Below are 57,671 nucleotides of genomic sequence, written 5' to 3'. Positions count from 1 at the left end.
CCGATACCCACACCGGCGCCTGCAGCACCGATCATCGCCAGACCTGCGCCGACGAAGCGCATCGCATCTAAAAGAAATTGTCCATCCATGTTTCAAGTCTCCTTGGTTTAACCTAGTGATTTATGAATTAGTTTACAAAAATTAGTGTTCTGCGTGCTCTTCGTCACCATGACCCTGCGTCGCCATTGCCATGAACACCATGGTCAACATGCCGAACACGAACGCCTGGATCAAGCCCACGAACAATTCGAACATCATGATCATCGCCGAGAGGATGCTGACGTTACCGAGCAGCGAAGCGACCACCGCCACCAAAACCACGCCTGCGAACATGTTACCAAAAAGACGGAAGGTGAAGGAGAGGATCTTCGCAAATTCAGAAATGATTTCCAGCAAACCAACCAGAAAGTCCATCGCACCGAAGAACGGAACCTTGAACATGCGCTTGGTATTGAAGAACTTGCTGAAATAACCCATGCCCTGCGAGCGGACACCAATGACCTGGATCATCACAAAGGAGATCACAGCCAAGGTAAGGGTGAAGTTAAGGTCAACAGAAATACCGCGGAAGAACGGAGCAAGAATGTACTCACCCTCGCCGGGAAGAATTCTCGCCCAACTACCGCTCATTTCGGCAATGGCATGACCTTCACCATGAGCGTGGTGAATAACACCGACCGACTCAAAGCCAGGGACCAGCTTAAGCAGATTCGCGAATAAGACATAGATCATAATAGTCGCAAACCAGGGGAAGATCGCCTTTGCCCACTTCGCGCCCGCCGAGCTTTCGGTCAGGTCATAGAGCATTTCAAGAATGGCTTCCATCGCATTGCCAATGCCGCTCGGAACCAAATCCGATTTCTGGCTTTTGACAAGAGAGCGATTGGTAGCGAACGCGATCACCACAAGCAGGACAATCGTCACAGCCAGAGTGGGAAGCGTGTTGACAAGATACAACGGTCCCGCAAAACCGAGAAAATTCTCAGTCAGCGGTTCCTCGATCAATTTTTCGGCAGCAACTGTGATTTCAGGTCGAACCGGAGCATACATGCCCGCGAGGATCCAACCTACGATCATCAAAACCAGAACAATCCAGCGCCGCCAGGGGGTACGTTTTTGGGTTTCCAAGCCCCGCCTCCTAAGCAGAAATTTTTTTCTTTTCGGCTTCATATTGCTCTGAAAGCCGCGCCAATGTCTTGCGCGAAGCAAACAGCATCAAAAACACCGAAAGAGGAATGCCAGCGAACAACAGAACCAACGTGATCACCGGCTTCGTTCCAAAATAATTATCAAGCCAGACACCACCCATCACCGAAGCGAGTACAACCGCAAGGGTAATGCAGCCTACCTGCCCAACCACAACGATCAGCAGGGTTTGCACCATATTTTTACGCTTCTGTTCCAGGTCCGTTTGTGTCATAGCGCACGAATTATAACTGACAGGTCTAAGAGCGTCAAACGCAAATAAGAAACCCCTCTTGACGGGATTTCCCGCGGTCTTCTTTTCTGCGCTGCGGGCATTTCACCGCCTGCAAGCCCTCCCCACCTCGCAGAAACGCCTATTTCCTGTCCTAACCTTACACTACTTCCAAAATTCCTTCGCCATACTGACAAAAGCAACAGCCACCTCGGGTGGCTGTTGCTTATTTTCCTAGAACAAACTCAAAGCACTTACATCTGACCAATTAAAGAATGGAGCGAAGACAGTGCCCAACAAGATCACACCCAAAACCAGAACGACCAAAGCGATCGTATAAGGCTGGGATAATGGAATTGGATGCTGATCCTCGTCCTGATCGGGCATACGATACAAGTAGACGAATTTCAACACGTTCAAATAGTAATATACGCCGATGATCGAGTTGATGATGCCCACGATGACCAACCAGGTGTAATTCGCCTGAACACCCGCAGCAAAGACAAATACTTTTGCAACGAAACCACCGAAGGGCGGCATACCCGTCAGCGATAGAAATGCTGCCAACATCATCAAACCAAGCAAAGGATTTCTGCGGCTAAGACCTGCATAGTCCGTGATCTCTTCCAGACCGGTTACATGACTGAACGCCATCACAATCCCGAAGGCTAGCAGGTTTGTAGCGATATACGCCGCAAGATAGAAGATGACACTTGCCGCGCCAAACTGACTGAACGCGACTGCGCCGATCATGGCATACCCTGCATGTGAAATAGAAGAATACGCCAGCAAGCGTTTAATATTTGTTTGAGGCAAAGCCAGCAGATTGCCCACTGTCATGGAGACTGCCGCCAACACTGCGAAGACCATCATCCATACACCGGAAAATTCAGGGAAAGCAACAAAAAACAAGCGCAGAATGACCGCAAAGCCAGCGGCTTTGGATGCCGTGGAAAGATATCCTGCCACTGGGGTCGGCGCACCTTGATACACATCTGGAGCCCAGAAGTGAAATGGAACGATCGAGACCTTGAAGCCCAAACCTACCACCACCAAAGTCACTACACCGAACGCCAGCATCGGAGAAATATTACCGGAGGTCAATGCAGCAGCAATGGCATATAGGTCAGTTGTTCCAGAAAAGCCGAAAAGCAGGCTGAAACCGTACAGCATAATAGTAGAAGCCATCGCGCCGAACAGGAAGTACTTGAAGCCTGCTTCGGTGGAGCGCTCATCGCCCAGTAAAAAGCCAGAGAGAACATAAAGCGGAATAGACGCCGTCTCGATCGAGAGATACAGCATGACCAAGTCCGCAGAGGCTGCCATCAAATTCATGCCGATGAGTGAAGCAAGCAGCATCAGATAAGCTTCACCGCGTTTACCAGCCTGCTCGTGATCCATCATAAGCAATGCAGTGGCAGCCGCCGCGAACATGAAAAGCATCTTGAGGAAGAACCCCATCAAGTCAAAGCGGATCATACCGCCCAAAACCGCCACAGGTTCGCCTGGGCGACCGAAAAGCAGGCTGACGATCATGGCAACGAACAATCCGCCCGCCGTTAGCCAACCGGCATTTCGCTTTTGCTCGTCTTTCCAGAATGGTTCAACAATGAGGAGTAAAAGCCCAAGGGCAAGGATCAAGATTTCGGGAAGAATAGAGGCGAAGGAGGTTGAGGTAAACATTATGCACCTCCCAACAAGGTCATGATGTGTTTGACGCCTGTCTCAACCATGGGCACCATTACGGATGGGAAGATGCCGATGACAATCATCAAAAACGAAAGTGTAACAATGGCGATCTTGTCCAGCACGGTCACATCACCAATATGCCCTTCCAATTTCTCAGGGAGTGGAGCGAAAAAGACCTTGCGGATATTGATCATAATGTAAGCAGCGGTGATGATAATGGAGATGGAGCAGATGACTGCCACCAGCCATTGTTCTTCCCATACCCCCATGAAGATGGGGAATTCTGCGACAAAACCAGAGAAGCCTGGCATACCCATGGAAACCAGACCGCCAATGATGAAGCCAATGGCAGCGAATGGCATGATCTTTGCGATCCCGCCTAGTTCCGGGATCATACGGGTGTGTGCCCGATCATAGATCATACCGGTAACGGCGAAGAAGAGAGCTGTCATGATGCCATGCGAAACCATTTGCACGCCTGCGCCCAAAAGTCCGGTCTCATTGAGCGTAGAGACGCCCAATACCACCAACCCCATGTGCGAAACGGAAGAGAAACCGATCATGTATTTAAGGTCGGTTTGAACAAAGGCGATGAAGGCACCATAGACGACTGCAACACCTGCAAAAAGCATGATGAGCCATGACCAATGTTTTGCACCTTCTGGCAGCAACATGACTCCCACACGCAAAGCAGCAAAAGCGCCCAGCTTCATCAACACGCCTGCATGGAACATGGAAACAGCGGTCGGCGCAGCAACGTGACCATCTGGCGACCAGTTGTGGAAGGGCCAGATGCCGCCAAGCACCGCAAACCCAAGGAAAACTGGTAAAAACCATAAATTTTGGAAGGCTGCGGAGAAGCCAGCATTTTCCATTTCAAGCATGTCAAAGGAAAGTACACCTGTATTCTGATACTGGGTCCAGTACATGGCAAGTGTTCCAACGAGAGCAACCACGGAACCAATGAACAGGTACAAGGTCAGCTTCATCGCCGCATACTCACGTGTCTTAACCCAACCCCAAATGGCGATGAGTAAGTACATCGGGAACACAGCGATCTCATAGAAGAAGAAAAGCATGAACAGGTCAAGCGAAACGAATACGCCGAATACGCCGCCTGCCAACAAGAAAAGGAAGGCGAAGAATTCACGCGGGCGATCTTGAATGCCTGCCATGACATGCGGATCGTCATTGCCCCAGGAGATCAAAACACCTGTAAACATGACGATGCCAGTCAAAAGGACTAGGGGAGCGCTCATGCCATCCACACCGAAGTGCAGAGCGATGTTGAGCGGCGGGATGTTGATCCACTGATATTTCTCGATAAATTGATACCCCTGCATATCGTTTAGCAGGTATTGCAGGTAGACCCAGCCGGAAAGCAGCAAGTCCATCACCGCCGCCGCCAAAGCTACTGCGCGGACTTCATTCTTCCGATTCGCGGGCATCATCAAAATAAGCATACCGGCAACAAACGGAAGGAAGGTTATTACGCTCAGAATTGGAAAATTCATAGTCACCTCGTATTGCGTAATGCGTAACTCGTGATTTACGCATTACGTATTACGCATTAGAAGAGGGCTGTCACTGCCTTGTTGATAATATTCAAAATCCACATCGGCCAGAGACCCGTGAAGAGCATCAGCGCCATCAACGGCACCATCACAAGGATCTCGCGCAAGTTGATCTCGGTCAGTTTATGTTCACCGTGAGCCCAGTGCTCGTTCATGGGTCCATGCAGGACCTTTTTGATGCCCTTGAGGATATAAGCACCAGTAAAGAGCAAGCCGAGCATGGAGATGGCGGTGTAGATGGTCAACGGCTGGTAGGAGCCTCGCACGATCATGAATTCGGAAACAAAACCGTTCAAGCCCGGCAAACCAAGCGACGCCATCGAGGTAAAGATCAAAATGCCGCCGTAGATCGGCACAAGCGGGAACAAACCGCCGAATTCGTCCAAATTACGGGTATGTGTGCGCTCGTAGATCACGCCAACAAGGAAGAACATTCCCGCCGCAGAGAGACCATGATTGAACATCTGCAAGACAGCACCGCTCATGGCGATCTGCGCATCGGCGGTACCGGCGGCAAGTCCGGCTGCTGCAATACCAAGCACAACAAAGCCCATATGGTTCACTGACGAATAAGCAACCAAACGCTTGAAATCCGTCTGACCAAAGGAGCCGAACGCACCAAAGACAATGGCACCCACAGCCAGAACTGCCAGCGCGCCCGCGAATATCTTGGCTTCAAGAGGATACAACGGAAGCACCAGGCGAATAAACCCGTATGCACCAAGTTTGAGCAACACACCCGCAAGGATCATCGAACCAGCAGTTGGAGCTTCCGTATGTGCATCCGGCAGCCATGTGTGGAAGGGCCACAAAGGAACTTTTACCGCAAATGCGATTGCAAACGCCCAGAAGGCGATCGTCTTGACTGTGCCAACGGTCATGCCCATAAGGATGGTATCCGCTGACAGTGAATTCCACTGTTGATAGAGGGCAAGCAGGTCGTACGTCCCGAAAAGAACGCCGAGCATCTGCACTGCGAGCAACAAGCCAAGCGAGCCGCCCATGGTATAGATCATGAACTTAAGCGAGGCATAGTCGCGGTTGGCACTCCCCCATTGATTGATGAGGAAGTACATTGGAACCAAACCGATCTCCCAAAAGACAAAGAAGATCAACAGGTCTAAAGCCAGAAAAACACCCAGCATGCCTGTTTCGAGGAACAGGAAGAGCATCATGTAAGGCTTGACGCGGTCTGTCACGCTGAAAGAAGCGAGAATGGCAAGCGGCGTCAGGAAGGTGGTGAGGAAAACCATCGCCAATGAAATACCGTCAACGCCAACATGGAAGGAAGCATTGATGGCGGCATACCAGGTATATTTTTCCTGAAATTGAAAACCCGTGGCGTTCGCATCGAAGCGATTCCACAGGACGAGCGTCAGGATGAAGGGGATCAGGCTGGCGCTGAAAGCGAACCAACGTTGAAGCCGCGCATCGCTCGGTAAAAAGAGCATGATCACTGCCGATATCGCAGGCAGGAAGAGGATCAGGCTAAGGAGATGTGTGCTGAAAAAGTCCATCGCTTGGCTCCTATGCCATCAACAGGAAGTACAGCAGCCCGCCGACCACGAACAGAACGATCAACGAGAGAATAAGATACTGCTGGATGCGTCCCGTTTGAATGGGGCGAAGATTTCTGCCGAACCACCAGGTCACTTCGGCGGAACCATCGCCAAAGAAATGATTGATGACGGGCAGGTCAAAGTAATTGCGGATCGCGCTTCCGACTCCGCCGGTGGCGGGTCCGAATAGGTGAAGGATGCCATCGATGAAGCCTTTATCCATCCACTTGGAGACGAAGACTTCCGAGAACCAGACAGCGGGTTTGATGAACAAAACATTGTAAAGTTCATCCACATACCACTTGTTCTTGAGAACTGGGATCTGTAGCTTGTCTTCAGCGGGAGACTTCACATTACGATACGCGAAATATCCAGCCGTTAGACCGCCAAGGGCGACCAAGAGCGATGTGCCCAACGGAACGATATTGAAGGCTAATTCTTCAGAATGTTCGTGCAGCATCGAGCCAATAAAATGATGGAACCAGTTTTCAACCAATCCACCGGTGATCCACTTGGGCATGCCCACCCAGCCAAAGCCAACCGCGAACACAGAAAGAACGATCAACGGGGTTGTCATCGTCCACGGAGTTTCATGCGCGTGTTTGGCTTCTTCCGTGCGAGCTTCACCAAAGAAGGTCAAGGTGATCTGGCGCATGGTGTAAAAGGCGGTCAGGAAGGCGGCAATGGCGAGGGTGAAGAAAACAATTGTATGTCCATGTGCCCACGCATCCGCAAGGATTTCATCCTTCGACCAGAAGCCAGCCGTTACCAGCGGGAAACCGGAAAGGGCGAAACCGCCGATGAGGAAGGTCCAGAAAGTTTTGGGCATTTTGTCTTTCAAACCGCCCATGTTGAACATATCTTGCGGGTCTACTTTGTGGTTACCCGTGTGTAGAACACCGTGCTCCATACCGTGGATGACGGAACCGGAACCAAGGAAGAGCAACGCCTTGAAGAAGGCGTGGGTTACCAGATGGAAAGTCGCCGCGACATAAGCATGAATGCCGAGCGCTGCGATCATAAAACCAAGCTGGGAAATGGTTGAATATGCCAAAACACGTTTGATATCGTTCTGGGCAACTGCAATGGTGGCAGCGAAAATCGCTGTAAATGCACCAATGAACGCCACAACCGTCATGGTCTTTTCATCGAGGCTGATGATCGGGAACATGCGGATGACCGCATACACACCTGCGGAGACCATCGTCGCCGCATGGATCATGGCGCTGACGGGGGTCGGACCTTCCATCGCGTCTGGCAGCCAGACATGCAACGGGAACTGGGCAGATTTACCTACCGTGCCAATGAAGAGCAACAGACCGATCAAACCAGCGGCCGAAAGACCAAAGATGCCCGTAGGAACAGAAGCGAGGGCGTGTAAAACTTCTTCGCTGAAAATGTCACGGAAGGAAAGTGAACCGGTCACGCTGTAAAGGAAAGCGATACCTAAGAGCATGAACACATCGCCGATGCGGGTGGTCATGAAGGCTTTGATCGCCGCATTACGCGCAGATTCTTTGCCGTACCAGAAACCGATCAGCAGGTAGGAGCACAACCCCATGATCTCCCAGCCGACAAACATGGTCAGCACGTTATCGGAAACCACAAGGGTGAGCATGCCAAAAGCGAACAAGCCGATGAAGGCGAAGAAGCGTGAGTACATCGGCTCTACTGAAGGGACAGTGTGTCCGTGAACAGTCGCGCCATGAGGCGGCAACCCGGCATGGTCATGGTCGCCTGCCGGCTGACCAAAGTTGTGGTATCCGATACTGTAGACGAAGATCATCAACACACACCAGGCGACGAAGAACAAAACCGTGGCAGAGAGCGGGTCGATCAGTACGCCGATCTTCAAAAACGTATCACCCGTCGGCAGCCAATTAATCGAGGAGGTGAACGGGTGTTCAGCCAAATGTTCCACGCCCAACGAGCGGACAAAAACGATCATCGCGCCCAGCCAGGAAAGGAAAGCCGCGCCTACAGCCACAGAATGGCTCAGCGCTTTGCTCCGATTCGTGAACAAGACGATCAGAAAGAACGCCAGTGCAGGCGGGAGGGGAAGTAACCAGATAATTAATTCAGTAGACATAACTCCCTACCACTTCAACATATCGAGTTCATCTGCGATCACCGTATTGCGGCGGCGATACACAGAAATGACCAATGCCAGACCTACAGATACTTCGGCAGCGGCTACAGCAAACACGATGACAGAAAAAACCTGCCCAGACATCGAGGTTAGTACATCGCTGTAACGCCAGAAGGAGACGAGGTTGATATTCACGGCGTTGAGCATCAACTCAATGCCGAGAAGGATCGCGATGGCGTTACGACGCACCAGCACACCAAACAAGCCAATGCCGAACAATGCCGCCGCAAGAAGTAAATACCATGAAAGAGGAACCATGATTTGTGCGCCTCCTATTTTTTATTGAACGCGACATACACCGCGCCCACCAATGCCGCCAATAAAAGCACAGACGCCACTTCGAACGGCAACACATACGCCTCAGGCGAAACCAACGCCTCGCCCAACAAACCGACCGCATCGAACCCCGCCGGAAGCTCTGCCGCTGTCTTCGTGAAGCCGCTCCAACCTGAAAGCAGGAACACCAACCCGGTAAACGCAAGCACAGCCACCAGCGCGCCAGCCCACCAACTCTTGTTCATCTGCTGCCCAGAATCACGCATATCCTTGCGGGTGAGCATTACGGCAAAGATGAAGAGGATGGCAATGGCCCCGATGTAAACCACTACCTGCACTACAGCGATAAAACTCGCATTCAAAAGTGCATAAACCACTGCCACGCCGAACAATGTGGAAACCAGCCACAAAGCCGCGTGAACAAGATTGCGGGTCGTCACCACCATTAGCGCAGAGCCAAGGGTATAAAGTGCAACCACGAGAAAAATTATTTGAGCACCAGTCATGTCACATTCTCCCGATTAGTGCGAAACTTTCGCAACCTTTTTGGGACCCTCCAGCCGTTCACGTTCATTTCGGGTTGCCGAACGCGCGATCTCCAGCGCGATCCAACCGGTCACTACATTTGCCAGGAACATGCCCAGGACGTAGAGCCAGGTCGGAGCGGAGGCGAGAAGCGCATTCATCAATGCGGTCACCAGCAAAAGGGCAAAGGACAACGGCGTGAGAAATTTCCAGTTAAATGAAAGCATCTGATCGATACGGATGCGCATCATGGTGTATTTGACCCACATGATGACCCAATACCCAAGCATCGCTTTGAAGATCATGATCAGGATCGCCAGGAATGGGCTGACCTGCTCGAGACCGAAGAAGCGGTAGCCGCCAAAGAACAGGATCGACCAAAAACCGCCAAAGGTAAAAGCGTGCAGGAGTTCGCCCGCATAGAACATACCGAACTTCATGCCGGAATATTCAATATTGAAGCCGGACACCAACTCAGACTCGCCTTCAGCAAGATCGAAGGGAGCGCGCCCCAGTTCGGCAATGGCGGCGATGAGGAAGATCAACGCGCCAAGCGGCGAAATCCAGACAAACCAGACATCCTGCGCCCCAATGATCGCGTTCATATTCATCGACCCGGAAAAAATGGTGGGGATGAGCAGCATGGTCAGCATGGGAACTTCGAAGGAAACCATCACCGCTACCTGACGGAAACCGCCGATCATCGCGAACTTGTTGTTCGATGACCAGCCCGCCATGATGATGGAAAGAGTTCCGATGGCGCCCGCAGCAATAAGGAACAGCGCGCCAACGTTCAAATCCACACCCAACATCACAGGTGCAAGCGGAACCACCGCCCACAGAATCAACACAGACATCATCGAAAGGATCGGGGCGAGGTTATAGACCACCTTATCCGCCCCGCCAGGCGTTGTATCCTCTTTGATAATGAGTTTGATAATGTCAGCGAAAGGTTGGATCAATCCGTACGGACCCAAACGGTTGGGGCCCAAACGGTCCTGGAAGCGCGCTACGACTTTGCGCTCGATCCAAACCAAAAAGATATCCAGCACCATCAACACTGTGATGAGCAGGAGCACACCGAGAAAGGCGACAAGTACATGGGAGAGTACAGCGTTCATACCCCAACCCATGAAGACACCCTCCAACCAGTCTGCAGCGACTTTTAAGGGGTCATTCCAAAAACTCATAAATCACTCCTATTACACAAAGAGAAGGCTGAAAGGATATCTCCCGTCAGCCTTCTCAATGAATTTATTTCAGATTTACGCCCATTCCAACATTCCCTTGCGCCATGTATAAACCAGCCCAACGACTAGAATGGCAACAAAGACAATGCCCTCGATCACGGCATACAAGCCAAGCTGACCAAGTTTTACAGCCCACGGGAAAAGGAATACCGCTTCAACATCGAATACCAGAAAGACCAGGGCAAAGATATAGTACTGCGCCTTGAATTGAATCCACGCTTCACCTACAGGCTCAATACCGCATTCATAGGTTGACTCTTTAATGGGATTCGGCTTCTTGGGACCAAAAATAAAGCCAGCGGCGATCGCGCCAATTGGGATGATCAAACCCACAATGATAAATAAGGCGACATACAACCACTCATTCATTTATTTAGCTCCATTGGGAAATGTGTTACAACTCGCGCATTGTACCATAAAGAACAATTTAGCCCCCCGTTAATGGTTGTCAATTTTTTGGGTGATATTTGTCACGTTTTCTTTTTTGCCTTACTTGCTTTCCGTTTGCTCTTCGACAATCGTTCAAATAGGGATTTGACAATATCCTTGAAGAATGGGAAACCCACGATCACGCCCAATACAGAGCCGACTACACCGGAAGACTTTACAAAATTGGTTGAAAACCCGAAAAAGTCAACAACTTTTATATCGAAGATCTGAGCGGCAATCTCTTTTCGTTCTTTTTCACCAGTGGAGCGATTCTCAAAATTTAGGAATAACCAGATCGTGCCTCCATAGGTGCCAACATCCTGAGCGCGGACACTCCAGGTGAAGGTAACCCGTTCTCCCGGCTTGAGGGGTCTGAATGTAGCCCCCGAGGGTTCAACTTCCAACCCAGCTACCTCATAAAAAGCTTCTGCTGTGACATTGTGAGTCTCGTACAAGTTGGGAATCTGAATGACTTCCCCTTCAATGACATTCCCGTCAACCAGAGCGGTTGGCGTGATGCTTCCCAGATCGTCTACTTCAAGCGCGAGGCGGATTACATCACTACCGGAACCCACCTTGATCTGAGTTGGATATTCCAAAGTCAGGCGACGGGTTTCAAGCAGAACCGGAGCAGTTTCATCTCCTCCACCAGTCACAGGAATAATAAACTCAGAAGTTGGGGTGGCAGGCGGATTAGCAGTGGGAGAATCTGGAGATTCTTCTGTGGAAGCTGCCGGTTCAGCTGTCATTGCTGGGGCACTTCCGCATGCAGAAAGGATAACGAAGGCAATAGCAACAAGACCAATGAGTATAAGATTACGGAGAGTAAAAAGAGGCGTTCTCATACAACAGAAGTCAGTGAAAATTGAAATGAAGAAGGAGTCGGTAGCCGCATTTCAGTCGGCGATATGGTCTGAATACGGGTTTCGCGCGGATTTGGCAAAAAACCCCAAAATAGAAGAAAAAGAGAAATAACCAAAATAAGCAAAGCGAATACCAGACGGATATTTTTCATCGCTGCACCTCTTCTACTTCAATATACCACTTGACACGCGTCCCAACGCGATCACGCAGTTGCCATGCCATCGGTTTGGGCATCTCGGCAAATGTACGTCGAATATCGTTGATGCGCCCTATAACTAGCGCCTTCTCTTCGTCATTAAGCGGAATTTCGTTCTTCTGCAACATCGCTTCGATCTTATCGAGATTGAGTGACGTGGTCTTGTACAAACCCCAATCTGCACTGCCTAACTGTGCCAATATCTTGAGGTTGATAGTTTCGTTATCGCCTTCGCCAGTTTTGTTATTCAACAGAATGGACGTGAGGTCGAAAGCATCTTTTCGATTAAGTTCGATGATCTGTACCTTGGAAAGGAACAGCTCAGCCAAGGGAATGGTAATCGGATCAGCATTAAGACGTTCTTCGAGCGGGATTCTGTGGCACATCTCAAAGTGACCAACGAAAATATCTACTTTCATCTCAGATGGGTTGTGATAATAGATCTGGCGTTGGTCGCCATTCAGGACATTGAATTGTTTATGCGGAACATAGCCGACTTCGGGCATGAAGGCTTCGAATTCGCGGCGTTGTTTGAGCGGGACGCAAAAATCCAGGTCGGCGAATTCGCGTTTGAAGAGCGGATGCTTGGTCTTGTTATGTGTTTCCACTGCCAACCCGCCAATGGCACGGAGTTGGATCTTTTTTGCGTTCGCGGCTTCCACGAGGCGGTACATTTCCTGCACGAGGTCGAGTTGTGATTCCATCAAAGAGGTTTCCTGCTTCCCATTTTACTTTTGTTGCTTATTGCGTTACATCCTTCATCCAGATGGAAAACTCAGCCGAGTCCATTTTCTCTACTGCCCTGCCCCAGCGTTCGAGCGCCCAGCCCCAGAAGTCAAATTCGATAGTGGAGATACTGGCTTGAATAGCCGCCCATAAGCCCCACCCCACGTCAGACATGATCATATTGAGTTTCATACGCGCGATCAGTTGCGGAGTGGCTTCACCAAAATAGGCAGCGCAGACTTCTTTGATCTGCTCATCATTGAATTGCATTTCCTGACAAGTATTGCCCAGCTCAAAAGTTGGGTCGTTGTTGCCGCTGTATTCATAATCGATCAGCCAGAGTTGTTTGCCATCGTCGATGTAGTTTTCGGCGAGCAAGTCGTTATTGCATGGGACGGTTGCGAGCGGCTTGACCGACATAGCTTTTTCGATCTCGTTCACGGTGGGCATCCGCTCGGGGTAGTCTGCGGGGATTTTGAAGCCGCGCTCACTGCACAAGCGTAGGTAATACTCTGTGAGGCGGAACATGTTGAAGTCGGTGAGGAAGCGTTCGCCAGCGTGGAGTCGTTTTATGGCGTGCGCCATGCGGGAGGGCATCTCAGGCTCGTTGAGGGAATCTTTCGACATGGTTTTGCCATCCAAGAATTCCAGGATCATCACGTTGTGCTGCGGGAAATAATTCAGCACCTTGGGCGCGACACCTGCATTGGCGGCCGCCTGGGTGTTGTGATATTCGTTGTTGCGGTCGATGGCGAGCAGATCGGTACTTTCACCAGGCACGCGGACGAAATAGGGTTTGCCATCAACAGTGACTTTGTAATTGGTGTTGGTGAGCCCGCCTGAAAGCTGGTGAATGGAAATATCTTTCCCTTTCCAATCCTCCACTTTGGCGGCAATTTCTTCGATAATGGACATACGAGCTCCTGAAAATTAAAGAGACCTGACAGGCTCTAGAGCCTGTCAGGTCTTTTATTTAATTCAACTACTCGACTGGAATTTCAGACTGAACCTTATCCATGTCGATGCCTTCGCTCTTGCGACGGGCTTTGAAGTAATAGTACACACCAGCCGCGCCTACATAGAAGACGAACATCAAGATCATGGAAGTTTGATTCTTTAAACCGTTCGGGTTGATGCTGTATCCAATGCCATAGAGCGCGTTCGGGTCGAGGATCCACTGATACAGCAAGTAGAGTGCGAAGCCGCTGAAAATTGCGCCTGCAACGGTAATCAATGGAATACCCGCCACTTTTATCTTGGCAATGGGCGAAGCCTCGAACAAGTCTTTCTTGGTGTACGGCAGGATCATTGCCGCAATCGAGGTGCCGAGGTACATCACCGCAATCACGAGCGTACCGAACAATGTCAGTGAGCGGAAGCCCGCTTCATTGAACGCAAATAAATACGAAACGATCACCGCCGGAATTGCCATGAGCAAGATCGCATTGACTGGTGTGCCGTTGTTATTCAACTCAGCGGCTTTTTCAGGGAGCAGGCGGTCGAAGGCTGCGGCGAAGATCACACGCGTAGAGGACAAGAACACTGTACCCACCCAGCCAAACCACCAGAAGCTCATCAACACAATGATGATCAATTGAACAAACGTGTTATTGGTGAGGAAGGCAGCGAAGAGTGCCGGGTAGGGCCAGAACGGCAACGGTGACTCAGCACCAAACCAGACGGAATTCCACCAGGCGGCATTGGCTTGCATGTAAAAGTCCCAGCCAATGGTCTTGTTCACTGCAAGGAAGAACACAATGCCTAACACGGTTGTGACGCCCAAGCCCCACGCCATGCCCGCAAAGTTGCGTTTGTAATCGGTTGCGCCGCGCACTTCACCATAAAGGGTTGCGCCCCAGTTGGGGAACAAGTTGAAGAACACGAGGTAAGGCAGAAGCAAAAGGATCGAATTAAGCGAGCCGCCCCACATGGGGGTGATCGCACCTGCATCGGTACCGGCTTGAACCGTGGCATCATACACGCCCGGTTGCGCGCCGAACACGCTCACGGCATATTTTTCCAACCCAGCTTTGAAGGCTTCGGGCGAGCCAGTGAGGAGCAAGACCAACACGATCAAGAAGCCAAGCATACCAGCATAGAAGGAGAACTTCTGAATGCGAGCATAGGTCTTCATGCCGAGGATGACCGTCAGTGTGGCGAGACCAACGGTGATGAGCGTGGTCACGAACAGACCGATCTCCGTCTGCCCGAACCACAAGGCGGTGCTGGTTGCGCCCAGCAAACCCAAGATGGGTGTGATCACAATATGACGAAGCATATCGCCATACAACGGAACCCACAGCCACAAGGTGAACCACCAGCCCGTCATGGCAAGGATGAAGCCCACCGCTCCGCCGAAGATGCGTGTCATCCACACATAATCGCCACCAGCACGGGGCATCACCGAAATGAGTGAGGCATACACGATGATCTCAAAGACGAGGAAGAAGGCGCTCACCAACAACGCGTTGATCATGCCGCCTTCAAAGAAATACATCTGGCTGAAAATATAAAGACCCAGGGTTACCAGATTGATGGAAAAGAACGCGTAGACGAACGCGTCGAAGACTGACCATGAACGTACCATGCCAGTCGCCTTACGGACAAACAAGTCACTCATAACAACTCTCCTCTGTATGATGTTGTCTTTACACGCAAACGCGTGAATTAACCGGTTGTCAAAACGTAATTCTCGACCTTATTCTTTCCAAGCTTGATAATGGCTCCAAGCAGTGTCCCCTGCTCATACATGGAACCGGGATTGATCACAAGTGTTTTTCCAATGCGCGTTGACCCGCGTCCTTCGTGGATGTGCCCATGCAAGCTCAGCAGCGGCTGGGTCTTTTCGATCGCTTTACGCAACGCTGTCGAGCCGACGGGAATCATCGAATTACCCGCCAAGACTGGGCGCAAGTCTTTATCCAACTCTGGCGCTTCATCCAAGCCGGACTTATGCGGCGGCACATGGATGTTGAAAATGGAAGTCGCGGGATTCTTCAACTGAGAGATCATCGCTTCATACCTAATTGCGAGCTGATCCTCACCCTCTTCACGGTGCGTCGCCCAGGGTGTGATGTTGCTCCAGCCGGACGCGATCATTTCATGTCCACTTGCCAGCATGGTGACGTTGCCCTCTGCCAACTCCACTACGCGGCTTTCACGGATGATGTCATCGACCTCATCCATATCATCGTTGCCAGGGCAGCAATAAATCTTCATGCCGGTTCCGGCGAGTTTTTTCTCGGCGAGTTCCATCCACTGCTGGACGACTTTCAAGACTTCCTGCAAAAAGATCTTGCTCACGAGAGCCGGGTCTTTTTCGAGGTCTTGAATTTCATCAGGGTTGGTGAGATAGGGATAATAGCCACGACTGCGGACCTTCTTTTTCATGTCCGTCATTTCGTCTTCGTTGGTAATTTCAAAAACCTGTTCGAGTAAGGTGACGCGATAATTCAAGCCGCCCTGGTGAATGAACGGGACCACTGCCTTGCCCGTCATATCACCACCGAGGATCAGTTGATCCGCGCCGTAAAATTTCCCCGCATTTAGAAACTTGCTCCAGCAAATATCAGAACCGTGAATATCCGTAGCAAAAAAGATGGTGGTCACATGCAAATCCTATGAAATGGAATGAGCTTGCAAATGCCGTGCGGTCGTGATTGGGCTCGATTATACCCGTCGTTATGCTTGTGTGAAGACAATGTTAACAGCCCCACCGGACTGAAAAAGTTACGGTTTGTATTTTTTGTCACAACAACTTGACTAAACGAATTGCAAAACAAAATTCATGACATTTGTTACAGAACAAAAAAAGAGATTAGTTATAAAATTACCATGTCATTGGAGACCGAATGGCTACCAGGGGAACACACGCCAGGCTCGCTACCCAAAATTTGACGCAAACTCAAATTTCTAGGAGACCAAATGACCCCCATCTATCCACCCGAACCGTTTCGTATTAAAGTAACCGAAGCCATTCATCTCATCCCGCCTGAAGCGCGGGAAGCGGCACTGAAGGAAGCAGGCTATAACCTCTTCCTGATGAAAGCCGAAGACATGTTCGTTGACCTGCTGACCGACTCAGGCACCGGTGCGATGAGCTCCGAGCAATGGGCAGCCATCATGCGCGGCGATGAGTCTTACGCGGGCGCGCGTTCGTTTCAGCGTCTCAAAGCTGCCGTGGAAGATGTCTTCGGTTTCAAGCATTTCGCCCCCACCCATCAGGGACGCGCCGCCGAGAATATCCTCGCCGCATGCCTGGTGAAACCGGGTCAATGGGTGCCGAGCAACATGCACTTCGACACCACCGATGCCAACATCCGCGCCCGGCAGGGTCGCCCCGCCAACCTCGTCATCGACGAAGCACACGACCCCGAAAACCGTCATCCCTTCAAAGGGAACATGGATATCAATAAGCTCAAAGCCTTCATCGCAAAGTATGGGCGTGAGCAAATTCCACTGGGTATGATCACCGTCACGAACAATGCCGGAGGCGGTCAGCCCGTTTCGATGGAAAACCTCAAAGCAGTGGCGCAGGTCTACCGCGAGAACGGCATCCCATTCTTCATCGACTCGGCGCGGTATGCTGAGAATGCTTATTTCATCAAACAGCGTGAACCCGGTTATGAAAATAGATCAGTCAAAGAGATCGCGCATGAAATGTATGCACTTGCAGACGGCATGACCATGTCTGCCAAAAAAGACGCCATCGTTAACATCGGCGGGTTGATCTGCATGAACGACGACACGCTCTTCCAAAACGTGAAGAACGAGTTGATCCTGCGCGAGGGCTTCCCAACTTATGGCGGGCTCGCCGGACGCGATCTGGATGCCATGGCGGTTGGACTCTATGAAGGCTTGGACGAGGAATACCTGCGCTATCGTCTTGGGCAAACGGCATACCTCGCCTCACGCCTGAACGAAGCCGGGATTCCCACCCTTCAGCCGACCGGTGGTCACGGCGTATACGTCAATGCCGGAGCGATCTTTCCGCATATCCCCAATTACGAATTCCCCGCACAAGCCCTTGCCGTTGAACTCTATCGCGAGGGCGGCATTCGCGGCGTGGAGATCGGCTCGGTAATGTTCGCCTGCCTCGACCCGGAAGATAACAAATGGCATTACCCTGCGCTCGAACTTCTTCGCCTCGCCATTCCGCGCCGGACGTATACACAAAGTCATCTTGACTATGTGGCAGATTGTCTTGTTGCCATCAAGTCGCGTGCCAACAAAGTAAAAGGGTACAGGTTCACCTACGCCCCAGAATTGCTGCGTCACTTCACGGCGCGGTTTGAGCCATTGTAAATTTAATCAAAAACTCGCCATGATGAATTTGCATTCATCATGGCGAGTTTTTATTTTCAGAAAGTGTCGAACGCCGAAACCAACACTGCTGCCTTCGCTGCACTGTGCAGCAGGTCCATGCACGAGGAGGGAGTCCGACGGACGATCACTTTGCATTTTGGATGATGGACGCTTCCAATTTTCACATATTGAAATGGACTAGCCTGCACAAGTTATAATAAGAAATCTGTGTCGATAAGAAACGATTTTATAAGAGAGTTTTTTATGGGTGACCACTTCGACAATCAACAAAACCCGAACAACCTGCCTCCGCATCACTATCTGATCTATGCAGTAACCGGAGCCATCATTAACCCATTGGCGAGTTTGATCGGTTTCATCTTTCTCGGTCTGCTCAATCTTTTGCTGACAGGCATCGGCATTTCGCCCAGCACATCCTTTTCTTCGGTCGCCCTGGGGTTTGCGTGGATCCTCCCCATTTGCATCATCCCGCAGATTTTGTTCGGCGCGCTGACCAGTCTCGCCATCGGGTTCATTTACGGAAAGATGGAAACTGCCAGATCGAAAACACCGAAACAGAAACTCTATTTCAACCTGTTTGCCGCGGCCGTGATCGGAATAGCGGGTCCGCTCCTTATTTTCAGTTTATTTTTCTCAATCGGACTAGCCGACAATTTTGCCAACCTTCTTCAGAAATAAAACGCGCTCAACTATGTAGCAGATGCCGCGCTGTGATCAAATCCCACTATATCAAGGGGCTATAATTCGGCGCAACATTATGAAACTGCGCTCATCCTTCCCTCTGCTTATTCTCTTTGTCTTTGCCTGTTCTCTGCCCACGGCGGCACAACCCACAGCAACGTTCGCGCCCAAACCTACAGAGCAAGCCACAGCAACGCCCACACAAGCTCCGGCCGCAGAAACACCAAGGATTCCAGACCACACCAGTTACCTTCTCGACACCGTGATCGATTACGACCTTCATCGTGTCAGTGTGACCGAGCGCATTCAATACCCAAATCACACCGGGCAGGAACTGCCCGCTCTTACCCTCGCCATCGCTGCCAACCTCTGGGTGGATTGTTTTCATCTAAATGAAGTTACAGTCGATGGAATTCCCGTGACGGGCTATGCATTAAACCAGCACCGACTCGACCTCCCGCTTCCGACTCCGCTCGCGCCTGATTCGGTTTCGACAGTGACTCTACGCTACAGCCTCTCTCTCCCCTACATGGATCAGGTCCATAGCCAACGAGCTAGAATCTTCGGCTACAGCGACATTCAAATGAACCTGGTCAATTGGTATCCTTTCATCGTACCTTTCAAAGATGGCGAATGGGTCATCCGCGAGCCGTGGTCGCATGGTGAATATCTGGTGTATCCCATCGCGGACTTTGATGTTAATTTGAAATTCACGACTCCCGAAAACCAACCCATCGTTGCCGCCAGCGGATCTGCCGAACAGAAAGGCGACTCTACCTCGTACACCTTGACGAATGGGCGTGCTTTTGCCATCTCTGCCAGCCGCGAATTCCAGGTCTCGCAAACTCAAGTGGACAATGTCACAGTCTACAGTTACTATCTGCCGATCTATAAAAATGCAGGCGAAGCCGCCATGAGTGCAAGTGCGCAGGCATTGCAGGTATTTTCCCAACGCTTTGGCAAATATCCACACAACACCCTCTCGATCGTCATTGCTGATTTCAAAGACAGTATGGAATTTTCCGGGTTATATTTCCATAGCCGCAGCTTTTATGACCTGTACGATGGTACGGTTCAAAATTACCTAACCATGGTCGCGGTTCACGAAACGGGGCATCAATGGTGGTTTGAGCAAGTAGCGAATGACCAAGCTGAAGAGGCATGGTTAGACGAAGCACTGACAACTTATTCAGAGTTGCTTTATTACGAGTCCGTTTATCCTGACCTGATTCCCTGGTGGTGGTCTTATCGTATCGACTTTTTCGATCCACAAGGCAAGATTGACATTCCCATTTACGAAGGTCAAAACGCAGACACCTACAAAGCCATTGTCTACTTCAACGGTGCACATTTCCTAAAAGACCTGCGAGAACGCATCGGAGACGAAGCCTTCTTCGCCTTCCTGCAGGATTACTATTCTCAAGAAAAGAATGGGATTGCCACAAGCGATGATTTCTTTCGTATACTGAATGAACACACCAATGTAAATTACTCGGATATTGTCCACGCATATTTTAGCAAGCGCTAAAAACATATTTCTTGACTACAAAGAATTCAAACCCAACCAAAGAGAGGTTCCCATATGAGCGAAGAACTTTTGTATTACACCGATTATCTCGAACTCGATAAGATCCTTGGCAGCCAGCATCCCAAAAGCAACGAGCAGACTGACGAAATGCTTTTCATCATCATCCACCAAGCCTATGAGCTTTGGTTCAAGATGGTCATCCACGAACTCGATCAAGTCCGCCGTATCTTTGACACGGATAACGTATTAGACAACGCCGGAGAAATGAGTATTGCCGTCCAGAAGTTAAAACGGGTGGTGAAGATATTCGAAGTGGTCAATCGCCAGGTGGATATCCTCGAATCTATGACACCGATGGATTTTCTCGAATTCCGCGACCTGCTCGTACCGTCTTCCGGGTTCCAGAGTTTGCAATTCCGCATCATCGAAGCCAAACTGGGGCTGAAGATGGATCAACGCTACAAGTCAAACTATTACAAGAACACCCGTCCGGGTGGATTCAATCAACGGGACTACGACGCGATCAGCAGCGTAGAGTCCGAGGCGACGCTCAAAGGGCTGGTCATGAAGTGGGCAGAGCGAACTCCCTTCTTCGATGAAGCCTTGTGGCGCGACTTCCAATCCCAGTATCCGCTGGAGGAAGGAGAGCAAAAGTTTTGGAGCGATTACAAACAGATCTATAAAAACAGTCTGTCCGGCTCAGTGGAACTGCGTCAGTTCGATGAACTGGAACGCATTTTTTACAAGGAAGGCTTGGGCGAGTTTTCAGTAGGCGCGATGCGCGCGGTTCTGTTCATCATGATGTACCGTAATCTGCCCATCTTCCAACAGCCATTCGATCTGCTCTCCACCCTGATCGATATTGACGAGATGCTCTCACAATTCCGCTACAAGCATATGCTGATGGCACGCCGCATGATCGGCATGCGTTCTGGCACAGGCGGTACGAGCGGAGCCGGTTATCTCGAAGGCGCGTTGAGGCAGCATTACATCTTCAAAGAGTTAACTGAGGTTTCGACCTTCCTAGTGGAACGCAGTCACCTGCCCAGTTTGCCCAAGACCGTCAAAGAAAAGACGAGTTTCAATGTTTAACCGAACATCACCAGGGCAATAAAACCATGAAACCATTTCGTAAACATCTTGTCCTTGCAATAGATGGCGGCGGGGTACGCGGCGGTATCGCAACCCGTGCCTTGCGCCGGGTTGAAGAAAAATTGAACATCCGCCTGCCGGATATTGTAAATTTGACGGTCGGCACATCGGCTGGTGCGATCATTGCCGCAGCACTGGCCGTGGACCTCTCTGCTACAGAACTCGATGGTTTATTTCCAAATTTTTGCGAAGAGGTTTTCAAAAAAAGATGGAAGAATGCCATGCCGTTCAAGTTCTTTGTAAACCATCAATACAGCAACCAGGCATTCACTCAGCAATTGAAAAATATCCTTGCCGATATGACCTTCGAAGAATTCAAGCAAAAGCATCCAACCCGAAAAATGGTCACAACCACGTTCGATGTGATCCATAACAAAACGCGATTCTTGAAAACCGATAAGCCGCAATACGCCAACTGGCCTTTTTACAAAGCCGTGCTTGCCTCTGCCGCTGCGCCTACTTATTTCCCCGTGGTGGACGGTCAGTATATCGATGGCGGCGTGGGCTCATACAATAATCCGTGTTACCTTGCGGCTTACGAAACTCAATACGTCCTCAACTGGGACCCAGGTGAAGTGACCTTGATCAGTCTGGGGGCGGGACGCACACTTCCCTCTGTGCGACCGGGAGAAGCGGATAAGTTCAGCGCGCTGGGATGGATCCCGCATATTTTGGACGGCTTTTCTTATTCAGCCGATGACCAGCAAGTTCGGCTGGTAGATACCTTCTTCCCCGACCTCGATTTCAGACGGTACCAGGTGGACCTGGAAGAAAACATTGCGCTGGACGATGCAAGCGCCATTGGAAATATTCACCGCTACGGCGAGCAAATGGCAGACATGATCTTGAATGACGAAGTAGATCGTGCCATGCTCCACCGGGAAGGGCGCAAGTTCGCCGCGTCGCAGTTCTCGGCTGCCAATCCGATCTGATAAAATGCCTCGTCTCATCTCTCTTGGCAGCCTGGCTGCCTTATTCTTCAGCAGCACCTTCGTCATTAACCGCGCCTTGAGCCTGCAAGGCGGGCATTGGGCATGGACAGCCTCACTGCGTTTTGGTTTTATGCTGGTCATGCTCATCCTGATCCTGCTTGCCACCCAAGGTGAAAAAGCGCTCGCGGATGTGAAGGATGTATTCCTCAAGCATTGGCTTTTCTGGGTCGTTGCCGGTAGTATTGGCTTTGGGGTCTTTTATTCGCTCATCACTTTTAGTTCACAATATGCCGCAGGATGGGTCGTTGCCACCACCTGGCAAACCACCATCCTGGCTACGCCGATCGTCCTTTTATTCTTCGGGCACAGTGTTCCACGCAAGGGGTTGATCTTCACGGGCATTATCTTTACGGGTATTGTTTTAGTGAACGTGGAACACGCCTCAATGACCAGCCTGCACGAAGTGCTGTTGAGTGCATTGCCCGTCCTTGGTGCAGCATTTGCTTACCCGATTGGCAATCAACTGGTCTGGGAATCGCGCAAAGGAAAACATCCACGCCTGCCGCATATTCAACACCCGATATTGGAAAATGCTTTTGCGCGCGTCTTATTGTTGACTCTCGGCTCCCTTCCCTTTTGGGCTGGGTTGCTGCTTTTCACCTCACCGCCCCCGCCAGGCAGCGGACAACTCGTCAGCACAGCGTTGGTCGCTTTATTATCAGGCGTAATCGCCACCACGCTATTTTTGAATGCCCGCCATTTGGCGCACAAACCATACGAAGTCTCCGCTGTTGATTCGACCCAATCCCTTGAAGTGGTTTTTTCGCTCCTGGGTGAGATCATCTTCCTTAATGGTGTTTTCCCTGGCTGGGTGGGTCTTGTAGGAATCGCACTTACTGTAATCGGTTTGGTTGCATATATAAGTTTTCAACAAGAAACCTTATAAAAGAGACCTCCTCAAGTTCTTACCGCGCACAAACATCAATTTATGGTCAGGTTATGGACTATTTTTGCGTCCAGTTCTAATAACATTTCTGTAATATCTCCACCGAAATGCGAAAGGTATAATCCGCCTCGATCTAAAAAATAGCCAAGCAGTTCTCAGGAACGCCATGCAATATTCCTATTCTCCTTACATCCTTCCTTTGATCTTCGTCGCGGGGATCGCCTTTTCCATCACTATTTACGCATGGAGGCGGCGCTTTGTTAACGGCGCGACGGCACTTGCCTTAATGGCATTGAGCATGGCGCTCTGGTCGCTCTTCTATGCACTTGAGATCGCCGGCGCAGACCTGAAGACCAAATTCTTTTGGGGAATTGCCCAATACGCGGGAATCCCATTCGCGCCGTATTTCTGGCTTGTATTCGCGATAAATTATGGGAATTACACCAACAATTGGCTGCAGCGCTTCGTCACGTGGGGCGTGATCTTGCCATTCACCACCTTTCTCCTTGCCGTCACCACCCAATGGCACGGATTGATCTGGAGTGAATACTCGGTCACTCAGCAGGGTGCATATTCTGCGATCAGTGCAGTGCATGGTGTCTGGTTCTGGGTACATTCTGCATTTTCTTATCTCTTGCTTTTGGCAGGGAGCATTGTGCTTACCCGCACATTATTCCGAAACCAGAGCATGTATCGCGGACAGGTCATAGCCATGATCGTCGCCTTGCTCGCACCCTGGGCAAGCAATATTCTCTTTTTAACTGGCAATAGCCCTGTCCCCTATCTGGACCCGACTCCATTTGCATTTACTGTCAGCATGGTGGCGATCACATGGGCGATCTTTGGATTCAGGCTGGTTAATATCGCTCCGATCGCTCGTGACCTCATTCTGGATTCGATGCGCGACGGCATGATCGTTCTGGATGTGCGCAAAAATATTGTGGATATCAACCAATCAGCAGCACGCATCATCGGCGTACCAGTAGAGTCCGCGTTGGGCAGGAATATGGATGATGTTCTGGTCCGCTGGGGACATATCGTCAGGCGCATTCATGAAGATCCAGAAGAGTGGACAGACTCGCTTGTCACCGGCAGCGGTGCATCCTACCAACAGTATGAATTGCGTTTTGCGCCGTTTGAAGATGCTCAAAATCAAGCATTGGGGCATGTGCTCATTTTGCGTCTGATCGTTGATGATCCTATCTTGCAGCTGCGTTCCAGGAGCTCAAATTCCCAGCCAGCGCCCAGCCCGCAGATACAGGAGCAGCCATCCCTTAAAGAGGAGACGGGCGATTCATCCATTCTGAACTTTCTAAAAAGAATCATCATCGTATCCACAAAGACTGATCTGGTCATTCCGCCAAATGTAAAGCCAAGCTGGCATCAAGCATTGGAACGCGCCTTCACCATTATTCTTCGCATCATTGCGCTGGTGGGGACTGCCTTGCTGGTTATATTGGGAACAGGATTATCGCAGTATCAACTGGTGTTCATTTCTTATACTGGCATTATCCTGTTTCTTTGGCTGCTTGGGGGCGTGAGGAATATCTCGTTCGGTATTAGAACTACTCTTTTCCTTTATCTCATTTATGGTCTTGGCGTGGTTGAGATCGTCAATTTTGGTTATTCAGTAGAGGGTTTTGTTTTCTTCATGTCACTGGTGGTCAGTGCGACCATATTGCGCGGACGCACTGGTGGGATATGGATGTGGTCGATCAGCCTTGGGACCATGGGCTTTTTGGGATGGCTCATTGGGTTGAGGACCCTTGTTCCGTTTTCGGTCAATGAAGCCCAGGTGATCCCGCACAGTGTATCAGCCGCATTAAGCAGTCTGTTTGTGTTCGGAGCTGGCACCGGAGCAATGAGTGCGGCGATCACAGTATTGTTGGAAAACCTAAACCGTGCCTGGAATCAGGAAATGCAGGCATCAAACCTATTGCAACAAGAACGCGACCTGCTCGAACAGCGCGTGGAAGAGCGTACCCGCGAGCTTTTGGATGCACGTGACGAAGCGTTAAAAGCCAGCAAAAACCTGCGCCGGTATTATCGCGCCATTGAGCAGAGCGGCTCTAGCATTGTTATTACTGATATCAAGGGCAATATCGAGTATGCCAACCCTCAATTTGAAAGATCCACTGGATATGCAGTTGAAAAAGTACTTGGCAAAAATCCGCGCTTCTTAAAATCAGGCAGACAGACTACAGAGTATTACAAGAAATTATGGGATACGATCTCCTCTGGCGAGACCTGGCACGGCGAATTCCTTAACCGTCACAAGAACGGCACACTCTTCTGGGAATTCGCCACAATTGCCCCGGTCATCGACTCAAGCGGCAAGATCATGAATTACGTTGCCATTAAAGAGAATATTTCAGAGCGGAAGCGCGTAGAAGACGAATTGCGTAAACTTTCGCGGGCGGTGGAGCAAAGCGGTAACACGGTCATCATCCACAACAAACAGGGTGAGATCGAATATGTAAACCCAAAATTCACAGAAATCACGGGCTATGCCTTTGAGGAAGCGCTTGGTAAAAAACCTGGTGACCTGATGCAAGGCAGTGAAAGCACACAACCACACGAGACTCAGGATTGGTGGATGACAGTCCAAACAGGAAGAACCTGGCACGGCGAATTCCACAACAAACGCAAAGATGGCAGCGAATTCTGGGAGTACGCAACCATTACGCCAGTGTACGATCAGGATGGCATCATCTCAAATTTCGTAGAAATCAAACAAGACGTGACCGAAGAAAAGCTCCTGCAGGAATCTTTGCGGCGCTCACATGAACAACAACAGGTCATCGATTCATTACTGCGCATCAGCCTTGAAGGTCGCCCGACCAACGATCTTTTGGAAGACATCATAGACCAATTACTGTCTATCAGCTGGATGAAACTAACTCCCAAGGGAGGCATTTTCTTGATGGACGAGAAGTCTCGCAAACTGCACCTGCACACCCATCGTAACCTTGCCCCGGAGTTACAGGTCAAATGTGCCCAGATCGTACCAGGGCAATGCCTATGCGGACTTGCCGCCCTGAAAAAAGAGATCCAATTCTCCGATTGTCTCGATGATCGTCATAATATCCGCTATGAAGGAATCGAAGAACACGGTCATTACAACATTCCCATTCTGCAAGGCGATCACATCTTGGGCGTAATCGTCCTGTATCTGCCGCATGGATATAAAAAAATTAAAGAGGACGAACCCTTCCTACGCGCCGTTGCCGATGCCGTCTCCGGTATTCTCAGCCGAAAACGCGCCGAGGAATCACTCTTGGAAAGTGAAGCTCGCTTCCGTCAACTCGTTGAGAACGCCAGCGATATGATCTATCGCACCGACTTGAAGGGTAAATTCACCTACGCCAACCCTTCCGCCCTGAATATGATGGGGTACGCCAGTGAAGAAGATGTACTTGGAAAAAGCTACCTCGAGTTGACCACTCCTGAATTTCGCCATAAGATGAAGCGCATCTACGACAGGCAAGCCCTAAGCCGCACGATGAATACTTATTATGAATTTCCCGCCATCACTGTAAATGGACATATCGTTTGGGTCGGTCAAAATGTGCAGCTTATTATGGAAGGTGAAGAGATCGTCGGGTTTCAGGCGGTAGGGCGCGATATCACCGCGTTGAAGCAGGCAAAGGACGCGCTTGCCCTCTCGCGCGATCAGGCATTGGATGCAAGCCGATTCAAAAGCCAATTACTTTCCAGGGTAAGTCACGAACTGCGTACACCATTGGGCGGTGTGTTGGGATACGCCGAGCTGCTTCAATACAAAATGTTCGGCGAATTAAACGACAAACAAGTGGAAGCATTAGGCAATGTGGTCGAGAGCACCCGTTACCTCACCAATATCGTCAATGACCTTTTAGATGAAGCCCAGATCGAGTCACAATCGGTCACCTTGCATTATGATAATTTCAAAACTGCCGACCTGCTCGAACGTGTTACTGACACCATGCAGGTTCTTGCCAATAAAAAGGGACTTGAGTTCGAAGCGTTCATTGCCTCTGACCTTCCTGAAAAATTGCGTGGAGATTTCAAACGCCTTCAGCAAATTTTATTTAATCTAACCGGTAATGCCATAAAATTCACTACCACTGGGAAAGTGCATATATTGCTCTCAGCCTCATCCCCAACCAAATGGTGCATGGAGGTAAGCGATACAGGCGCGGGGATTCCAGTAGAAGAACAGCAGAATATCTTCGAGCCTTTCCGCCAGGTCAGCAACGCATTGACGCGGGAAAACCGCGGATCTGGTCTGGGACTGGCGATCAGCAAACAACTGATAGAATTAATGGGCGGCAAGATCGCCCTCAAAAGTGAAGTTGGTGTCGGAAGTACATTCACAGTAACCTTACCAATCATTCAGTCAGAAGAACCCGCATGACGAATCCACCTTATGCGGTCATCATCGAAGACGATGCCATGCTGAGTTTGATCTTCCAAACCACCTTGCAAAATGCAGGGTTCGACACCGCCCTTGATATTTACGGGAACCAATATCAAGGGCTGATCGAAGCCGAACAACCCGCACTGATGATCCTAGATTTGCACCTGCCGTACGCTTCCGGCGTTGATATTCTCGCAGACGTGCGGGTACGCTGCCCCAAAACAGTGATCGCAATCGTTTCGGCAGATATCTTCAAACTAAAAGATCTGGAAGGCAAAGCCGACTACGTGCTCGTAAAACCCATCAGCGTGGCGCGCTTGTTAAAAATAGCAGAAACCGTCAAAGAGGCCTTATGACCAACCCCATCGCTCTCGTCATCGAAGATGACCCCCAGCTAAACCGCATCTTCTCTCTCACCTTGAACGAAGATTTCACGACCGAAACATTTACAAACGGGCAAGATGCCCTTCAGCGCTTATCTGAAATCACTCCACACCTGATCATCCTCGACCTCAACCTGCCCGGGGTGCAGGGCAATGAGATCCTGGCTCATATTCGTTCAGATGCTCGCCTCAAGAAGGTTACGGTCATTCTTGCCACTGCAGACCACCGTCAGGCAGATAGCCTGCAAGATCAAGCGGATTTCATCCTACTCAAACCCGTCAGCCCGATACAACTTAAACAGATCGCATCACGAGTCAAATGACCCGTTGGATTGAACCCTCTCCAATAGAGATTCCCGCATCTTTCCAAGCCTTGGGCTTGCCTCCTCTCGTCGCAGTGACTCTCCTCCGACGCGGGATCAACCGCCCCGAAGATGCTGAGGCGTTTCTTTATCCAGAAAAAAATCCTCCTGCTCAATTCCCGGAGATTGAAAAGACGGTTGCGCGGCTTTCTTTGGCTATCCGCAATCAGGAAAAGATATGCGTCTGGGGTGACTTTGATGTTGATGGTCAAACCTCCACTGCCCTGCTGGTACAAACCCTGCAAGCACTTAATGCACATGTGATCTTCTACATTCCCATCCGCGGCAAGGAAAGTCATGGCATTCACATCGATTCGCTCAAACCGATCATTGACGGCGGCGCTCAACTGCTGCTCACTTGTGATACAGGCATCACCGCGCACACAGCCATAGACTATGCCAACTCGCGCGGCGTGGAGGTCATCATCACTGACCATCACGACCCTGGCGAAACACTTCCAAACGCAAATTTCATTATCAATCCAAAATTATTGCCTGAAGGTCATCCGCTGAAAAATTTGGCGGGCGTAGGTGTGGCGTATAAATTGGCTGCGGCGCTTTTGGAAACGAACAAAGAAGCCCAGCTTCACCATTCTTCCCTACTTGATCTCGTCGCTCTTGGTCTCATTGCCGATGTTGCCTTGCTTCAAAGTGAAACCCGTTCGCTTGCAAGGCAGGGCATTCAAGAACTGCGCGAAACAAAACGACCCGGTTTGAAAATCATGGCAGAACTTGCCAGCGCATCTTTAGAGACCCTCACTGAAGAAACGATCGGATTCACATTTGCGCCACGTTTGAACGCACTCGGTCGCCTTGGCGACGCCAACCCCGCCGTTGATCTGTTGATCACAAAAGAGTCGTCGCGCGCGCGTGTACTTGCCGCCCAGATCGAAGGCTTGAATGCGCAGCGACGCATGCTGACAAAGCAAGTCTACGACGCCGCAGAAGCGCAGCTTCACGAAACCCCCGACCTGTTAACAGACCCAGTCATCATCCTTTCGCATCCCAATTGGCCGGGGGGCGTGGTCGGTATTGTGGCGAATAAACTGATCGAACGATATCACAAGCCTGCCATTCTCTTCAGCGAATCAGATGACGGAATCCTGCGCGGTTCAGCTCGCTCCATAGATGGGTTACATATCACTGAAGCCATTGCCACTCAAAAAGAACTTCTGATCGGCTTCGGTGGTCACCCCATGGCTGCGGGCATGTCGCTGCACAAGGATGATCTACCTGCATTCCGCAAAGGGTTGGGCAAAGCCGTTGAAAAGCAACTGGGCTCCATCGTCTTTGAAGAACCTACGCTTCAGATCGATGCCTGGGTAGCCTTATCCGACCTCAATATCTCTCTCGCTGAGAGTTTGGAAATGCTAGCTCCCTTTGGAGCAGGCAACCCTCAATTAACTTTTGCTGCACGCAATGTGACCTTGAAATCAGCAACTACACTTGGCAAAGCCAAGGAACATCTGCGCCTGAACGTGGAAGATGCAAATGGGAATACCGCCAGTCTGCTGTGGTGGGGTGGCGCGGGCGAAGATTTGCCTGAAACAGGCAGTACATTCGATGTGGCATTTTCCATGCGTTCCAGCACTTTCCGCGGGCAGAAACAAGTCTCCTTGCAATTCAAGGAATTTCGCATCACAAATGAAGCGCCCGTTGAGCTAAAAAGATCGAAGATCGAAATTCGCGATATGCGCCTGCAAAACGCATTGCTGAACGTACAACCTTCCACCCTCGTCTGGGCTGAAGGACCCGACCGTGCCGTGGGCGTCAACCGCCTCAACCTTACCCAGTCAGACGAACTGACCATTTACACCACGCCGCCCTCTCCCGCCGAATTAAGAAACGCATTGGAGATCGTTAGACCCAAAACCGTTTATGTTTTTGGGGTCTCCCCTGTCGAACAAAAACCGGACGAATTCCTGTCTTATCTGGCTGGGTTATGCAAGTACATCCTCAATCAACGTAATGGACAAGGCACTATTGATGAGCTTGCCGCCGCCTGTGCTGCGCGAAAAATCGTCATTCAGATCGGTTTGGAATGGCTCGCCGCGAGTGGACAACTCACCATCAACATGGAGGAAGATCTCGTTACCCTGACCAAAGGTCAGCAGGAGAAAAATCCATACCTGCAAGTGGAGTTGTATACAGCCCTGCAGGGACTCCTGAACGAGACTTCAGCTTTTAGAAAATATTTCTCAACAACCAATGACCTGCGATCGATCATCAAATAAATCTTATTCCCCCGGTATTTTCAAACGATTCATCCATTTATTAAAAAGCACCCATCACCTGTTATTCCCATTTCAACAACACAAGCGATAGAATGAACCTGAAATGGAGGAATCGTGACAGATAAAATTCCCGCCGCTTTTCTCGACCTGGCAACATGCCCTCCGGCTGCAGCCCTAACGACCCTAATGCCCAACGGTCAACCTCAAACCACACCCGTCTGGTGTGATTTTGATGGCACTCACATGCGGGTCAACACCATGAAGGGTTTTCGCAAAGAAAAAAACATGCGCGCCAACCCCAAAGTGACCCTGCTCTGCTACGACCCGCGCCAACCCTTGCGTTCACTTGAGATCCGCGGTGAAGTGGTTGAAATGACCGAGGCAGGTGCTATGGAACACCTCGATCATCTAACTTTTCTATATACGGGTAAAGCGCCCTATTTTGGTGCTTGTGTCCCGGCTGAGTTGAAAGAAAAAGAATATCCTGTTCTGTGCAAGATCCGGGTGATACGCGTCGTCACGTTGGATGCGCGCAAAAAAGAGGCGGCTTCATGAAAAATTCCATTCCCGCCTCTCACATGGACCTGCTCACCCGCCCCATCCATGGAGTGTTAACGACCCTGATGACAAACGGTCAACCGCAATCCAGCCTTGTATGGTGCGATTTCGATGGCGAATGTGTCTGTGTCAACACCACACTCGAACGTCAAAAGGGACGGAATTTAAGCCGCAACCCAAACGCCAGCCTGCTTATTATCGATCCCGAAAACACAGCCCGGTTCATTCAGATCCGTGGGCAGGTTGAGATCGTTCAAGTTGGCGCTCTCGAGCACCTCGACGAAATTACCAGAAAATACACAGAACATCCCCATTATTATGGCTATATCTTCCCGTTGGAAAAACGCGAACACGAAACACGCATCATCTGCCGTCTTCATGCCGACAGGGTTACGCTTGATGCAATACACAGTTAAGTCCAAAGGTTAGTATGAATCCAGATACTCTCTCCTGGCTGCTCAAAGGTGATCCTTCCATTCGCTGGCAAGTGCAACGAGACCTGCTGCACTTGCCAGCAACAAAATACAATAGCGAGCGCAATAAGATCGCAAAAGAAGGCTGGGGAAAACGCCTGATCGACCTCCAAGACCCCGATGGGCGCTGGGGCGGCGGGCTATACGGACCTAAATGGATATCCACCACGTACACCATGCTAACCCTGCGCCTGTTAGGATTACCTCCGAAGCATCCACAGGCAAAACGCGCGTGTCAATTATTACTAAACGAAGGGTTTTACTCAGATGGGGGCATTAACTTGTTCTCGTATTCATGGACATATAGTGAGACTTGTGTAACCAGCATGATCCTTGCCTTGCTGGCATACTTCAGATATCCAGATGAGCGCATTCACAAAGTGGCTGGGTTTGTTATCAACCAACAAATGGCGGACGGTGGGTGGAATTGCGAATCGCCGAAAGGCGCTACTCATTCCTCGTTTCACACCACGATCTCTGCGCTTGAAGGGTTGTACGAATACGAATGTGCATTCCCTGAGATGAAAAAACAGGTCAGCCTGATCCGCGCCCGGGCACATGAATTCCTCCTGGCACATCGGATATATAAATCTCACCGAACAGGCAGGGTCTTTGATGCAAAAATGACAAGCATGCCATTCCCACCCCGCTGGCGATTTGATTTCCTGCGCGGATTGGACTATCTTCAAGCCTGCAACGCACCAAAAGACGAACGTATGTCTGAAGCGATCGATCTCTTACAACGCAAACAAAAGAAGGATGGACGTTGGGTTATGAACTCAGGCATGTCTGGCAGGAAATTTTTCGACCTCGAAACACCGGGACAGCCAAGCAGATGGAATACTTTGAGAGCGCTGCGAGTTTTGGAATGGTGGGATAAGTCATAAGTTTCTAGGTTTCATAATCAATAAAATCATCCACGCCGAACAGATCTTCATACCGTGCAAGTAACGTTACAGCCTTTTGCAAAAAACTTTCATCCATCGCACTGAGCATCTTTTCTTTAACCTCAAGAATTTCTTTTTGGGCGAGCAAACGTTCTCGAAAACTGATCATGGACGATTTAGGCAGGAGCAACTCGATCTCGCGGATCAATACCAATGTTTCCCTCACAATGATCAACCCATCCTGTAAAGATATGTCCTCTTCTAAAAGCTGGCGCAAGGCTTTGCACCTGTATTTTTGGCAGCTGCGAGGATAATCTGGCGATGTATACACAGAACAGACGCCGTTCCACATTGCACAGGGCTGAGTGAAACCGCGCTGACGCGGATCATTGCGGATAACGTCCAATCCGAGCTTTTCAACCTTCTCAAGTTCCGAAGCATTCAGCCGTACCCATGAAAAAAGGTGACCCGAACAGCACAACCCGCACGCCTTACAAAGAATATTCGCATCTGCATGGTTCATAGAATGAAATAATATCGCAGCGAGTAAAAGCCTGCAAGCAATAAAATGCCATAAAAAATACAAAAAAAACATCTTATATGAACGGGCGCGAGAATTCTTTTCCAAACTGAAATGTTTTCTTTTTAATTCAAAGTTTTATGCAATGTATAATTACCATCGTTGTGACCCAGATTCAAAAATGAATTTATTTATAAATCTTCAAGAATATCCCCACTTTTATTAAAGTCACAATTCTTTACGCAACATCTTAATAAGTATGGACTTTCAAGATAATTGAAATGGCAACACCGTAATGGAATTCAAAATTTGCGCAAGCCTTCAAAAATTGGTTGTCACGACGAAGAAATCCATGATATCTCCGTTATTTTATAACGATACAGAGAGGGGTCTGAAATGCAGTCAGACTTGAAAAAGCGTTTTCTTTCCCGCCTTTCATTAAAAACCATCCTGACCATTCCTTATAGCTTATTAATATTTTTCGCAATCGGAATGGTTAGTTACACCGTGTACACAAAAGAAAGAACCGCGCTAAATAACGTTACGAGTCAACTTAGGGATGAAACCGCCGCGCATATTCAAGACCATCTGGTCACACTCCTGAACACGCCCCATCAAATTAACCAACTGAACGCATCCGCACTTCAAATAGGCAGGCTGAACAAAGAAAACACCGAAGAGCTTCAGCGATATTTTTTAGATCAGGTCAAAACTTACCCAGCCATCACCAGTATTTATTTTGGGAATTCAAGCGGAGGGTTGGCAGGCGCTGGACGTGAAGGTGCAAGTGGCACTCTTTACGTAACAGAGACCGGGGACTTTCAACATGGGAACTTCCTTAAGTTATACGTGGATGAAAGCGGAGAAAAACTCACCCCCCCATTATCCATTGTGCCAAATTTCGATGCGCGCCTACGCCCATGGTACATCAACGCTGCACAGCACGGAGATGCAGTATGGAGCGAAATATACATCCTTTTCACCGGTCAGGACATGGCACTTGCCGCAAGCCGCCCAGTTTACGATGAAATGAACAACACCCTGCTTGGTGTTGTTTCTGTGGATATTTCTCTCTTACAATTAAGCGATTATCTCAAAAATCTCAGCTTCAGCTCTGTGGGGCAAATATTTATCATTGAACATTCAGGGGCGTTAGTCGCTACATCGAACAATGAAATAATTTTCAAAGACACGAACAACGACGGCACCAAAGAACGGATCTATGCCCAAGACAGTCAATCCGCTTTAATTCGTCAGTCCAATAAACTATTACTTGAGAAGTATCAGGCGTATGAAAATATTCCGGATGAAGAACAACCCATTGAATTTGACCTGGATGGGAAGAAACACTTCCTGCAATACTTTTCCATAAACGATAAACGTGGAATTGACTGGATCGTTGTTATTGCCGCACCAGAATCTGCCTTTTTTAAAAACATCGATGTCGGCAACCGCACAGCTCTTCTGCTTGTACTTACCGCTCTGGTAGCATCCATTGGCGCCAGTTTTTTTATTGCCTCAAAGATTACGACCCGAATTCAACAGTTAGAGCAATCCACAAACATATTGGCGGCGGGTAACTGGGACCATCAAATAAATATGGATACGCGCGTCGTGGAGTTACAAGGCTTAATAAATTCGTTCACGATCATGAAAGATAAACTTCATCACGTCATGACCGAACTTATGTCAGAAGTTGAAGAGCACAAAATAACAGAAACAAAGCTGAAAGAACAGCGCGATTTTTCATCCCAAATCATAAACTTGATGGGACAAGGTCTTACCGTTCTGGATGAACAAGGACGGTTTGAATTTGTGAACCCGGGCTACGCCAAGTTATTGGGGTATGAAATTGAGGATCTGATCGGAAAAAAACCCAAAGAAGTTGCAGACCCCGAGGAAGTCGAAAAAATTAACATTCAACGAAAATTACGAACAGCCGGAAAAACAACAACGTACGAAGCTCGTTTGGTGCGGGCAGACGGAAGTATCGCCACAGTGTTGATCACTGGAGTGCCTCGCGGCACTGAAGGCAATTACAAGGGAGCCATCACGGTCGTCACTGACCTTAGTGAGCGAAAACGCATGGAAGAAGAAGTGCGGCAGGCAAAAGACGCACTCCAACATGCACTGACTCGTGAAGCGCACCTGGCTCGTACTGACGAATTAACCGGAATCAATAATCGTAGACACCTATTCGAATTGGCAAAATCAAAGGTTAAGGTAGCGGCGCGATATCAATTATCGCTGTCTGTCATTATGTTCGATATTGATCACTTCAAGAAGATCAACGATCATTGGGGACACAGCCTTGGAGATAAGATCCTGATGGAAATCGCGCTTGTGGTGCAGTCTGAAATTCGAAGTTCAGATCTATTCGGGCGATATGGCGGCGAGGAATTCATCATTTTCCTGCCAATGACGCCCGCAACACAGGCGTACACCCTTGCAGAACGCATTCGAAAAAGGGTAGCCAACCTCAAAGTCCATTCGGATGACGGGGACGATGTGTCGGTAACGATCAGCATCGGCGTTATCCAAATGCGTACCGGTCCCACCCCCGAATCGCTTGAAGAACTGCTCCAACGTGTAGACAAAGCCATGTACGATGCCAAAGAGTCCGGACGGAACTGCATCGTGATCGATGATCTATAACCAACCTGTATTTCTGCTTTACAACAGAGAAACAAAAAAGGAATTCTGATATCTGCTCTTTCAAGCATTTATCAGAATTCCTTTCGATTAACTTGCCAAGGGCACGATCCTTCTTTGCGTCCTTTTACATTGGCAGACCCAACTCCATTAGCTTCTCTTTTGTTGGATAGCCCTTCTCATCCCAGCCGCGCTCTTTATAAAATTCCGGCAGCATCTTATCGAGTTCCACAACTTTGCCTTTGGCAGGACCATCGGGCAGAGGTTCGTGTAACATACGATACGGGAGTGTATCCCATTCGGGTCCCGAACCAGCCTTGATCAGGAACATACGCTCAAGCGTATATACCCGGTCGGCAGCTTTCATCACCTCTTCAGGGGTATATCCTGCGCCGGTGGTCAAATTCATCATGGAGGCAAGAGTCTCCGGCCAGATCATGCGATCTTTATTGAATACGTAGCGGATCGCCACGAATACACACAAACCAGATGAATCGATCAACGCAAAAGAATCTTCAAAGTGTTTGACGAGGGCGGGCTTGCCTTCCGTGGAAAGCGGGTTCTCCTTAACCGGCACACCAAAAACCTCCTCGTACGCAACATCGCCTTCCATATGTGAAGCGCCTTTATTGGAGGTGGCATATAACAGCCCCATACCCTGCGAACCGCGCGGATCGTATCCAGGGAATTCCTGTTTTCGTGTGGTTACAGCGATCTCAGGGTGCCCATATTTCTCGGCAAGTCTGTAACTTCCCATGGCAAGCTCCCTGCCAAAGCCTTCGTTGTACGCCATCAATTTGATCATGGCGATCATGGCGTCGTGGTCGCCAAATTTCAATGGCATACCGATCACATCTTCGGGGATATATCCCTTTTCGTACATTTCCATCGCAGCAGCGATGGTCATGCCAGTGGTGATCGTATCCATGCCATATTCATTGCACAAATAATTCGCCTTCACCAGAGCTGCAAGATTACTCACACCGCAGCCTGTACCCAGCGACGAGATCGTTTCGTACTCAGGTCCCTCTCCCTTGCCTTTATATGGACCATCAGGCACTTCTGTTAAACGCCCGCACGAAAGTGGACAACGGTAACAGGGTGTATGCCGCACCAGGTATTGATCTTTAAGGGCGTCGCCATCCACATTGTGAACATGCTCGAATGTTCCTTGCAGAAAATTGCGCGTTGGCAAAATACCCAGCGTATTGGTCACTTGTGGCACATAGGATGTGCCGTAAATGCGCATGTTCGAACCCTTCTTTACGTCCGCGCCCACATTCTTGGAGGTTCCTACGCTGATCGAACGCATTCCTTCAGGGTCATGCAATGGCGGGTTTTTATTACCCATCGCAACCACCGCTTTGAGGTTCTTGCTCCCCATCACAGCACCCACACCTGAACGAGCCGCAGCGCGATGTTTGTCATTCATGATGGCTGCCATCAAAGCAAGGTTTTCACCAGCGGGTCCAATACAGGCGACACGCGCTTCATCAGATGTCTCTGCTTTGAGGATATCCGTCGTCTCATGCGTATCCTTCCCCCACACATGCGCCGCAGACCGGACCTCAACCTGGTCTTCATTCACCAACACATATACCGGCTCTGAGGCTTTTCCCTCAAAAATGAACATATCAAACCCGGTGCGTTTCATCCATGTTGGAAATTCACCGCCCGAATTGGAATGCGCCAATGCACCCGTCAACGGAGATTTGGTAACGACCATATAACGGTTGCCCGTTGGCGCAGGAGTGGCCGTCAGCGGACCCGTAGCAAAGATCAACATATTCTCTGGAGAGAGCGGTTCCGCCATGGGGTCCATTTCTTTATACATATAATGGATCGCCCAACCGCGCCCGCCAAGATAATCCCGGGCGATCTTCGGGTCTACATCTTCTTTTGTGGCTTTTCGGGTCGTAAGGTTTACACGTAAAATTTTGAGGTGCCAGCCGTACATGTTTGCTCCTTGGGGTGGAAGTTTTTAGTTATGCTTTCATACGTTCTGATCTATCCGCCAGCAATGGCAGAAAACGCAGTAACCGTATCGCCTTCTTTTAATGGTGTATCCATCTCCACAGTGAGACCATTCAACACGATAACGCTTTCATCATTGAGGGGGATATCAAAGCGGGATATGACATCGTAAACCGTTACCCCCTCAAGGACGTCCAACTCCACAACGCCGTTCACTGAACCGGGAGGCAGAACATCACGATAATTAGCGATCATTTTTACGCGTATCATCATTTGTGAATTTTAGCATGAAAGGGGATAAAATCAGCGCCATGAAACGTCAACTTCCATATCATGGCTGGTGTTTTGTCTGTGGGAATGAAAACCCGAATTCGATCGGTATCACAATGTTCGTGGATGACGACGGTGTCCTAACCTCTGAATTCATGTTGAACAAGTCACACCAGGGTCCGCCTGGGCATGCACATGGAGGGGCATCGGCGGCGGTGCTGGATGAAGTGATGGGGTTGGTAGTTTGGGCAGCGGGTTATAAAGTAGTAGCAGCAAACATCAACATCAATTATCGGAAACTGCTTCCGCTCGAACAGCCGCTTCTTGCGGTTGCGCGAATCACCCAAAAGAGCACGAGGAAAATCGTCAGCGTAGGAGAGATCCGTCTGGCTGATGCAACCGTCGCTGTAGAGGGAAGCGGGGTCTATGTCATCGCCCCGCAATTATTTGTAAAATCACCCATGGAAGGAATTCATTCATGAAAACAATCGGTCTGATCGGCGGGATGAGCTGGGAGTCATCCATAGAGTATTATCGCATCATCAATGAAACGGCGAAGGAAAAACTGGGCGGGCTGCATTCAGCAAAGAGTCTAATGGTGACTGTAGACTTCGCCGAGATCGAAAAACTGCAACACGAAGACCGGTGGGACGAAGCTGGTCACATTCTGGTGAAATGTGCGCAAGACCTCGAACGCGGCGGCGCAGATTTCATTGTGCTCTGCACCAATACGATGCATAAACTCGCCGACCAGATCACTGCAAATGTGAACATTCCTTTTTTGCATATCGCAGATGCCACGGCAGAGAAGATCGTTGCAGCAGGTATGCATCGGATCGGATTACTCGGCACACGTTTCACCATGGAACATGATTTCTATAAAGGACGTCTGATCAACGATTACGGACTGGAAGTCGTTATTCCGAACGAATCTGATCGAGCCATCGTTCACCGTGTGATCTACGAAGAATTGGTGCTTGGCAAGATCATGGAAGCATCACGGGAAGAATACAAACGCATTATGAATGACCTGCTCTCTCAAGGCGCACAGGGAATTATTCTCGGCTGCACAGAGATCGAACTACTCATCAAGGAAGGTGATTGCAATGCGCCACTCTTCCCGACCACAAGGATCCACGCAGTCGCCGCTGTGGAAAAATCGCTGGCAGATGCCCCAAAGGTATGATATATGCATTAAATAACCAAACGTCCTATTTACTCTGCATGTGAAGCGAATATACTCCTGCAAGAAATTTTCAGGAGAATCCATGTTCAATTTATTTAAGAAAAAAGAAACAAAAACAGAAAATCCATTTCCAGACCTTAGGGCACATTTCATAGGCAATGTTCCACTAAACGAATGGCCCAAAGGGGAAATGAGTGAACATCCGTGGTCTTTATTTGCAGCAGCACGCAAGCATGTATTGGCAAAAAATAATTCTGAAGCCGAGAAAATTTATCGTCAGATCATTGAAGCACCCGGTCTTGAACCGCGTCACTATATGCAAGCCTGGATGTTCATGCGCTATTTTTTGAAGATCCAGCCGCCCGCTGAAATCTCAAAACAAGTGTATGGTGTGATGGTAGAAGTTTTTACACCAACGGGCATTATGTTGGTGGTCGCATATGCTGACCACAAAGCACGAAGTTTGCACTCTTCAGGCGGCGGAGTCATTTGGGAGAAACCAAACGACTCCCTAAATGAAAAAGTAGAAGCGGTGATCAAGGCAGGGGAAAATGCGGTTAAATCCATTCCATTGGTGGTAGTGGATGTCGTTCCAAAGCCTCCGGCACAAGTTGATCATATTTTGATCTGTATCGCCACTCCTGCAGGTATCTATCACGGATTAGGAACCGGTCAATTCTTATCGAACGACCCATATGCCGGTCCGATCGTAACATCATCAGGGCAACTCTTGCAGGGGTTGGAAAGTTTGAAAAAATAATTTACGCCTCAATAAAGCCCACCCTTTTAGAGTGGGCTTTATTATTTGGCAGGGAAAGAACGCGGAAACACCGGCTTCGGATAAAATATAAGAATGCGATCCGCTTATCTATTCCTTTGTGCGATCTTGATCAGTGCCTGCGTCCCTATCCCCACCCCCGAGCCGACGCCCACCGCCGCACCACCATATCGCATTACGCCAAATGAAAATCCTTTCGAACCCAAAATTGAGGACACTGGCAGGCAAACCGCATCGGTCACGCTAACATCTGTCGGTTTTTCAGAGAGTTACGGGTTCACCCCGCCGCGCGCTGTACTCGCCTTGGTAGGGTATATGCCCAGTGTTTGCAATGAATTAAGAGTTAATATCAACCCGCCTGATGAGCAATATCGCATCTTTGTAGAGGTGTACAGTCTCATCAACCCGGATGTTGAATGCGACAATGTCTTCCAACAATTTGAAACCAGTATTTTGCTCGGAACCTACTCTCCCGGCCGATACTATGTCTGGATCAACGATGCATTGGCGGGCGATTTCGTCTCGTATTAATTCATATAACCTGCCCAAAATGGAACTTATCTGGGCAGATCATCGTCATTTTCCAAAAGGAGACCTGATGAAACGCTTCACTATTATGATATTCCTACTTATTGCTTCAGCATGCGCCCCGGCGCCAGATGAAGCTGTCAGCAGCGACGAGCCAGCTTCACCTCAAACCGGCGAATACGCTCCCAGCCCTGCAGATGGCTCGTTAACTCGCGGCACAGTGTTTGTTGACACTTCAGAATTACTCACACTGGAAAGTTACCCTCTGCAATTTAACCTGAACATCACAGGGAATTTACCAACACCATGCCATAAACTGCGCATTGCCGTAAATACACCCGATTCAGACAACAACCTTCATATAGATGTGTACTCAGTTGTGGATCCAGGCGAAATTTGCATTCAGGTGCTTGAGCCGTTTTCGGTCAATCAACCTTTGGGAAGTTTTCCGCAGGGACACTATCGCCTGTGGGTCAATGGAGAGATGGTCGCCGAATTTCAATCATAAAAAAAGAGCCGGAAAATTTCCGGCTCTTTTTAATCCACCCGGCTGATTTCGCCAAACCGGGCATTGACCAATGACGCCAGATCTTTTACACCCAATTGAATGTTCAATCCACGCTGCCCGCCTGAGATATAGATCTCTTCAAATTTTTGCGCAGCAGAATCGATCACAACTTGAAAACCTTTATTGATAAGCGCCAACGGTGAAATGCCACCTGCCTGTAGACCGGTCAATTGTTCGGCTTCGCGTTCGGTTGGTAAATGCATCTTCTTCTCACCTAAAAAGCTCGCCAGCAACTTCAAATCCACCACATGCCGACCTGGGATAACAGCCAGCACCGGTTTGCCTTTTTCACGCTTGGTAACAATGGTCTTAAAAACCTGCTCTTCCGGCACGTTCAAGAACTGTGCCGCCTCCACGGCTCCTAATTTTTCAACAGGCAGCTCAAATGCTTTATACTTTGTCTTACGGGCATCTAAAAATCTTGTGACATTATTTGTGACTGACATTTTATTAATTTCCTGTAGAATATTATAAACTTATCAAGGATACTTGCTCTCTGTTGACACCGCAAATATTCAAAGGAGGCTGATATGTCCAACCAGGAACAGGAACGTCTCAAACGTCTACGCGAAAAGCAGATCGCCGATCGTGACCCGCTGGTAAAACAACGCAAACTCCAACAGAATTACTCCGTCAAATCCAGACGCATGCGCAAGCCGTTCAAGTTAACAAGCGCATGGAAAGACATTCCCCACGTCATACGCACACCTCTATATGGGCTTACCCTCGGCATGGCAGCGATCATCGTACTGCCAGAACTTTGGGATTCCTTTTTTGCCATTTGGGTGGCTCTTATCATCGCTGTCTTCTTAATTATATTTGGCATTATCCTTGGCAATTCGCTGGACTTGCGTGACGATATCAAGGATTCACTGAGGTGACACCCAGCGCCTCAAGATCAGACCTGCAACCTGCACCACCCCATTCACCCATCTCACCCTGAAAACTGGAGACAACCTAAGATGATCAGTACGGAAACCCTTTCCCAATTCAGCTTGTTCAATGGATTACCTGAGTCGCTCTTAAGAGAAATAGCAGCCATAAGCACCGAGGCGGAAGCTAAACAGGGCGAGTTTGTCTTTCATGAAGGCGAAAAAGCGGACAAATTGCATTTTCTCTTGAAAGGAAGCATCGCTTTGCGCGTGAAACTAACCTCCCGACCTGAGAGCGTAACCGTCTCCTTTATCTCAACGCCATTTCGTAGTTTTGGCTGGTCTGGCATCGTGCCGCCTTTCCATTACACCTCCAGCGCCGAGTGCGACGAAGACTCCACATTGTTGAGCATCCCTGCCGACTCTTTTATGAAGCTGCTTGAGAACAACCCGGAACATGGATTTGTAGTAATGCGCCGTGTAGCTGAAATAGTCGCCGACCGGTTGAGGAACAGCCATCAAGCTTTGCTGAAAACCCTTTAAATACACCCGCAAATATAGCCCGCCTCAAAAATAACGCCGAGGCGGGTTTTCTTTTTCCAAAACCAAGAGAAGCCGCCAGAAAACAGGAACAAGCCCGGCGTCAGGATGAAGCGGGCGTAGTAAAATCAGGGGATGAAATCGGCAGTCATTGAAATCCCAATGGATAAATTAATGGAACAGCTCCCGGAGAACTACACACACACCGACCGGGAACTGGTCATGCGCGCGTATACATACGCAGAAGAGGCGCATCGCGAGCAAAAGCGCCATTCAGGCGAGCCGTACATCAACCACTGCATCGCCGTGGCAAGAATTCTCACGGAGTTAAAAGTGCCAGCAGAAGTAGTGGCTGCCGGGTTATTACACGATACCGTCGAAGATACGCCAGTGACGCTGGCGGATATCCGCCGAGAGTTTGGGGACACGGTGCGTCTGCTGGTTGATGGGGTGACAAAATTAACTCACCTGCCGCGAGTTTCACGCGGCGATCAGCATGCTGAAAATAATGAAGACGAAAAAGAGGATGTGGTCATAGAACCTGCCCTGCTCGGGCGCAAGGAAGATATGATCTCAGAGACTCTGCGTAAAACCTTCCTTGCCATGGGCGAAGATGTAAGTGTGGTGCTGATTAAACTGGCAGACCGCTTGCATAACATGCGCACGCTGGGGCACATGCCAGAGCACAAGCGCAAACGTATTGCGCAGGAAACGCTCGATATTTTCGCGCCGCTGGCAAACCGCCTCGGCATCTGGCAATTGAAATGGGAATTGGAAGACCTCAGTTTCCGTTACGTTCAGCCGGATAAATACAAAGAGATCGCCGAGTCACTGGCAGAGCGCCGCCCCGACCGAGAGCGACAGTTGGAAGAAATCAAAGAAAATTTGGTGCGTCTGTTGGAAAAGAACAACATCAAAGCCGAGCTGAGCGGGCGCCCCAAGCATATTTATTCGATTTTCAAAAAGATGCAAAAGAAAGACAAGTCTTTCGGCATGTTATATGATGTGCGTGCCGTACGCTTGATCGTGCCGGATGTCCCCTCGTGTTACGCTGCATTAGGCGTCATCCACACCACATGGCGGCCGGTACCCGGTGAGTTCGATGACTACATCGCAGCACCAAAAGACAACCACTATCAATCCCTGCACACTGCGGTAATGTACGACGACAAACGTCCGTTGGAGATCCAGATCCGCACACAGGAAATGCACATGAACGCCGAATATGGCATCGCTGCGCATTGGCGATACAAGGAAGGCGGCAGGCACGACAAGCAATTTGAAGAACGCATCAAAGACCTGCGTAAAATGATGGAATGGCGCGGGGACGTGAATGACGCCACCGAATTCGTCGAATCGATGCAAAGTGATGTGTTCCGTGACCGGGTATACATCTTTACCCCACGCGGCGACGCCATAGACCTGCCAGCAGGGTCCACCCCCATCGACTTCGCCTACACTGTCCACACAGACATTGGTCATCGCTGCCGCGGCGCGCGTGTGAACGGCAAACTCGTGCCGCTTGACCATGAATTGAAGACCGGCGATCAGGTAGAGATTCTCACCGCCAAGCGCGGCGGACCAAGCCGGGATTGGCTCAACAACAACCTGGGCTTGGTTAAGACCCAACGTGCCAAATCGAAGATCCGTGTATGGTTTAAAAAGCTGGAAGATGAACAAAATCTCGCCACTGGTCGCGATACCTTAGAACGCGAGTTGCAACGCCTTGGCATTACCGAGGTGAATTTTGAGAAGTTGGCACGTGAACTCAGCTACAAAACCCCTGATGACATGTTCATTGACCTGGGCACAGGCGAACTTTCGATCAGCAAACTCATCAAACAGTTCTCCAACACCGAAGAAATAAAGGATATCCTCGAAGCCAACGCACCGGCGTTTCCTCATAAACCAACTGATGCAGTCGAAGTTTTAGGATTAAAGGGAATGCTGGCAACCATGGCAAAATGCTGTAACCCGATGCCCGGCGACCAGATCGTGGGCTACATCACCCGTGGACGCGGCGCAACGATCCATCGCCTTGACTGCCCAAATATTTTGCAAACCCAAGACCGCGAACGCCTTCTCAAAGTAGGCTGGGGGCATGCAGAGCAAACATTCCCCGTGCCGGTGAAGATCAAGGCATACGACCGCCAGGGACTCATGAGCGATATTTCAAACCTGCTTTCTGACGAGAACATCAATATCAACAATGTCTCGGTCAACGTAAACCGCAGCATCGCGGATTTAAAGCTCATCATTGAAGTGAAAGATCTGACACAACTAAGCCGCATCCTCACCCGCATCGAAAATCTACCGAATGTGATGGAAGCCGTTAGAACCAAGCCAGGATAAATTCCGCCTCCATTACGAAAAGTACAACTCACAATATCAGAATTCAGATGGGGGTATAATCGCGGCGCTTCGATATGCTTACCGTTAATGAAGCGCGCGAGCGCATCCTTTCTCAATTTACAGCCTCCACAACGGAGAGAATTCCGCTTATTGATGCGGCTAGTCGTGTGCTGGCTGTGGATATTTCTGCAAATGACGATTACCCACCCTTCGATAATTCCGCTGTAGATGGGTTTGCACTGCGGACCGAAGATACATCCGCTTCATCCTCAACATTGAACGTGGTTGCCGACATCCCAGCCGGTTCTGCACCGACAGTTACTCTGAGAGCCGGGCAGGCAGCCCGCATCATGACCGGCGCGCAAATCCCTCAAGGTGCAGATTGCGTCATCCCCGTTGAAGACACCAATTTCAAAAATCGCAGCGCTGGGACGGTTCCCCCAAGCATGATCACATTTTCGCAACAAATGCAGGCGGGAAAAAACATTCGTACACGCGGCATGGATATTCGGGCTGGCGAGATTGTCATAAAACAAGGGCGAATCCTCAAACCGCAAGACCTGGGTTTGCTGGCAACGCTTGGCTATACGGATGTGAGCGTTTACAAAAAAGCACGGGTGGCATTGCTTTCTTCTGGCGATGAACTGCTGGAATTAGGGGCACCGCTTGAGCCGGGCAAGATCCGTGATTCGAATTCTTATGCACTGGCAGCAGCGATCTTGAGTGCAGATGCTGAAGTGATCCGTTTGGGCGTTGCAAAGGATACCCGCGCATCTGTGACCGATCTGCTCGACAAAGCGGCACAGGAACATGCAGACCTGATCCTTTCTTCTGCCGGGGTCAGTGTTGGCGCATTCGACTTCATCAAGGAAGTGATCGAAGCCAATGGCAGTATGGATTTTTGGAAAGTGAATATGCGCCCGGGAAAACCGCTGGCATTCGGGTCGTATCGCGGCATTCCGTTCATTGGGCTGCCAGGCAACCCTGTTTCAGCCTTCGTAGGTTTTGAAGTTTTCGTTCGTCCCACACTTGAGCGGCTGAGCGGGAAACTGGATGGAGGCAGGCAAACGGTTCGTGTGCGATGCGTGGAAGAGATCACATCAGATGGACGAGAGAGTTACTTGCGGGCGACCTTGCACACGCAGGAGGGAATCCGTCTTGCAACACTAACTGGACACCAAGGCTCGGGCAATCTTCTCTCACTGGTGCAGGCGGATGCTTTACTAATCATCCCCGCTGGTGTAAAATGCGTGCCTGCTGGCTCGGAAGTTGACGCCATACTTTTGTGAGGAACCATGAATAAATGGCTTTACCGCGCTTCAATAGCGCTTGTGATCATCGGTCTTGCTGTTTCGGTCTATATGACGATCTATAAGATCAGCGGCAACGATGGTATGTGCCTCGGCTCTGGCGATTGCTCCACCGTGAACGCCAGCCGCTTTTCAGAAGTGAACGGGATCCCAGTGGCGGTTTTTGGCATCGTCGGGTATGTTGCGATCCTGCTCGTTCATCTGTTCGAGAACCGTAATGAGTTCTTTCGAACAAATGGCACATTGTTGATCTTTGGCATGTCGCTGACGGGCTTTCTGTTCACGCTCTGGTTAATTTACGTGGAGCTTGTACTATTGCAGGCCATTTGCCCGTTCTGTGTTACATCACAAGTCGCGATGACGATCATTTTTATCATTGCAGTCACGCGACTATTCCGAAACCAAGATTAGGAGGATTCGAAATGCCCCGTATCAAGTGTCACTATGTTGATTGTGTTTTCCTGGATGAAGGGTTGTGCGGCGCTGCTGCCGTAGAGTTCGACCCCGACACAGGCTGCGTAACCTATTCCCCTGCTGATGGCGCCGCCGCTGCAGATGAATGGGAAGACGAAGAAGAGCTAGATGAATGGGAGGATGAAGAAGCGGACGGCGAAGAAGATGATGAGTGGCTGGAAGAAGAGGATGAGTTTTAACCACGCCTCACTTCCACACTTACAGTTGATACCAAATAAAAAGCCTTCTCTGCGCGAGTAGGCTTTTTTTGTTCGCAGAATTGGAATAAAATTTATTATTCAATATTTAGCCCGATCACAAAAGAGGATCTTAATGACCACACTTACCAGAACCAATTCAGATGACCAGAATTTTGTAGAACTTGTCCATCACCTTGATGCGGACCTTGCCGAAAAGAATGGCGATCAGAACCCGTTTTACGCTCAATTCAACAAGATCGCAAAGATCAAACATGTTGTGATCGCTCATGAGAACGGAAAAGCTATTGCCTGCGGCGCAATAAAGGAGTACGAGCAAGGCATCATGGAAGTGAAACGCATGTATACCGCCCCAGAGAGCAGGGGTAAGGGAATTGCCGGGCAAATTTTGGCAGAATTGGAGTCTTGGGCAGCCGAGTTGGGATATCAAAAATGCATTCTAGAAACCGGGTTAAAGCAGGTGGCTGCGATCCGCTTGTACGAAAAGAGCGGATACAGCCGAATTCCAAACTATGGGCAATATGCAGGCATTGAAAACAGCGTTTGCTTTGAAAAGCGGCTCTAGATCATTCCCTGATTTGGGTTGCTATTTTTTACACACAGATATTTCACGTTTTTTTGCAGAACGATCTGTAATAAACCGACGCAGATCATCCCCATAAATCCTGAGCGGCTTCATTCAAACCAAGCTCCAGCAACTTCTCTTTTGTCGGCTTTCCAGTGCTCAGGTCCCAACCTCGGGCTTCATAATAAGCAACAAGCATGGCTTTTATATCCGGCACAAACCCCTCTGCGCCGCCTTCTTTATGAGGTTCAAGCAAGGCTTTGGGTAATTTATCATTACTTGCATTCAAACCCATGCGATTATTAATGGCACGCTTCAAGTTCCAGGCACGCTCACCAGATTTCATCAGATCCGCCACGGTCCAGTTCAAGCCTAACTGAGCATTGAGCAGGTCCACCTGGGTCTGCGGCGGCACATTGGCGAAAATACAGATCAAGACCGAGTTGAAATGTGTGCGCCAATTTTGATGCCTTGCCACATTGGCGGCCTTCTCTGCCTGGGCGTGACGCTCCATGTAATGGATACCGATCTCTTCATACGTATGTCCCCAATCCACAAAGAAATAATCAGATTGGTTATGGCACGCCCCACGCGGACTGGTGGCATACGAAAGCGCCATACCCGAAACACCACGTGGATCGTGATACGCAACCTCAAGCCCATTGACCTGCACAGCTTCATCTTCCGCGCCGAACGCCGCTCCAAATTGACGCGAGCCGCGCGACATGACGTCACCGATCCCTTCACGACGGGCAATTAAGTGGATCAACTTCTCAGCGGCGGCAGATTCTCCCCAGTGCAGATCCAACCCGCCCGTATCTTGAGCCGTGATCTTTCCCAGTTCAAAAAGGTGATAAGCCAAGCCAATCGTATTGGAGGTGCTGATCGTATCCAATCCATATTTATCGCAAGTTTCACCAAGGCGAACGACTGCATTTAGATCGTCGATCAATAGGCTGGGACCGAAACCAACAACGGTTTCATACTCTGGACCTTTGCGCTTCTTTCCGTCGCCGAGATTCACAACACGCCCACAGGCAATGACACATCCCTGACAGGCGCTTTTTCCGACCAGAATCGACTCGGTGATCTTTGCGCCGGAAATATTATCAACGCCAGGGAACATTCCTTGATGGTAATACTTTGCAGGCATAGCTCCAAGATATTCGGCGTAATTTGCCGCACCCGCCGAACCAAGCTCGCTCATCACTTTCGACTCGTTATCCTGCTTCAAACTCCGGTTTGCTTCAGAACGCACAGCAGAATATTCTTCGGTTACTTCGATTTTTTGAGTCCCATGAACCGCAATGGCTTTTAGATTTTTAGACCCCATCACTGCGCCCATGCCGGTTCGCCCTGCCATGCGTCCGTGGTCGCAGCAAATCGACGCATACAACACGCCGCGCTCTCCTGCTTCGCCAATGACTGCAACCCGTGCCGCCTTGACACCTACTTCTGCACGGACGAGTTCCTGCGTCTCATAAACATCTCTGCCCAGCAAACCCGCCGCACTGCGGACCTCAAGCCTGCCATCCTGAATCCAAAGATATACAGCACCAGAAGCTTTTCCTGTGATCCACAAGCCGTCGTACCCGGCTTTGCGAAGCTCGGGTCCCCAAAAACCTCCGATATTTGATTCAGCCCATAAGCCAGTTGCTGGTCCCTTGCCACAGATAACAAATCGTCCCGTTGTGGGACCATTCGTTCCAGAGAGTGGTCCATTGATAAACAGCAGCGGCGACTCGGGAGAAAGCGGGTCCAGGTCTTTCGTGAGAAATGGGTACAGAATGCGCGCAGCAAGCGAGGCACCGCCGAGGAAATCCCTTTGCCAATCGGCAGGGATCACAAACTCCTCGGTAGTATTTGTGGTCAGGTTAATTTTCAGAATGGGCAGCATTATGATTTATCAAACACCTGTTAAACAATTTCCTTGGTCACTTCTTGCGCACAGCGAACAAAATCAAGGACCACAGGAACGTTCCGCATCATATACCCCATACTGCCATTGACCTTTAATTTCATGGTCATCATGGCGGTCATTGGGTTTAATTTACCAGTTAGCACTGCGGTGATGTTATCGTAACTGGCTGTTAGATTAAAGGCAACATTCGAGTATTTTGCCGGGTCAGGGTTGTACTCCACTTTGCGACAGGTGCCATGCCATAGATCAAGATAGAAGGTTAATTTCTCTTTCAAATTACCTTCGGGTTCAATATGAAAGAACAGGTCGCCCTCCCAATTCTTTGCGATCTCTGCATAGTGTGTATCTGAGTTCAGTTTTGCTTCAAGATCATTCAACCATTCCTGGCTGGGAAACATGGAATTCATTCGATTCGCCTCCAAAAGATTAAGTATGCAATTTTACCATCATGAAATTAACAACCAAAATCCTTGCAGAATCGAAAAAAATAGTCTATGCTTAGTGGGCGGGTTGAGAAACAATCCGTGGCAACGAAAAGTTGTCCATCCCTTTTTTCTCTCGGAGGAGAAATGAAGAAACTTTTGACCCTTGCCAGCATCCTTGTTCTGGCATCTCTCGTACTCACTGCCTGCGGCGGTGGAGGCGGTTCTACCGCATCAGACCTACTCGGAGCCATTCAAGAACGTGGATATATCCTTGTTTCCACCGACCCGAACTACGCGCCGCAATCCTTCCTTAACACCGAAGGTTCACGCCCGTCGGATACCAAATGCCCCGGTGACGCACTGACCACCACTGAAATGCAGGGCTTCGATGTAGATGTTGCCATTGCCATCGGCGACTCCCTCGGTGTTGAGACTTGTTTCGCCACCCCTTCCTGGGATGCGATCACTGCCGGTAACTGGGCTGACAAATGGGACGTGAGCGTTGGCTCCATGACCATCAATACTGCCCGCCAGCAGGTGCTCGACTTCAGCGTGCCCTACTACTACACCCCTGCGGTTGTGGCAGTTTCCGCTGATTCTGGCATCAGCTCTCTTGACGGACTTTCCGGTCAGGCAGTTTGCGCCGGCGCCGCCACTACCTACGAAGCCTGGCTCAACAATGATGCCGAAGGTTTGGGCTTGCCCGAATCCTCCATCTATTCTCCAGTTCCTGCTGATGTGACCGTTGTGCCGCTGGAAACTGATCAGGAATGTGCCCAGTCGATTGCCTCAGGACGCACCGATTTCGTCGCTTATGTAACCTCTGAAACTGTGGTCAACGCTAATATTGCCGAAGGTATGCCGGTTACCAAGCTGGACGGCGCCGTCTTCTCTGAAGACCTCGCTGCTGCTTTCGACAAATCCTCCACGCTGGACGCCACCTCTCTGCGCGCCAAAGTGGACGAGCTCTTCACCGCCATGCACAGCGACGGTAGACTCGCCGACCTCTCCACCAAGTGGTTCGAGGTTGACCTGACCGCTGCACCTAACAAGTAATACTCAAGAACAAAAAAGGGAAGCGGCAATAGTGCCGCTTCCCTTTTTATTAAAACAACTCCACCCTTCGGAGGTATACACGATGGCATCCACGACCAATCAGGGAGAAGCGCCGACTTCTCAAGCAGAACTTCTCTATCAAGCGCAGCTGCGCAAGGAGCGCCTGTTTCGTACGCATGTTGGCGCTTCATGGGCGGTACTTTTTTTCATTTTGATCTTTTTATTCAGCGGGCAAAATATTCAGTTGGGTTCTTTCAAATTTGAAACCATCCAACTCGATACAGAATTCATTCTCAAAAACCTTACGTTCATTGCCGAAGGGCTGGGGCAAACCCTGTTGATCTCAGTCCTTTCCATTGCCTTTGCCATTTCGCTCGCACTATTAGCGGCGTTGGGCAGGCTTTCCACGTTTCCGCCGATCTATGCCATCAGCACTTTTTATGTTTCCTTGATCCGCGGAACCCCTCTTTACCTTCAGATTTTCTTCTTCTTCCTGGCTTTACCGCAACTTGGCATCATCCTATCCGGGACATTTGCCGGGGTAATGGCGTTGGGATTGAACTATGGCGCCTACATGTCTGAAACGTTCCGTGCCGGGTTGAGCTCCGTCGGCAAGGGTCAGCGTGAAGCCGCTATGGCATTGGGAATGACTCCCGGTCAGACCATGAGGCGGGTCATCCTGCCGCAGGCATTACGATTTGCCATTCCGCCCATGGGCAATGACTTCATCTCCATGACCAAAGACTCAGCGCTTGTATCTGCCACGGGCTTCGTACACGAGTTGATGTGGCGTGCCACCAAGGTTGGGCGCGCACAGTTTAACAACCTTGAAGCCCTCATCATGGCAGCCATGTTCTACTGGGTACTCACCCTTATCCTCACCTACTTCCAGGGAAAACTGGAAGCCCGCCTTTCCAAGGGAGATCGCTAACATGTCTTTGCCGATTGTCAAAGTATCCAATCTTGATAAATATTTCGGGCGCTTGCACGTTCTAAAGGACATCAGTCTGGAAGTCCCTGAACGCCAGGTACTATGTCTCATCGGACGCAGCGGCTCCGGTAAAAGTACGCTATTGCGCTGCCTTAATTTTCTTGAAGAACCTTCTCACGGCGTCATCGAAGTGGATGGTGTGCAGGTCAACGCCGAGGTAAAAGGCAAGGAAAGACGCCAACTCGTCCACGATGTACGCCTCAAGACGGGTATGGTCTTCCAGGAATTCAACCTCTTTCCGCACATGACCGTCCTTGAGAATGTGATCGAGGGTCCGGTCACTGTCAAGAACATGGACAGAAAACGTGCCATCGAACTTGCGGAGCAAAACCTGGACAGTGTAGGTATGCTCTTCAAAAAAGATGAGTATCCTTTGCGTCTCTCGGGCGGGCAAAAACAACGCGTTGCCATCGCCCGCGCCCTGACCATGGAGCCGCGCGTCATGCTTTTTGATGAGCCTACTTCAGCCCTCGACCCGGAACTCATCGGCGAAGTGTTGAATGTCATGAAAAAAGTCGCCAACGAAGGCATGACCATGATCGTCGTTACCCATGAAATGGGTTTTGCTCGTGACGTGGCAGACCGCGTGATCGTGATGTCTGAAGGTCAACTGATCGAAGACGCCACACCAGAAGATCTGTTCAACAACCCCAAGGATTCACGCACCAAGGCGTTGATCGACCGCTATCGCTCTGAAGATCAATAAACCGAACAATGTCAATCTCTGAGCTCAAGATCACAACCGAACACATCCAGCGACAAGATAAAGAGATCATCACAATTTTCCACCTGCGCGGCTGGCTCGACAGCCAAAGTGAAAGCACGCTGATCGCCGCCGCGCAGGAAGAATTTTCACAAGGGATACGATACCTGGTCGTCAACCTTGAAGAAATTCAAATGCTGACTAGTGCTGGAATTCGCGCTGTTCAAAAGCTACATAAACTATTTGAATCGTCAAATCCCGACCCGGCTACGGTGCGCCTCAAGTTATGCAGCGCGCCTCAACAAGTGCATCACGCACTGGCATTGACTGGCATCCTGCAAACCATTCCCATGTATGAAAGCCTGCAAGCCGTCCTGATATCCTACAACAAGTGACCCCAAAAATGACCATCGCCATTACCCGCAATGTAAGTTCACGTTTCAACGAGTGTGAGATCACCCACATCGAACGCACGCCCATCGACCTCAATATTGCCCGTGAACAGCACACTGCCTATGTTCACACCCTTGCAGATCTCGGCTGTCAGGTGATCGAACTCCCTGAAGAAGCTGACCTGCCCGATTCAGTCTTTGTAGAAGACACCGCTTTTATTCTGCCTGAAGTAGCAGTCATTACCCGCCCCGGTGCAGATTCGCGCAAGCCAGAAATAGACACGATCATCCCTGCTCTTACCCCACACCGCCAATTGGTACACGTCACCGCCCCTGCTAGTGTTGATGGCGGCGACGTGCTGGTGATCGGAAAAAGATCTTCATTGGGCTTTCCACCCGCAGCAATATGCAAGCGGTCGCCCAATTACATTCACTGCTTGGAAAGTTCGGTTACACGGTTCAAGGCGTGGAAATGACCGATTGTCTGCATTTGAAAACCGCCGTCACGCGAGTGGATGACAATACTCTGCTCATTAACAAGAATTGGGTGGACCCTGCTTACTTTCCCGGCTTCAATTTGATCGAAGTAGACGCCTCAGAACCCTTCGCCGCGAACTGTTTACCCGTCCACGAGAAGATCATCTACCCGATCACCTTCCCAAACACCCGCAAACGTCTCGAAGAAAAGGGATACACCATTGCACCCGTTGATCTTAGCGAATTGGCAAAAGCCGAAGGCGCCGTCACTTGTTGCAGCCTGATCGTGGCGTGAATCAGGTTCGAGGTCCAGCTTGAAGCGGGTATAATCTCCAGCCATGAACAATCAAAAACCTATCTCAGATTCCGGCAAATACTGGCAGGATCACCTCATTAGTTGGGAAGCCAGCGCGTACTTCAAAGAAGGGCAGGAAAATGCAAACTGGTGGGACAGGCTCTCCACCACCTTCCGCGGCGACGCGATGTACGTCCGTATGAACACCGCATTGGAATTGGTCCAGCCGCACATTAGCGGAAAGACCGTTTTGGATGTGGGCTGTGCATCCGGGCGTTTTGCGTTTCAGATGGTGCAGGCAGGAGCGCAAAAAGTATTCGGAACCGATATCTCGAACGAAGCCTTGGAACTTGCCCAAAAACGCGGCGCCGAATTGGGTATGCAGGATAAATTGAATTTTTCTGCACTCGATGTGGTCCAGCCCAATACCCCGCTTCCACAAGTGGACCTGGTCACTGCACTGGGCGTCATTGAATACTTCGACGCTGCCGCCATGACTGCCTTTCTTGGCAACCTGCGCACCACCTATTTCCTGTTGGATTTTCCCGACTACGGAAGAAAAAAGGAATTCCCCACCTGGATTCTGCGGCAGGTTTACATCCGCGTAAACCGCCTGCCGGGTGTATTTCTTTACTCGCTTGAAGAGTTCGCCAAACTTGCCGAACCTTTTGGTTTCAAGAACCTGCGTGTGATCAAACAAAATAATTTTTACTACGTTACCAATTTGCCCGAATGAAAAAATTAGCCTGTGTAACATTGGATATGGAACCGGACTACGGCGATCCGGAGAAAAAAATTCGCCTGCTTGAAGACCCGAAATATTTCGAGCGCTACGTATCTACGATCAATAAGTACGGCGCCAAGGTAACCATGTTCACGGTTACCAGCCTGTTCGACACGCACGGAAGCCTGTTTCAAAAACTTGCAGAGCGCATCCCGCTTGAGTTTTCCGTCCACTCACACACACATGATCCACACAACGCCTGTTCATTAGAAGAAGTTCAAAATTCGCAGGCTGCATACGAAAAATTCACAGGCGCCAAACCATTGGGGTACCGTGCTCCCATCGGGCAGATCGATAAGGACGGGCTGGGGCACCTCCTCGACCACGGGTTTACATACGACGCGAGCGTGTACACATCCTTTCGTCCGGGTAAATTTGGTTATAACAACCTGCATATACCCAATACGCCCTTTCAAATCACGCGTAATGACGGCAAGTCGCTGGTGGAATTCCCGTTCACATCCATCGAAACCATCCGCATTGTGTTTGCATTGAGTTATGCCAAACTTTTTGGCTGGGGCATCTACTCTCTATTGCTGAAAATGTTTGGCTTGCCATCAATAGCATTATTGCTTTCCCACCCATATGATTTTTATTTTGGGAGCATTCCCAGTAACACCATTGAGGGCTTTGAAGCGTTTGCAATGGCGCGCAATACCGGGCGCGAGTTCGATATATTTGAAAAAACATTAGCCACATTATGTTCTCAAGGTTACGAGTTCGTGCATTTGAGCGAGGTTTACGAACAGATCAAATCCAATAAACTGGAACTCTTTGAAGTTGAAAATTGGAAATAAGTTGATCTCCTTGTCCGTCATCCGGCTGGAGTCTGCATGAATGTATTAAAAGCTTTAAGAACAGCCATATACCCAACTGCGGATCTACGCGCAGAAGACGCCCGACTGGAACACACCACACGTGCTGTATTTATCGTTATTGGGTTAAGTCTGTTTGTTACACTGCTGGCAGTCTTGGTTCTGGACCTAAACGCCGCCCAACCTGAAATATGGCCAATATTCTTGGTTCTCGCAATATTGGTTGTACACAGCCTGATGTGGTTCTTCCTCATTCAAAAAGGGTACTGGAAAACGGCAAGATTTTTTCCACCTACAGCATTTCTGATCGCAGGAGCCCTACTTACCAGCAAACCAGAACTGAACACTGCTGCCGTTTTACAATATGTTTTATGTATCCTGCTGGCGTCGATCTTATTCGACGAATCAGCGAAGTGGATCGCCATTGCTGTATCTTCCGGCTGCTATCTGGCAGTTCTGTATATTAGCAAACCGCCCGTCAATTATATTTCCTCAAACATTGTATATGTGAATATTGTGATCCTTGTTGCGATCGGCGTGCTCCAGCAGATCACCACCGGAGTGATCACCCAAACCATCAGCCAATTAACCGCAGAAACCGCGAGTCGAAAGAAATCTGAAGAATCGGCTTTACAAAAAGAGCGCATTCTTTCGGTGATCGCAGACTCTGCTCAGCTTCTGCTAGGGGCACAGGATTGGAAAACAAAGATCGCTGAAATGCTGGAATTACTGGGGTCAGTTTCAGGAGCAAGCCATGCGTATTTATTTCAAAACCATGTGAATGAACAGGGTGCTTTGCTCTCCAGTTTGAAATACGAATGGAAAAACCCAGCCCAACACCACCCGTCTGACCCTGAAATGTTCCAAAATGTACCTCTTCTGGAAGAGGACATGATCGATTGGTACAATATCATCATTACCGGAAAACCCTTTTACAATTCAACTGAGATTTTTCCACCTGAGTGGTCAGAACAAAATTTAGAACGCGCACAAATAAAAACTCTACTGGATGTGCCAATTTTCGTGGATGGGGAATGGTGGGGTGTGATCGGTTTCGACGATTTTGAACGTATTAAACCCTGGTCACAAGCAGAAGTAGATGCTCTGCAAATCGCCGCAGGGTTATTGGGGTCGGCGATCAAGCGGCAAAAAAGCACAGACTTACTGACCGCCTCCGAGGAAAAGTTTCAAAAAACCTTCCACGAGACACTGGTGCCAATGGTGATCGGGAGAATATCAGACAATATCATTCTGGACGCAAACCACGCATTCACAAAACTGACAGGCTTCTCAAAAGAAGAGGTGATCAATCGCTGGTCTTCGGAATTAAATCTCTGGCAAAATAGCGAAGAACATGCCCTTCACAACCGGCTTATTCGCGAACATGGGTTTATCCATGAATTCAAGGCAAGTATGCGGAAAAGGAACGGAGAAATTGGAATTGTTTTGATCTCCGTTACAGTGATCAAGATCGATAACGAAGATTGTCTGCTTTACACAATCTCCGATATCACAGGTTTGGAAAAAGCATTGAACGATCTACAAAACAAGAATAGCGAACTGGAACGATTTACATACACTGTATCCCATGACTTAAAAGCACCTTTGATCACGATCGGGGGATTTATGGGGCTGCTCGAAAAAGACCTTATTTCGGGAGATGTTGAGAAGATCCGAAACAGCGCACAACGCATCAAAGATGCAGTCGCCAGAATGGAACGATTGCTCAACGAACTACTGGAACTTTCCCGCATTGGACGCATGATCAATGAGCCGGGTAAGGTTCCGTTTCAAGAGATCGCAAGTGAAGCCGTCGAGTTGAATCAGGGTCGTTTGGGCGCGAACCACATCAAAGTCAGGATAGAGACGGACCTACCCACAGTCAAGGTCGATCGCGCCCGAATGATCGAAGCAATTCAAAATCTATTGGATAATTCAGCAAAGTTCATGGGAGAACAAGACACCCCAGAGATTGTAATCGGCGCCAGACGGTCAATGGATGGCGAGCATAATTTCTTTGTAAGGGATAATGGGATTGGCATCGAGCCTGTTTACCACGAACGCGTTTTTGGTTTGTTCAATAAACTGGACGCAAAAACCGAGGGAACAGGGATTGGTCTGGCTCTTGTTCGAAGGATCATTGAATATCATGGTGGTCATATTTGGGTCGAATCGGAAGGTATCAACAAAGGTTCAACCTTCTGGTTTACCCTTCCGCGCCCTTAAAAGCAAAGAACTCCCATAATGGGAGTTCTGGCTTGTGCGCTGGAGAGGACTTGAACCTCCACGTCTTACGACACACGCACCTCAAGCGTGCCTGTCTGCCAATTCCAGCACCAGCGCGTAAGCAGGCAGTATTATAATCGTGTTACTTTTCTTGTCAAGCAAATCACATAGGAGATTTTTCATGGCTCGTATCGTAGTAGATGCAATGGGAAGCGACGAACATCCCGGACCCGACGTGGAAGGCGCCATTTTGGCGGCGCGGGAATATGGGGTGGAAATTATTTTT

At 49.6% G+C, this 57,671-nt stretch carries 58 protein-coding genes and 1 tRNA gene (2 of these 59 only partly in view); 36 read left to right on the top strand and 23 right to left on the bottom strand.

The window, feature by feature from the left end; all coding sequences use genetic code 11:
• The 16 genes from atpE to IPG80_RS01660 form a co-directional block, all read right to left on the bottom strand.
• On the bottom strand, positions 1 to 89 hold the beginning of the coding sequence (gene atpE, locus IPG80_RS01735) for an ATP synthase F0 subunit C (RefSeq protein WP_345101994.1). 154 nt of this gene lie to the left of the window's left edge; 89 of the gene's 243 nt are visible here — the first part of the coding sequence; it begins with the start codon at positions 87 to 89; its stop codon lies beyond the left edge, outside the window.
• A 52-nt stretch (positions 90 to 141) separates the two neighbouring features.
• The gene (atpB, locus tag IPG80_RS01730) at positions 142 to 1,128 is read right to left on the bottom strand and encodes a F0F1 ATP synthase subunit A (protein WP_345101992.1); all 987 of its coding nucleotides are present in this window, start codon (positions 1,126 to 1,128) and stop codon (positions 142 to 144) included.
• A 10-nt stretch (positions 1,129 to 1,138) separates the two neighbouring features.
• Positions 1,139 to 1,420: an AtpZ/AtpI family protein gene (locus IPG80_RS01725; protein WP_345101990.1), complete on the bottom strand. Its 282-nt coding sequence runs from the start codon at positions 1,418 to 1,420 to the stop codon at positions 1,139 to 1,141.
• Positions 1,421 to 1,651: 231 nt separating this feature from the next.
• Positions 1,652 to 3,100, bottom strand: coding sequence for an NADH-quinone oxidoreductase subunit N (locus IPG80_RS01720; RefSeq protein WP_345101988.1), 1,449 nt, complete (start codon positions 3,098 to 3,100; stop codon positions 1,652 to 1,654).
• A complete protein-coding gene (locus tag IPG80_RS01715) occupies positions 3,100 to 4,620 on the bottom strand; it encodes an NADH-quinone oxidoreductase subunit M (protein WP_345101986.1) in 1,521 nt (506 codons plus the stop codon). The genes IPG80_RS01720 and IPG80_RS01715 overlap by 1 nt, the downstream gene beginning before the upstream one ends.
• Positions 4,621 to 4,676: 56 nt before the next feature.
• Entirely contained in the window at positions 4,677 to 6,197 is a 1,521-nt protein-coding gene (locus IPG80_RS01710) for an NADH-quinone oxidoreductase subunit M (protein ID WP_345101984.1), read from the bottom strand.
• 10 nt (positions 6,198 to 6,207) lie between these two features.
• Positions 6,208 to 8,328 carry an NADH-quinone oxidoreductase subunit L gene (gene nuoL / locus IPG80_RS01705; protein ID WP_345101982.1) on the bottom strand — a complete coding sequence of 707 codons (2,121 nt, stop codon included), beginning with the start codon at positions 8,326 to 8,328 and terminating at the stop codon, positions 6,208 to 6,210.
• Between the two features lie 6 nt (positions 8,329 to 8,334).
• Complete coding sequence (gene nuoK / locus IPG80_RS01700; protein ID WP_345101980.1) at positions 8,335 to 8,646, bottom strand: NADH-quinone oxidoreductase subunit NuoK; 312 nt, start codon at positions 8,644 to 8,646, stop codon at positions 8,335 to 8,337.
• Positions 8,647 to 8,660: 14 nt separating this feature from the next.
• Complete coding sequence (locus IPG80_RS01695; RefSeq protein WP_345101978.1) at positions 8,661 to 9,170, bottom strand: NADH-quinone oxidoreductase subunit J; 510 nt, start codon at positions 9,168 to 9,170, stop codon at positions 8,661 to 8,663.
• A gap of 15 nt (positions 9,171 to 9,185) precedes the next feature.
• Positions 9,186 to 10,379, bottom strand: coding sequence for a complex I subunit 1 family protein (locus IPG80_RS01690; protein ID WP_345101976.1), 1,194 nt, complete (start codon positions 10,377 to 10,379; stop codon positions 9,186 to 9,188).
• Positions 10,380 to 10,454: 75 nt separating this feature from the next.
• Entirely contained in the window at positions 10,455 to 10,808 is a 354-nt protein-coding gene (gene ndhC, locus IPG80_RS01685; protein WP_345101974.1) for an NADH-quinone oxidoreductase subunit A, read from the bottom strand.
• A 101-nt stretch (positions 10,809 to 10,909) separates the two neighbouring features.
• The gene (locus IPG80_RS01680) at positions 10,910 to 11,617 is read right to left on the bottom strand and encodes a hypothetical protein (RefSeq protein ID WP_345101970.1); all 708 of its coding nucleotides are present in this window, start codon (positions 11,615 to 11,617) and stop codon (positions 10,910 to 10,912) included.
• A gap of 262 nt (positions 11,618 to 11,879) precedes the next feature.
• Positions 11,880 to 12,632 (bottom strand): hypothetical protein, encoded by a 753-nt coding sequence (locus IPG80_RS01675; RefSeq protein ID WP_345101968.1) that lies wholly within the window; start codon positions 12,630 to 12,632, stop codon positions 11,880 to 11,882.
• A gap of 37 nt (positions 12,633 to 12,669) precedes the next feature.
• Positions 12,670 to 13,569 (bottom strand): choline/ethanolamine kinase family protein, encoded by a 900-nt coding sequence (locus IPG80_RS01670; protein WP_345101966.1) that lies wholly within the window; start codon positions 13,567 to 13,569, stop codon positions 12,670 to 12,672.
• 67 nt (positions 13,570 to 13,636) lie between these two features.
• Positions 13,637 to 15,274 carry an APC family permease gene (locus tag IPG80_RS01665; RefSeq protein WP_345101964.1) on the bottom strand — a complete coding sequence of 546 codons (1,638 nt, stop codon included), beginning with the start codon at positions 15,272 to 15,274 and terminating at the stop codon, positions 13,637 to 13,639.
• Positions 15,275 to 15,321: 47 nt separating this feature from the next.
• Positions 15,322 to 16,263, bottom strand: coding sequence for a metallophosphoesterase (locus IPG80_RS01660; protein WP_345101962.1), 942 nt, complete (start codon positions 16,261 to 16,263; stop codon positions 15,322 to 15,324).
• A 315-nt stretch (positions 16,264 to 16,578) separates the two neighbouring features.
• On the opposite strand from IPG80_RS01660, the gene IPG80_RS01655 reads away from it, so the two are divergent.
• The 13 genes from IPG80_RS01655 to IPG80_RS01595 all read left to right on the top strand — a co-directional run bounded on the left by IPG80_RS01655 (position 16,579) and on the right by IPG80_RS01595 (position 32,514).
• Positions 16,579 to 17,958, top strand: coding sequence for a tryptophanase (locus IPG80_RS01655; RefSeq protein WP_345101960.1), 1,380 nt, complete (start codon positions 16,579 to 16,581; stop codon positions 17,956 to 17,958).
• Positions 17,959 to 18,222: 264 nt separating this feature from the next.
• Complete coding sequence (locus IPG80_RS01650) at positions 18,223 to 18,657, top strand: hypothetical protein (RefSeq protein ID WP_345101958.1); 435 nt, start codon at positions 18,223 to 18,225, stop codon at positions 18,655 to 18,657.
• A 79-nt stretch (positions 18,658 to 18,736) separates the two neighbouring features.
• A complete protein-coding gene (locus IPG80_RS01645; protein ID WP_345101956.1) occupies positions 18,737 to 20,188 on the top strand; it encodes a M1 family metallopeptidase in 1,452 nt (483 codons plus the stop codon).
• Between the two features lie 54 nt (positions 20,189 to 20,242).
• A complete protein-coding gene (locus IPG80_RS01640) occupies positions 20,243 to 21,280 on the top strand; it encodes a tryptophan 2,3-dioxygenase family protein (RefSeq protein ID WP_345101954.1) in 1,038 nt (345 codons plus the stop codon).
• Positions 21,281 to 21,306: 26 nt separating this feature from the next.
• Positions 21,307 to 22,272: a patatin-like phospholipase family protein gene (locus IPG80_RS01635; RefSeq protein ID WP_345101952.1), complete on the top strand. Its 966-nt coding sequence runs from the start codon at positions 21,307 to 21,309 to the stop codon at positions 22,270 to 22,272.
• A 4-nt stretch (positions 22,273 to 22,276) separates the two neighbouring features.
• Positions 22,277 to 23,218: a multidrug resistance efflux transporter family protein gene (locus IPG80_RS01630; protein WP_345101950.1), complete on the top strand. Its 942-nt coding sequence runs from the start codon at positions 22,277 to 22,279 to the stop codon at positions 23,216 to 23,218.
• A gap of 166 nt (positions 23,219 to 23,384) precedes the next feature.
• Positions 23,385 to 27,614, top strand: a complete 4,230-nt coding sequence (locus tag IPG80_RS01625) for a PAS domain S-box protein (RefSeq protein ID WP_345101948.1) — start codon at positions 23,385 to 23,387, stop codon at positions 27,612 to 27,614.
• Positions 27,611 to 27,973, top strand: coding sequence for a response regulator (locus tag IPG80_RS01620; protein ID WP_345101946.1), 363 nt, complete (start codon positions 27,611 to 27,613; stop codon positions 27,971 to 27,973). The genes IPG80_RS01625 and IPG80_RS01620 overlap by 4 nt, the downstream gene beginning before the upstream one ends.
• The gene (locus IPG80_RS01615) at positions 27,970 to 28,323 is read left to right on the top strand and encodes a response regulator (protein WP_345101944.1); all 354 of its coding nucleotides are present in this window, start codon (positions 27,970 to 27,972) and stop codon (positions 28,321 to 28,323) included. Before IPG80_RS01620 ends, IPG80_RS01615 begins: the two co-directional genes overlap by 4 nt.
• A complete protein-coding gene (gene recJ, locus IPG80_RS01610) occupies positions 28,320 to 30,596 on the top strand; it encodes a single-stranded-DNA-specific exonuclease RecJ (RefSeq protein ID WP_345101942.1) in 2,277 nt (758 codons plus the stop codon). The genes IPG80_RS01615 and recJ overlap by 4 nt, the downstream gene beginning before the upstream one ends.
• Before the next feature lie 114 nt (positions 30,597 to 30,710).
• Positions 30,711 to 31,151 (top strand): pyridoxamine 5'-phosphate oxidase family protein, encoded by a 441-nt coding sequence (locus tag IPG80_RS01605; RefSeq protein ID WP_345101940.1) that lies wholly within the window; start codon positions 30,711 to 30,713, stop codon positions 31,149 to 31,151.
• Complete coding sequence (locus tag IPG80_RS01600) at positions 31,148 to 31,570, top strand: PPOX class F420-dependent oxidoreductase (RefSeq protein WP_345101938.1); 423 nt, start codon at positions 31,148 to 31,150, stop codon at positions 31,568 to 31,570. Before IPG80_RS01605 ends, IPG80_RS01600 begins: the two co-directional genes overlap by 4 nt.
• A 14-nt stretch (positions 31,571 to 31,584) precedes the next feature.
• The gene (locus IPG80_RS01595; RefSeq protein ID WP_345101936.1) at positions 31,585 to 32,514 is read left to right on the top strand and encodes a hypothetical protein; all 930 of its coding nucleotides are present in this window, start codon (positions 31,585 to 31,587) and stop codon (positions 32,512 to 32,514) included.
• A 4-nt stretch (positions 32,515 to 32,518) separates the two neighbouring features.
• Here IPG80_RS01595 and IPG80_RS01590 read toward each other — a convergent pair whose 3' ends face one another.
• Positions 32,519 to 33,037, bottom strand: coding sequence for a hypothetical protein (locus tag IPG80_RS01590; RefSeq protein ID WP_345101934.1), 519 nt, complete (start codon positions 33,035 to 33,037; stop codon positions 32,519 to 32,521).
• A 393-nt stretch (positions 33,038 to 33,430) separates the two neighbouring features.
• Between IPG80_RS01590 and IPG80_RS01585 the strand changes: the two genes are divergently transcribed.
• Complete coding sequence (locus IPG80_RS01585; RefSeq protein WP_345101932.1) at positions 33,431 to 35,689, top strand: diguanylate cyclase; 2,259 nt, start codon at positions 33,431 to 33,433, stop codon at positions 35,687 to 35,689.
• 124 nt (positions 35,690 to 35,813) lie between these two features.
• On the opposite strand, the gene IPG80_RS01580 is transcribed toward IPG80_RS01585, so the two are convergent.
• A complete protein-coding gene (locus IPG80_RS01580; protein WP_345101930.1) occupies positions 35,814 to 37,643 on the bottom strand; it encodes an aldehyde ferredoxin oxidoreductase family protein in 1,830 nt (609 codons plus the stop codon).
• Positions 37,644 to 37,693: 50 nt separating this feature from the next.
• Entirely contained in the window at positions 37,694 to 37,933 is a 240-nt protein-coding gene (locus tag IPG80_RS01575) for a MoaD/ThiS family protein (protein WP_345101928.1), read from the bottom strand.
• 38 nt (positions 37,934 to 37,971) lie between these two features.
• Here IPG80_RS01575 and IPG80_RS01570 point away from each other — a divergent pair, with 38 nt between their 5' ends.
• From IPG80_RS01570 to IPG80_RS01550, 5 genes are all read left to right on the top strand, one after another.
• Entirely contained in the window at positions 37,972 to 38,412 is a 441-nt protein-coding gene (locus IPG80_RS01570) for a PaaI family thioesterase (RefSeq protein ID WP_345101926.1), read from the top strand.
• Positions 38,409 to 39,116: an aspartate/glutamate racemase family protein gene (locus IPG80_RS01565; protein WP_345101924.1), complete on the top strand. Its 708-nt coding sequence runs from the start codon at positions 38,409 to 38,411 to the stop codon at positions 39,114 to 39,116. Before IPG80_RS01570 ends, IPG80_RS01565 begins: the two co-directional genes overlap by 4 nt.
• Before the next feature lie 82 nt (positions 39,117 to 39,198).
• Positions 39,199 to 39,876 carry a hypothetical protein gene (locus IPG80_RS01560; protein ID WP_345101922.1) on the top strand — a complete coding sequence of 226 codons (678 nt, stop codon included), beginning with the start codon at positions 39,199 to 39,201 and terminating at the stop codon, positions 39,874 to 39,876.
• 93 nt (positions 39,877 to 39,969) lie between these two features.
• Positions 39,970 to 40,425: a hypothetical protein gene (locus IPG80_RS01555; RefSeq protein ID WP_345101920.1), complete on the top strand. Its 456-nt coding sequence runs from the start codon at positions 39,970 to 39,972 to the stop codon at positions 40,423 to 40,425.
• 67 nt (positions 40,426 to 40,492) lie between these two features.
• Positions 40,493 to 40,930, top strand: coding sequence for a hypothetical protein (locus tag IPG80_RS01550; RefSeq protein WP_345101918.1), 438 nt, complete (start codon positions 40,493 to 40,495; stop codon positions 40,928 to 40,930).
• 29 nt (positions 40,931 to 40,959) lie between these two features.
• On the opposite strand, the gene IPG80_RS01545 is transcribed toward IPG80_RS01550, so the two are convergent.
• Positions 40,960 to 41,436 (bottom strand): aminoacyl-tRNA deacylase, encoded by a 477-nt coding sequence (locus IPG80_RS01545; protein WP_345101916.1) that lies wholly within the window; start codon positions 41,434 to 41,436, stop codon positions 40,960 to 40,962.
• Between the two features lie 84 nt (positions 41,437 to 41,520).
• Between IPG80_RS01545 and IPG80_RS01540 the strand changes: the two genes are divergently transcribed.
• The 7 genes from IPG80_RS01540 (at position 41,521) to IPG80_RS01510 (ending at position 47,300) form a co-directional block, all read left to right on the top strand.
• Positions 41,521 to 41,871, top strand: a complete 351-nt coding sequence (locus tag IPG80_RS01540) for a hypothetical protein (protein ID WP_345101914.1) — start codon at positions 41,521 to 41,523, stop codon at positions 41,869 to 41,871.
• A gap of 81 nt (positions 41,872 to 41,952) precedes the next feature.
• Positions 41,953 to 42,405, top strand: a complete 453-nt coding sequence (locus IPG80_RS01535) for a cyclic nucleotide-binding domain-containing protein (RefSeq protein ID WP_345101912.1) — start codon at positions 41,953 to 41,955, stop codon at positions 42,403 to 42,405.
• 132 nt (positions 42,406 to 42,537) lie between these two features.
• A complete protein-coding gene (locus IPG80_RS01530) occupies positions 42,538 to 44,754 on the top strand; it encodes a bifunctional (p)ppGpp synthetase/guanosine-3',5'-bis(diphosphate) 3'-pyrophosphohydrolase (RefSeq protein ID WP_345101910.1) in 2,217 nt (738 codons plus the stop codon).
• A gap of 74 nt (positions 44,755 to 44,828) precedes the next feature.
• The gene (gene glp / locus IPG80_RS01525) at positions 44,829 to 46,043 is read left to right on the top strand and encodes a gephyrin-like molybdotransferase Glp (protein WP_345101908.1); all 1,215 of its coding nucleotides are present in this window, start codon (positions 44,829 to 44,831) and stop codon (positions 46,041 to 46,043) included.
• 6 nt (positions 46,044 to 46,049) lie between these two features.
• Positions 46,050 to 46,475: a vitamin K epoxide reductase family protein gene (locus IPG80_RS01520; RefSeq protein ID WP_345101906.1), complete on the top strand. Its 426-nt coding sequence runs from the start codon at positions 46,050 to 46,052 to the stop codon at positions 46,473 to 46,475.
• A gap of 11 nt (positions 46,476 to 46,486) precedes the next feature.
• Positions 46,487 to 46,717 (top strand): hypothetical protein, encoded by a 231-nt coding sequence (locus IPG80_RS01515; RefSeq protein ID WP_345101904.1) that lies wholly within the window; start codon positions 46,487 to 46,489, stop codon positions 46,715 to 46,717.
• A 133-nt stretch (positions 46,718 to 46,850) separates the two neighbouring features.
• On the top strand, positions 46,851 to 47,300 hold the full coding sequence (locus tag IPG80_RS01510; protein WP_345101901.1) for a GNAT family N-acetyltransferase: 450 nt from the start codon (positions 46,851 to 46,853) through the stop codon (positions 47,298 to 47,300).
• A gap of 85 nt (positions 47,301 to 47,385) precedes the next feature.
• Here the strand turns inward: IPG80_RS01510 and IPG80_RS01505 are convergent, their stop codons facing one another.
• Both IPG80_RS01505 and IPG80_RS01500 read right to left on the bottom strand, forming a co-directional pair.
• Positions 47,386 to 49,197 carry an aldehyde ferredoxin oxidoreductase family protein gene (locus IPG80_RS01505; protein ID WP_345101899.1) on the bottom strand — a complete coding sequence of 604 codons (1,812 nt, stop codon included), beginning with the start codon at positions 49,195 to 49,197 and terminating at the stop codon, positions 47,386 to 47,388.
• A gap of 20 nt (positions 49,198 to 49,217) precedes the next feature.
• Positions 49,218 to 49,628 (bottom strand): SCP2 sterol-binding domain-containing protein, encoded by a 411-nt coding sequence (locus tag IPG80_RS01500; protein ID WP_345101897.1) that lies wholly within the window; start codon positions 49,626 to 49,628, stop codon positions 49,218 to 49,220.
• Positions 49,629 to 49,790: 162 nt separating this feature from the next.
• On the opposite strand from IPG80_RS01500, the gene IPG80_RS01495 reads away from it, so the two are divergent.
• The 9 genes from IPG80_RS01495 to IPG80_RS01455 all read left to right on the top strand — a co-directional run bounded on the left by IPG80_RS01495 (position 49,791) and on the right by IPG80_RS01455 (position 57,385).
• On the top strand, positions 49,791 to 50,702 hold the full coding sequence (locus IPG80_RS01495; RefSeq protein ID WP_345101895.1) for a transporter substrate-binding domain-containing protein: 912 nt from the start codon (positions 49,791 to 49,793) through the stop codon (positions 50,700 to 50,702).
• A gap of 82 nt (positions 50,703 to 50,784) precedes the next feature.
• Positions 50,785 to 51,633, top strand: coding sequence for an amino acid ABC transporter permease (locus IPG80_RS01490; protein WP_345101893.1), 849 nt, complete (start codon positions 50,785 to 50,787; stop codon positions 51,631 to 51,633).
• Between the two features lie 13 nt (positions 51,634 to 51,646).
• Complete coding sequence (locus IPG80_RS01485; protein ID WP_345102346.1) at positions 51,647 to 52,399, top strand: amino acid ABC transporter ATP-binding protein; 753 nt, start codon at positions 51,647 to 51,649, stop codon at positions 52,397 to 52,399.
• An 8-nt stretch (positions 52,400 to 52,407) separates the two neighbouring features.
• Positions 52,408 to 52,791, top strand: a complete 384-nt coding sequence (locus IPG80_RS01480; protein ID WP_345101891.1) for an STAS domain-containing protein — start codon at positions 52,408 to 52,410, stop codon at positions 52,789 to 52,791.
• Positions 52,788 to 53,264 carry a hypothetical protein gene (locus IPG80_RS01475; RefSeq protein WP_345101890.1) on the top strand — a complete coding sequence of 159 codons (477 nt, stop codon included), beginning with the start codon at positions 52,788 to 52,790 and terminating at the stop codon, positions 53,262 to 53,264. Before IPG80_RS01480 ends, IPG80_RS01475 begins: the two co-directional genes overlap by 4 nt.
• Positions 53,261 to 53,560, top strand: a complete 300-nt coding sequence (locus tag IPG80_RS01470) for a hypothetical protein (RefSeq protein ID WP_345101888.1) — start codon at positions 53,261 to 53,263, stop codon at positions 53,558 to 53,560. Before IPG80_RS01475 ends, IPG80_RS01470 begins: the two co-directional genes overlap by 4 nt.
• 43 nt (positions 53,561 to 53,603) lie before the next feature.
• Positions 53,604 to 54,296, top strand: coding sequence for a class I SAM-dependent methyltransferase (locus IPG80_RS01465; RefSeq protein WP_345101886.1), 693 nt, complete (start codon positions 53,604 to 53,606; stop codon positions 54,294 to 54,296).
• Positions 54,293 to 55,141, top strand: coding sequence for a polysaccharide deacetylase family protein (locus IPG80_RS01460; RefSeq protein ID WP_345101884.1), 849 nt, complete (start codon positions 54,293 to 54,295; stop codon positions 55,139 to 55,141). The genes IPG80_RS01465 and IPG80_RS01460 overlap by 4 nt, the downstream gene beginning before the upstream one ends.
• 36 nt (positions 55,142 to 55,177) lie before the next feature.
• A complete protein-coding gene (locus IPG80_RS01455) occupies positions 55,178 to 57,385 on the top strand; it encodes an ATP-binding protein (protein ID WP_345101882.1) in 2,208 nt (735 codons plus the stop codon).
• 35 nt (positions 57,386 to 57,420) lie between these two features.
• Here IPG80_RS01455 and IPG80_RS01450 read toward each other — a convergent pair.
• Positions 57,421 to 57,502, bottom strand: a tRNA-Leu gene (locus IPG80_RS01450).
• Between the two features lie 64 nt (positions 57,503 to 57,566).
• Between IPG80_RS01450 and plsX the strand changes: the two genes are divergently transcribed.
• Positions 57,567 to 57,671: the start of a phosphate acyltransferase PlsX gene (gene plsX, locus IPG80_RS01445; protein ID WP_345101880.1), read on the top strand. 912 nt of this gene lie beyond the right edge of the window; only the first 105 of its 1,017 coding nucleotides appear in the window; the start codon lies at positions 57,567 to 57,569; its stop codon lies off the right edge, out of view.

This window comes from Candidatus Villigracilis vicinus (genome assembly GCF_016702885.1).
Taxonomy (GTDB): domain Bacteria; phylum Chloroflexota; class Anaerolineae; order Anaerolineales; family Villigracilaceae; genus Villigracilis; species Villigracilis vicinus.
This window is presented reverse-complemented; position numbering and strand designations above follow the sequence as displayed.

What these genes read in the sequence shown, in the direction of transcription:
- IPG80_RS01725 (WP_345101990.1), bottom strand. Translation starts at nt 1,420, where the DNA reads ATGACACAAACGGACCTGGAACAGAAGCGTAAAAATATGGTGCAAACC.
- IPG80_RS01720 (WP_345101988.1), bottom strand. Translation starts at nt 3,100, where the DNA reads ATGTTTACCTCAACCTCCTTCGCCTCTATTCTTCCCGAAATCTTGATC.
- IPG80_RS01715 (WP_345101986.1), bottom strand. Translation starts at nt 4,620, where the DNA reads ATGAATTTTCCAATTCTGAGCGTAATAACCTTCCTTCCGTTTGTTGCC.
- IPG80_RS01710 (WP_345101984.1), bottom strand. Translation starts at nt 6,197, where the DNA reads ATGGACTTTTTCAGCACACATCTCCTTAGCCTGATCCTCTTCCTGCCT.
- nuoL (WP_345101982.1), bottom strand. Translation starts at nt 8,328, where the DNA reads ATGTCTACTGAATTAATTATCTGGTTACTTCCCCTCCCGCCTGCACTG.
- nuoK (WP_345101980.1), bottom strand. Translation starts at nt 8,646, where the DNA reads ATGGTTCCTCTTTCATGGTATTTACTTCTTGCGGCGGCATTGTTCGGC.
- IPG80_RS01695 (WP_345101978.1), bottom strand. Translation starts at nt 9,170, where the DNA reads ATGACTGGTGCTCAAATAATTTTTCTCGTGGTTGCACTTTATACCCTT.
- IPG80_RS01690 (WP_345101976.1), bottom strand. Translation starts at nt 10,379, where the DNA reads ATGAGTTTTTGGAATGACCCCTTAAAAGTCGCTGCAGACTGGTTGGAG.
- ndhC (WP_345101974.1), bottom strand. Translation starts at nt 10,808, where the DNA reads ATGAATGAGTGGTTGTATGTCGCCTTATTTATCATTGTGGGTTTGATC.
- IPG80_RS01680 (WP_345101970.1), bottom strand. Translation starts at nt 11,617, where the DNA reads ATGACAGCTGAACCGGCAGCTTCCACAGAAGAATCTCCAGATTCTCCC.
- IPG80_RS01675 (WP_345101968.1), bottom strand. Translation starts at nt 12,632, where the DNA reads ATGGAATCACAACTCGACCTCGTGCAGGAAATGTACCGCCTCGTGGAA.
- IPG80_RS01670 (WP_345101966.1), bottom strand. Translation starts at nt 13,569, where the DNA reads ATGTCCATTATCGAAGAAATTGCCGCCAAAGTGGAGGATTGGAAAGGG.
- IPG80_RS01665 (WP_345101964.1), bottom strand. Translation starts at nt 15,274, where the DNA reads ATGAGTGACTTGTTTGTCCGTAAGGCGACTGGCATGGTACGTTCATGG.
- IPG80_RS01655 (WP_345101960.1), top strand. Translation starts at nt 16,579, where the DNA reads ATGACCCCCATCTATCCACCCGAACCGTTTCGTATTAAAGTAACCGAA.
- IPG80_RS01650 (WP_345101958.1), top strand. Translation starts at nt 18,223, where the DNA reads ATGGGTGACCACTTCGACAATCAACAAAACCCGAACAACCTGCCTCCG.
- IPG80_RS01645 (WP_345101956.1), top strand. Translation starts at nt 18,737, where the DNA reads ATGAAACTGCGCTCATCCTTCCCTCTGCTTATTCTCTTTGTCTTTGCC.
- IPG80_RS01640 (WP_345101954.1), top strand. Translation starts at nt 20,243, where the DNA reads ATGAGCGAAGAACTTTTGTATTACACCGATTATCTCGAACTCGATAAG.
- IPG80_RS01635 (WP_345101952.1), top strand. Translation starts at nt 21,307, where the DNA reads ATGAAACCATTTCGTAAACATCTTGTCCTTGCAATAGATGGCGGCGGG.
- IPG80_RS01630 (WP_345101950.1), top strand. Translation starts at nt 22,277, where the DNA reads ATGCCTCGTCTCATCTCTCTTGGCAGCCTGGCTGCCTTATTCTTCAGC.
- IPG80_RS01625 (WP_345101948.1), top strand. Translation starts at nt 23,385, where the DNA reads ATGCAATATTCCTATTCTCCTTACATCCTTCCTTTGATCTTCGTCGCG.
- IPG80_RS01620 (WP_345101946.1), top strand. Translation starts at nt 27,611, where the DNA reads ATGACGAATCCACCTTATGCGGTCATCATCGAAGACGATGCCATGCTG.
- IPG80_RS01615 (WP_345101944.1), top strand. Translation starts at nt 27,970, where the DNA reads ATGACCAACCCCATCGCTCTCGTCATCGAAGATGACCCCCAGCTAAAC.
- recJ (WP_345101942.1), top strand. Translation starts at nt 28,320, where the DNA reads ATGACCCGTTGGATTGAACCCTCTCCAATAGAGATTCCCGCATCTTTC.
- IPG80_RS01600 (WP_345101938.1), top strand. Translation starts at nt 31,148, where the DNA reads ATGAAAAATTCCATTCCCGCCTCTCACATGGACCTGCTCACCCGCCCC.
- IPG80_RS01595 (WP_345101936.1), top strand. Translation starts at nt 31,585, where the DNA reads ATGAATCCAGATACTCTCTCCTGGCTGCTCAAAGGTGATCCTTCCATT.
- IPG80_RS01590 (WP_345101934.1), bottom strand. Translation starts at nt 33,037, where the DNA reads ATGAACCATGCAGATGCGAATATTCTTTGTAAGGCGTGCGGGTTGTGC.
- IPG80_RS01585 (WP_345101932.1), top strand. Translation starts at nt 33,431, where the DNA reads ATGCAGTCAGACTTGAAAAAGCGTTTTCTTTCCCGCCTTTCATTAAAA.
- IPG80_RS01580 (WP_345101930.1), bottom strand. Translation starts at nt 37,643, where the DNA reads ATGTACGGCTGGCACCTCAAAATTTTACGTGTAAACCTTACGACCCGA.
- IPG80_RS01575 (WP_345101928.1), bottom strand. Translation starts at nt 37,933, where the DNA reads ATGATGATACGCGTAAAAATGATCGCTAATTATCGTGATGTTCTGCCT.
- IPG80_RS01570 (WP_345101926.1), top strand. Translation starts at nt 37,972, where the DNA reads ATGAAACGTCAACTTCCATATCATGGCTGGTGTTTTGTCTGTGGGAAT.
- IPG80_RS01565 (WP_345101924.1), top strand. Translation starts at nt 38,409, where the DNA reads ATGAAAACAATCGGTCTGATCGGCGGGATGAGCTGGGAGTCATCCATA.
- IPG80_RS01560 (WP_345101922.1), top strand. Translation starts at nt 39,199, where the DNA reads ATGTTCAATTTATTTAAGAAAAAAGAAACAAAAACAGAAAATCCATTT.
- IPG80_RS01555 (WP_345101920.1), top strand. Translation starts at nt 39,970, where the DNA reads ATGCGATCCGCTTATCTATTCCTTTGTGCGATCTTGATCAGTGCCTGC.
- IPG80_RS01550 (WP_345101918.1), top strand. Translation starts at nt 40,493, where the DNA reads ATGAAACGCTTCACTATTATGATATTCCTACTTATTGCTTCAGCATGC.
- IPG80_RS01545 (WP_345101916.1), bottom strand. Translation starts at nt 41,436, where the DNA reads ATGTCAGTCACAAATAATGTCACAAGATTTTTAGATGCCCGTAAGACA.
- IPG80_RS01540 (WP_345101914.1), top strand. Translation starts at nt 41,521, where the DNA reads ATGTCCAACCAGGAACAGGAACGTCTCAAACGTCTACGCGAAAAGCAG.
- IPG80_RS01535 (WP_345101912.1), top strand. Translation starts at nt 41,953, where the DNA reads ATGATCAGTACGGAAACCCTTTCCCAATTCAGCTTGTTCAATGGATTA.
- IPG80_RS01530 (WP_345101910.1), top strand. Translation starts at nt 42,538, where the DNA reads ATGAAATCGGCAGTCATTGAAATCCCAATGGATAAATTAATGGAACAG.
- glp (WP_345101908.1), top strand. Translation starts at nt 44,829, where the DNA reads ATGCTTACCGTTAATGAAGCGCGCGAGCGCATCCTTTCTCAATTTACA.
- IPG80_RS01520 (WP_345101906.1), top strand. Translation starts at nt 46,050, where the DNA reads ATGAATAAATGGCTTTACCGCGCTTCAATAGCGCTTGTGATCATCGGT.
- IPG80_RS01515 (WP_345101904.1), top strand. Translation starts at nt 46,487, where the DNA reads ATGCCCCGTATCAAGTGTCACTATGTTGATTGTGTTTTCCTGGATGAA.
- IPG80_RS01510 (WP_345101901.1), top strand. Translation starts at nt 46,851, where the DNA reads ATGACCACACTTACCAGAACCAATTCAGATGACCAGAATTTTGTAGAA.
- IPG80_RS01505 (WP_345101899.1), bottom strand. Translation starts at nt 49,197, where the DNA reads ATGCTGCCCATTCTGAAAATTAACCTGACCACAAATACTACCGAGGAG.
- IPG80_RS01500 (WP_345101897.1), bottom strand. Translation starts at nt 49,628, where the DNA reads ATGAATTCCATGTTTCCCAGCCAGGAATGGTTGAATGATCTTGAAGCA.
- IPG80_RS01495 (WP_345101895.1), top strand. Translation starts at nt 49,791, where the DNA reads ATGAAGAAACTTTTGACCCTTGCCAGCATCCTTGTTCTGGCATCTCTC.
- IPG80_RS01490 (WP_345101893.1), top strand. Translation starts at nt 50,785, where the DNA reads ATGGCATCCACGACCAATCAGGGAGAAGCGCCGACTTCTCAAGCAGAA.
- IPG80_RS01480 (WP_345101891.1), top strand. Translation starts at nt 52,408, where the DNA reads ATGTCAATCTCTGAGCTCAAGATCACAACCGAACACATCCAGCGACAA.
- IPG80_RS01470 (WP_345101888.1), top strand. Translation starts at nt 53,261, where the DNA reads ATGACCGATTGTCTGCATTTGAAAACCGCCGTCACGCGAGTGGATGAC.
- IPG80_RS01465 (WP_345101886.1), top strand. Translation starts at nt 53,604, where the DNA reads ATGAACAATCAAAAACCTATCTCAGATTCCGGCAAATACTGGCAGGAT.
- IPG80_RS01460 (WP_345101884.1), top strand. Translation starts at nt 54,293, where the DNA reads ATGAAAAAATTAGCCTGTGTAACATTGGATATGGAACCGGACTACGGC.
- IPG80_RS01455 (WP_345101882.1), top strand. Translation starts at nt 55,178, where the DNA reads ATGAATGTATTAAAAGCTTTAAGAACAGCCATATACCCAACTGCGGAT.